Below are 54,559 nucleotides of genomic sequence, written 5' to 3'. Positions count from 1 at the left end.
CGTCGGAGGGGGCGATTACCTCGACCGCGATGCAATCGAAGAACGCTTTGCGCGAGCCACCTGGAGCGGGCTTGCTGAACCTGGCGATCGCCTCGCCGGTCGCGCTATCCAGCAGCTTGGTGCTGTGCGCGCGCTCACGTGCGTTGTCGAGCGCTGGGAGGCAGAACGTTGTGCGGCCGCTCTTTCGGTCGACGGTGACACTGTTGCTGAAGACGATATGGCTCAAGCAATCGACCGGTGGATGCCGCGGCTCAAGTCCAACACCGCCCTCATCGCTCTCCGCCAGGCTGCACGCTTTGGCGCGCGACTGCTCACGCCTCACGACACTCTGTGGCCGTCGCGGCTCAACGACCTCGATTGGCACTCGCCCTCAGTGCTCTGGGCTCGCGGAACCGACGAAGCTCTTGCGGGAATTGAGCGCGGCATTGCCCTCGTGGGCGCAAGAGCGGCCACAGGCTACGGCGAACACATCACAATGGAAGCGTCCGCCGGGCTCGTCGATCGCGGCTACACAATTGTGTCCGGGGCGGCCTACGGAATCGACGGCATGGCCCATCGGGCTGCTCTAGCGAGTCAGGGACTCACCGTCGCGTTCCTCGCCGGGGGAGTGGACCGCTTCTACCCGAGCGGCCACGACGCGCTCCTCGGTCGCATCGTTGAGAGCGGCATCGTCATCTCTGAGCTTCCCTGCGGATCGCCCCCGACAAAGTGGCGGTTTTTGCAGCGCAACAGGTTAATTGCAGCAGCAAGCATGGCCACGGTGGTTCTTGAAGCGGGCTGGCGTTCTGGCTCTCTCAACACTGCAGGCCACGCAGCGACGCTGGGGCGGCCACTCGGGGCTGTTCCCGGGCCCGTCACCAGTGCAGCCTCCGCTGGGTGTCACCGACTCATTCGTGACTTTGATGCGGTGTGCGTCACGAATCCCGATCAGATGGCCGAGCTCGCGCCGATCGAGCACGCCTTGCTCACCGCCGCTGACGTGGCGGGGGCACTCGAGAAACCGGATGTCGGCAGCCCCCGCAACACTGAAACGATTCGTCTTCTCGATGCTCTGAGCGCTCGCAGCGCCCGCACTGCCGATGACGTTGCCGCGCGCAGCGGCCTCGCGATCTCTACGGTTCGCGCCCAGCTCGGGCTGCTCGAACTCGACGGCCGCGTCACTGAGACCGAGCGCGGTTGGAAGCGTCTTGCCGGCTGACCCGCTCGTGGGCGTTGAAGGGTAATCGAGCTGATCGCGACTGAAGAGATTGTTGCTCAAGAGAGCACCGGAGCGCACCGCGGAAAGTTGCACGCCACCGTCGACGCGCGCAAAACTCCTGTGTCTACGCCAAAATCTTGCGAAATCGCCGCACTCTGCGCGGTAACCATTAGAAACGCTTACCTTTTATGTGCGCCGATTGAGATTGTTACTAATCCTTATCTCTGCAAAGGTAGACAGCCAAGCCCACCGCCGCGCAGACGAAAGGCAACACTGTGAACGATCTAACCTTCCAAATTATTGCGATGGTCATTTATATGGCCGCAATGCTCGGTATCGGGTGGTGGGCGTACAAGAGGACAACCGACCTCGATGACTACATGCTCGCCGGCCGCAAGCTCAGCCCCGGCGTTGCTGCGCTCAGCGCTGGCGCATCTGACATGTCCGGCTGGCTGCTCCTCGGACTCCCCGGTGCCTTCTACGTGGGAGGCCTCGTAGAGGGTTGGATCGCAATCGGTCTGACCATCGGTGCCTGGCTCAACTGGAAGTTCGTAGCCCCGCGACTGCGTGCCTACACCGAAGTATCGAAGAACTCGATCACGGTACCGAGCTTCTTCGAGAACCGCCTGCGCGATAAGACGCACATCCTGCGCATCACCGCCGGCATCATCATCCTCGTCTTCTTCACGTTCTACGTCTCCTCCGGAATGGTTGCTGGCGGAAAGTTCTTCGAGAGCGCATTCAACTCTGAGTACCTTCTCGGAATGCTCCTTGTCGGTGGCGTCACCGTCCTCTACACCCTCTTCGGTGGCTTCATCGGTGCGACGTACACGGACGTCGTTCAGGGCATCATGATCTTCCTCGCCCTCATCGCTGTACCGATCATCGGAATCACTCAGGTGGGTGGCGTCGACGGCGCAATTGAGTCAATCCGCGCAGTCAGCACCGAAGAAGTCGACATGCTCAACCTCTTCGGCGGGTCCGCAATCGCGGCAATCTCCGCAGCAGCGTGGGGTCTTGGCTACTTCGGTCAGCCGCACATCCTGGTTCGCTTCATGGCACTGCGTTCGCCTGGGGATGCCGTAGCCGGTCGCCGCATCGGCATCAGCTGGATGATCATCTCGGTTCTCGGTGCGCTGGCATCGGCCCTCATTGGTATCGCGTACTTCCAGCAGAACCCCGACCTCACGCTGGACGACCCCGAGAAGGTCTTCCTCGAGCTGTCGCAGATCTTCTTCCACCCGCTCATCGCCGGTTTCGTACTCGCCGCAGTGCTCGCCGCTGTGATGAGCACGATTTCCTCGCAGCTGATCGTGTCGTCGTCGGCTCTCGTCGAAGACCTCTTCAAGATCATCGCGAAGAAGGAAGCAACTCCGAAGGCACAGGTTGTCCTTGGTCGCATCGGCGTTCTCGTCGTCTCGGTTGTCGCGATCATCATCGCACTTGACCCGCAGGCGTCAGTGCTCGATCTTGTTGGTTACGCCTGGGCTGGCTTCGGTGCCGCGTTCGGACCGATCGTCTTACTGTCACTCTTCTGGCGCAAACTCACCGCGCCCGGCGCTATTGCCGGAATGATCGCCGGTGCCGTCACCGTCGTCATCTGGGGCAACAGCGATGCGCTCTCCGGTGTCATGTACGAAATCGTGCCCGGCTTCATCCTCAACATCGTTGTCGCGATCGTCGTGAGCTTGTTCACCTTCAAGCACAGCGACAACATCGTCACCGAGTTTGACTCCGCCGTTGAAGGTGTTCGCACCGGAACGGTCACGTTGCCGGTCTTCGACAAGAAGGACTAGCGTCACACGATCGAACGCGCCCCACCGGGCGTAGTCAGTACAGGATGCCCGTCGACCACAGTTGTGGCGGCGGGCATCCTGCGTTAACTGGCACGATTTGAGCACGCGGGCATTCATACCGCCTCGCGAATGCCCTATTGAATGACACCCGGCAGGCCTAGGCTGGGCGTGTGATTCAACTAGGACAGTACCCTGCCCCCAGCCACGTCATCGCTCACGTGAGTGACACCCATTTGCTTGCGGGCGGCCGACCGCTCTACGGCGCGGTCAACACGATCGAGCACCTCGAGCAAGCTCTTGCCCAGCTCGAGCGATCGACCGCTAACCCGCAAGCGATCGTCTTCACCGGGGACCTTGCCGATCTGGGGGAGCCCGACGCCTACGTACGTCTTCGCGAAATTGTGGAGCCCGCCGCAAAGCGCATGAACGCCGAAATCATCTGGGTCATGGGCAATCACGACGAGCGCGACCAGTACTCCAAGCTCCTTTTCGATGACGAATCGGATGCTCCGCAAGACCGGGTCTACATGATCGACGGGTTGCGCATCATCTCCTTCGACACCACGGTGCCGGGTTACCACCACGGCGACATTAGCGACGAGCAGTTGGAGTGGCTGCGAGCCGAACTGTCAACCCCCGCACCGCACGGCACGCTGCTCGCTGTGCATCATCCGCCGATCCCCACCCCCATGCTCGAAGCAATGGGCATGCTCGAATTGCAGCGCCAAGAGCGCCTGGCGGAGGTGCTGCAGGGCAGCGACGTACGCGCGATTCTGGCAGGGCATTTGCACTACTCCACCCACTCGACGTTCGCGGGTATTCCCGTCTCGGTCGCTTCGGCGACGTGTTACACGCTTGACTTGAGTGCCGAAGATCGACTGCTTTCGGGCGTCGACTACGGTCAGGCCGTAAACGTGGTGCACGTGTACGAGAAGCAAACCGTCCACTCGATCATTCCGGTGGGCGACACCGCGGAGATCACGGGTCACTCAGCAGAGGCGTGGGCACAGATCGAGGCGATGACTCCCGAGCAGCGGCTCGAAACATTCTCGGCCAAGAACTCCACCTTCAATGCTGCTGAGGTCGCTGCTTCCGACTAGAGCGCTGGCGCTGGTGCGTGCGCGGCAGCTGTCGTCGCGGGGAATCTCGTGCATTACGTACCCAGTTGAGCGTGAAATCATTGCGGTATAACTTTGGGTTCGACACACACCGCACCGGCACACACTGCACCGACCACACGCATCGAACAAGAGCAGCGCGAGATTTCGCCCGAGTTTGTCACCGACACCGTCAAGGTGCTCACGAGTCACGAGTCGATTCGTAGCTTCGAAGAGACGCCGCTTGCGGCGGAAGTTCTTGAGGCCATTCTGGTCTAGGCTCGCAGCGCCCCGACATCCTCGAACCTCCAAGCTTTCAGCATTATCGTCGTCGAGGATGCTGAGCGTCGTGCCCGCCTGGCCCACCTCGTCGGCGATCAGCGCTAGGTCGTCGAGGCTCCCGTCATGCTCATCTTCTGTGCCGACGTGTCGCGGTTCCACTACTTGGCCGAGCGTCAGGGGCGCGCTTTCGGGGCAGACAATCTCGAGATGTTCTTAACGGCATCCGTCGATGCCACGCTTGCGCTTCAGAACGCGCTCGTCGCCGCCGAGTCCTTGGGGCTCGGCGCCGTGCCCATCGGATCGGTGCGCAATAGCCCGAGCGCGATCGCCGAAGAGCTGGGGCTGCCGCAGGGCGTCTTTGCGGTGGCGGGGCTCACGATCGGGTATCCGAAAGAGGGCGTTCGGCGGGGCACGAAGCCGCGCCTGTCCAGCGAGGCCGTCGTGCATCGCGAGCAGTACTCCAGTGCGGATGTCGAAGAGCACGTGCGGGAGTACGACGACGTCATGATCGCCAACGGCCTCTATGCGGGGCGTCAAGTCGCGGGCGGCGCTGCCCAGATTCCAGATGCCGAATACGGCTGGGCTGAGCACACTGCTCGCCGCACGAGCAAGCCCGACGGGGTGACCGGGCCTTCCGCTGCCCTGCGCGATCATCTCAAGGCCGAAGTTGAGGCGCGCTGCTTTCCGATTCGCTAGCCGGCAACCTTCGCGGACTCGGCGCGGCTCGCTCGTGCCACCGCAACAAGAATGAGCGGCTGAGCCACCTTCATGAGCGCCCAGACCAATTTGTAGCGGATGCTCGGAACCGAGAGTCCGCGACCGCGCGCTGCCGAGTGCAGAGCCGAGCGAACCACGAAGTCTGCGTTGAGCCACATCCACTTCGGAGCCATGTCGGAGCGTTCGATGCCGAGGCGGGCATGAAATTCGGTGCGCACGAAACCGGGTGCAACCGCACTGAAGGTCACGCCGCGGTGGCGGTAGTGCGCATTGGCCCAGCGGCTGAAGCTCAGCGGCCAGGTCTTGGCAGCTGCATACATTCCGAGCGGCGCCCCTCCCGCAATACTCGCGACCGTCAGGATGGTGCCTGAGCCTCGGGAGAGCATCCCGCCTAGCGCAGCATGGCTGAGGCGCATGGGCACCGTCGCCAAGATCTCGAGCATCCGCTCTTCGTCGTCGACGGCGTTCTTTTCGAACTCCTGCGCAATGCCGTAGCCGGCGTTATTCACGAGATAGCTGACCGGATTCTCCGTCGAAGCCAGCCGCTCTTCAACCGTTGCCCGCTGCTCCGGGTTAGTGAGGTCGGCGCCGAGCACCTCAACGTCCACGCCGAAAGCCGAGCGCAGCGACTCCGCCACACTCTCGAGGCGAGCGCGGTCGCGCGCCACCAGAATCAGGTTGTGGCGGGCTGAGGCGAGCTGGCGGGCGAACTCTGCGCCCAGCCCTGAGGTCGCTCCCGTCACGAGAGCGGTGCCGACGTGCTGCGCTGAAGATGGAGTGGTCATCCCGAAACGCTATCGCGTCGTACACGAATGTCTGCAGCATGCCGCACGATAGACACGTGAACCTGCACCGGCTCGTGGATGTGTTTGTCGAGTACCTTTCGGCAGACCGCGGCTTTAGCGTGCATACGATCCGCTCGTATCGTTCCGATCTCACCACGCTTGTCGATTTCGCGACTGAGCGCTCCGCGACGGCTCCGGCTGACCTCGATCTCGAGTTGCTGCGCGAGTGGCTCTGGCAGTCGTCGCAAGACGGCCTCGCTAAGGCGACGCTCGCTCGCCGCGCAGCAGCAGCCCGAGCTTTCAGCGCCTGGCTGACTGCTAACCACCACACCGAAGTGGATGCCGCGGCGCGGCTCAAAGCGCCCAAGGCCGAGCGTCATTTGCCCCGGGTTCTCAATCGCGACCAAATGGCCGAGATGTTGCAGAGTGTTGAGGCGCGCGCCTCCTCGTCCGACCCGATTGCGCTGCGGGACAGAGCTATTGTCGAGCTCTTGTACGCTTCGGCACTGCGGGTGAGCGAACTCGTGGGTTTAAGTGCCAACGATGTCGACGATTCGCGACTCACCGTGCGCGTGATGGGTAAGGGCTCGAAGGAACGTGTTGTTCCGTTCGGTATCCCGGCCCAGCGGGCGCTCAGCGATTATCGCGAGCGCGGCCGGAGTCAACTGACGACGGAAAGCGGGGGAGCAGCTCCGCTGTTCGTTGGCGCCCGGGGAAAGCGGGTCAGTGCGCGCACGGTGTACGAAGTGATTGCGCACTTGCTGGCCGATGTTCCGGGGTCGGGTAGTTCAGGGCCGCACACCTTGCGGCACACGGCGGCCACTCATTTGCTCGATGGTGGCGCCGACTTGCGCGCCGTGCAAGAACTCCTCGGGCACGCGAGTTTGGGCACGACTCAGCTGTACACGCACGTTTCCACCGAGCGCTTGCGTGAAAGCTACCGAACCGCGCATCCACGAGCGTGACCGCGCATCCACGAGCGTGACCGCGCATCCGCGAGCGTGACCGGGCTGGGTAGCGAGACCTCGGGGGGCCGAGCTCGCCGGCAGGGCCTGATGTGTGCGGCTAACGCGATCTAGCCGCCGAAAATTGCCGGCCCGACCTGGGTCTCAGGCTTCCACGACGAGCGCCGCGGTCCGGGCGGATCAATCTTGGGCGGGGCCACGGCCGGCTTCGGCGCCGGAATGTCGGCGGGGTCGGGAAGTTGCTCACGATAAATCGTGACGACCTGGTTGAGGTATCGCTCGATGACCTCTTTCTCGGTGTCATCGAAGTTGTCGAGTACGCGGTCGATGCCCATAATCATCGGCATCAAAGTTGCCATAGCGGTTTCAACAGAACGCGGATTGGGTACGACGACGACGCTGCGACGGTCGGTCGGATGCTGTTCGCGAGTGACGTGACCGACGCCTATCAGGCGGTCAATCGAAGCGGTCACCGCCGGAGTTGAAATATTGAGGCGGCGCGAAAGTTCAGTCGGGGGCAGCGGCCCACTCATGATCAGGTGTTCCATCGCTTCGAGGTCAGTGGCGTTGACGGAGAGAGTGCGCCCGACGTGCTCCTCGAACTCTTCACTGATGTCGAGGATGTCCCGCAGCAGTTGGGTGGGGCGGCGTGCTTGGGGGCGCTCCATGGCGGGTTCGGTCTGTTGCATGGTGAATACTTTACCTGTATGTTTCTAACTTGTCTAATATCTAGTTAATCGAAGTACTTTGCTTCAGAAGGAGAGCGATGTCTCGCCTCAGGACGTTCATCACAGCCCGAAAGACTTCGTGGATCGTGTTGGTCACCGCATTCCTCGCCGCTGGCGCGATCTTCGCTGCCGGTTCCGGCAATGAAGAGGGCGCACTTCCCGGCGTTGGTCTTCCGGATTCCGCCGAATCAGCCCAGGCTGCCGCTGCCGCAGAAGACCTGCCGGGCGCCGATTCCACAGTCGCGCTGCTCGTCTACACCCGTGACGGTGGGGACCTCACCGACGACGACATCGCCGCGATCACTGAAGCAACGGGTTCGCTGAGCGAACTCTCCGCTGAAGGATTCGTTCCGCCGCCCTCGTTCTCCGACGATGGCACGACAGCCCTCGTCACAGTTCCGCTCGACAAGCTCACTGAAGCGGGCGAACAGGCGGAGCGTGCTGACGAGATTCGCACCGAAGCAAACGCAGACCTCCCCGATGGTCTCTCCGCTCTATTGAGTGGCCCGGAAGGATTCGCTGTCGACATCGCTGCCGTCTTCGAGGGCGCTGACTTCACTCTTCTCCTCACGACCGTCATCGTGGTCGCCGTGCTGCTGCTCGTCACTTACCGCAGCCCGTGGTTGTGGCTCGTGCCGCTCATCGTGGTGGGTACTGCTGACGGTCTCGCGGGCATCGTTGCCGCTCGCGTTGCCACTCTTGCCGGCATCCAGTTGGATGCTTCCGTCACTGGCATCCTCTCCGTACTCGTTTTCGGTGCTGGTACTAACTACGCGCTCCTGTTGATTGCGCGATACCGCGACGAATTGCGCCTGGTCGAGGATCGCCGTGAAGCCATGTCTCGTGCCCTGCGCGGTGCGGGCCCCGCCATCATCGCGAGCGGTAGCACCGTGGTACTCGCCCTCCTTACGCTCGTGTTTGCCGAGCTTCAGGGCAACCGTGCCCTCGGTATCGCGTGTGCCACGGGTGTAGTTATTGCCATGATCTTTGCACTCGTTGTTCTGCCTGCCGCTCTCGTGCTCTTCGGGCGTGGCCTCTTCTGGCCCTACATTCCCAAGTTCGGCACCGAGGGCAGCGCTGAGCGCGGCGTCTGGCACAAGCTCGGTGTTCTCGTTTCCAAGAAGCCTGTGGTCGTCGCCATTCTTGGCGCAGTCGTGCTTGGAGCGCTCTCCTTGGGCGTGCCGCAGATCAAGATCGGCCTCTCGCAGACTGAGAGCTTCACGCAGGTTCCCGAAGCAGTGCAGGGCCAAGAGCTCATTGCGGATGCCTTCCCCGCCGGCAGCGGTTCGCCGGCGTCGGTCATCGTGAACTCTGACTACGCCGAAGAAGCAGCCCAGGCTGCCGAAGGTGTCGACGGCGTTGATGCTGTTCGTATTGGCGAAAGCGCCTCCACGATCACGCAGATCAGTGTGGTGTTGGATGACGCGGCCGAGACTGAAGGGTCGTTCGCCGCTATTGAGGCGCTCCGAGCTGAACTCTCCACGATTGACGGTGCTGACGCGCTCGTCGGTGGGCTGGATGCGCAGGCTCTCGACGTTGAGCGCGCTCAGCAGTCCGATCAAGACTTGGTCATCCCGCTCATCCTCGGCCTCGTATTCATCGTGTTGGTGTTGTTGCTCCGTTCGCTGGTTGCTCCGATCCTGCTGCTGCTCACGGTTGTTGCGTCGTTCTTCGCGAGCCTCGGTGCTAGCTGGTTGCTCTTCCAGACGGTGTTCGACTTCCCGGCGATCGATACGAACGTGGTGCTGTTTAGCTTCCTGTTCTTGGTGGCACTGGGTGTCGATTACAACATTTTCTTGGTCACTCGAGCTCGAGAAGAAGCTGTCGAATACGGCACTCGCCAGGGCATGATTCGGGCACTCTCGTCGACTGGCGGTGTGATCACGAGTGCCGGTGTTCTGCTCGCCGCGGTCTTCGCGGTGCTCGGAGTGCTGCCGCTCATCACGCTCACACAAATCGGAATCATCGTCTGTATCGGTGTACTGCTCGACACCCTCCTCGTGCGAACCGTGATTGTTCCTTCGCTCGCGTTCATGCTGGGGGAGAAGTTCTGGTGGCCGACTCAGGTGATCTCGGTAGGTGCTGAAGTGCGCACTCCGAAGGGATCGGGCGATCACGTTCGTACCCACGCTCCGGCGCACTCGACCGAGCACGCTCCGAAGCACGCCGAGGGCGACGCTGCTCCCAAGCACAAGATCGACCACTAAGTCTCCGTTCGGATCACGGAAAACTGGCCCTAGTCGGGTTCCTGCGCCTCGCGCTCGAACCCGGCTAGGGCTTTCTCGTGGGCAAGAGGATCGCGCGCGGAATCGCTCCGAGGTAGTTCAGTGGCGACACGTACTCGCCATCGAGGCGCACGCCAAAATGGAGGCACGAGACGGAGCAGTGCCCTGGCTGCAGTTCGCCCACAATCTCACCCTGCGCCACGGGGTCGCCTCGAGCCAGCGCGCTCGTTACAGGCTCGTAGCTCGTGATGAGTCCACCCGAATGCCGAATCGACAACACCGGGCGATCGACAACGGTGCCGGCGAAGTGCACCACGCCCGCGGCTGGCGCCCGCACCTCGGTTGACGCACCGGCGCCGATGTCGATCCCGCGATGTCCAGCCGAGTAGGGGGTTTCGGGCGCGATATAGGGCCGGATGATCGGATGCGGTGCCTCCACCGGCCAGCTCCACCCGGCTTCAGCGCTCACGGGTGCGCTCGCGCCGGTCACCACGGCGATGAGAAGGGCAAGAATCATGCACAACGGGGCTCGAATCATCCACTCAGTGTCGAGAATTTACGCGGGGCTCGTCGCGAGAAAATCGCTTCCGGGGAAAACGAAAATCGGTGACGTTGTTGTGGGGGAGCGATGGTATGATTTTGGCAGCACCGCGTGTATTCGCGGTGACTACGCGTGCCCCGTTGCAGTACAACTACTTCAACACACGGCCGCTATCTCCACTCAGTCCCCTTTCGTGCAGCACTGCGATCGGGGCGGAGGTATGCCCGGGCACTAGGATTCGCGCCAACCGGTAGCGAGTATTAACTGAGAAGGCCATTGCCGCCATGCGCGCCAGTGAGCCAGAAAAGGAGAACGGCCATGGCCGTCGTAACCATCCGCGAGCTGCTCGACAGCGGCGTACACTTCGGACACCAGACTCGTCGTTGGAACCCGAAAATGAAGCGCTTTATTCTGACCGAGCGCTCGGGCAGCCACATCATTGACCTTCAGCAGTCGCTGGGTCACATCGACGCAGTTTACGACTACGTCAAGGAGACCGTCGCACACGGCGGAACCATCCTCTTCGTTGGTACCAAGAAGCAGGCACAGGGTTCCATCGCTGAGCAGGCACTGCGCGTGGGCCAGCCCTACGTCAACCAGCGCTGGCTCGGTGGACTCCTCACCAACTTCCAGACGGTTTCCAAGCGTCTTGCGCGCATGAAGGAACTCGAAGAGGTCGACTTCGACGACACCACTCGTGGTTTCACCAAGAAGGAACTCCTCATTCAGAAGCGCGAGCTTGTGAAGCTGCAGAAGAGCCTCGGTGGTATCCGTAACCTCACGAAGACCCCTTCGGCCATCTGGATCGTCGACACCAAGAAGGAGCACCTCGCCATTGACGAGGCTCACAAGCTTGGTATCCCGGTTATCGCCATCCTCGACACCAACTGCGACCCCGACGACGTTGCGTACCCGATCCCGGGTAACGACGACGCCATCCGCTCGGTTGGTCTCCTCACGCGCATCGTCGCTGACGCTGCTGCTGAGGGCCTCATCCAGCGTCACCAGAAGCCAGAAGAGGGCAAAGAAGTAGAGCCCATGGCTGCATGGGAAGCTGAACTTCTTGGCCAGGCTGACGCAGATGCTGCTGCAGTAAAGACCGAAGAGCCCAAGGCTGACGAAGCAAAGGCTGAAGAGCCCAAGGCTGACAAGGACGAGGCAAAGGCTGATGACGCTGCTGCTAAGCCCGCAGCAAAGAAGACCCCCGCGAAGGCTGCAGATGCAGCTGACGACAAGAAGTAAGGATTCGAACAATGGCAGACTTTAGCCTCGAAGACCTCAAGACCCTGCGCGAGCGCCTCGGCACCGGCATGGTCGAAACGAAGAACGCTCTCGTTGAGGCAGGCGGTGACCTCGAGAAGGCCACTGAGCTTCTTCGTCTGCGCGGTGCCAAGAGCAACGCCAAGCGTTCCGACCGTTCTACCAGCGAAGGCCTCATCGCCGCACAGTCCGCTGGATCAGCAACGACCATCATCGAGCTCGCCTGCGAGACCGACTTCGTAGCAAAGGGCGACAAGTTTGTTGCTCTCGGCGAAGCCGTTGTTGCAGCCGTATCGGCCGCTGGTGCTTCGACTGTAGAAGAGGGCCTCGCAGCAACTGCGGGCTCGGCTACGGTTGCAGACCTGATCAGCGACGAAGCAGCAATCCTCGGTGAGAAGATCGAGCTGCGCCGCTTGGCCAAGCTCGAGGGCGACTCGTTCGAGATCTACATGCACCGCACCAACAAGGACCTGCCTCCGCAGGTTGGCGTTGTTGTCGCGTACACGGGTGACGATGCAGAGACCGCTCGCGGAATCGCTCAGCACATCTCGTTCGCTGCTCCTTCTTACCTCTCGCGCGAAGACGTTCCGGCAGAAGATGTCGAGAACGAGCGTCGCATCGTTGAGGAAATCAGCCGCGGAGAGGGCAAGCCTGACGCTGCTCTTCCCAAGATCGTAGAAGGCCGTCTCGGCGCATTCTTCAAGCAGGTTTCGCTGCTTGACCAGGATTACGCTCGTGACAACAAGCTCTCGATCGCTAAGGTCGCCGAAGCTGCAGGCATCACCGTTACCGGTTTTGATCGCTTCAAGGTAGGCGCCTAACACTCAGTGTGATGAAGGCCCGAGGCTCTATTGCCTCGGGCCTTTATTGTGCGCGCACCACCGGTGGCGGCCCAGCGCGGCTTGCGGCGAATCTGCTGTGCGCTCGTGCTGAAGGCACCACAACGCAATAGCCTGTATATGAACATCAACACGGAAAGAAGACGATGACAACTCAACGCAAACGCCGAGTGCTACTGAAACTATCGGGAGAAGCGTTCGGTGGTGGTCAGCTGGGTGTGAACCCGGATGTTGTCTCGGCACTCGCCAAGGAAATCGCTGCGGCATCCGCCCAGGTAGAAATCGCGATTGTCGTTGGTGGAGGTAACTTCTTCCGTGGAGCCGAACTGAGCCAGCGCGGTATGGACCGTGGCCGTGCTGACTACATGGGCATGTTGGGCACCGTCATGAACGCCCTCGCCCTGCAAGACTTCTTGGAGCAGGCCGGCGTAGCAACGCGCGTGCAGTCTGCCATTGCCATGACTCAGGTCGCTGAACCTTACATTCCGTTGCGTGCAGAGCGTCACCTCGAAAAGGGTCGCGTTGTGATCTTCGGTGCGGGCGCTGGCCTGCCTTACTTCTCGACCGACACAGTGGCCGCCCAGCGTGCCCTCGAAATCGGTGCCGAAGAAGTGCTCGTTGCTAAGAATGGTGTGGATGGCGTCTACGACGCTGACCCCCGCAACAACCCCGATGCCCGCAAGCTCGAGTCAATCAGTTTCCAAGACGCGCTCGTTCAGGGCTTGAAGGTTGTTGACTCGACCGCGTTCAGCCTGTGCATGGATAACTCGATGCCCATGCTCGTGTTCGGCATGGAGCCGGCCGGAAACCTCACGCGCGCCATTGTCGGTGAACAGATCGGCACTCGCGTGCACGGATAGCGCTCTGCTATTCGAAAACCCACCAAGCTAAACGATTTCCGAGTGCCGCGCAACGGTTATAGTAACGACCTCACGCTAAACTCGGGTAAGACCTAGAGGAGTGCCCCCGTGATCAGTGATGTTCTAGCCGAGGCTAGCGAAAAGATGAACAAGGCAGTGGATGCTGCCAAAGAAGACTTCAGCACGGTGCGTACCGGCCGCGCTAACCCGGCGCTGTTCCAGAAGGTCCTCGTGGACTATTACGGAACACCGACCCCGTTGCAGCAGTTGGCTTCGATGGTGAACCAAGAGGCTCGTACTCTGATCATCACGCCGTTCGACAAGTCAGCTCTCAAAGACATTGAAAAGGCGATTGCTGCAGCCCACCACATTGGTGCCAGCGTCGGCAACGACGGAAACGTCATCCGTGCCACGCTGCCGGAACTCACCGAAGAGCGTCGTAAGGACTTCGTCAAGGTTGTTCGCGAGAAGGCTGAGCAGGCTCGTGTCTCGCTCCGCAACGTGCGCCGCAAGGCAAAAGACGACCTCGACGCGCTGACCGAGGTCGGCGAAGACGAGATTGCTCGCGCAGAAAAAGAACTCGAAGCGAGCACGAAGGCTCACGTCGACGCGATCGACGACGCACTCAAGCGCAAAGAAGCTGAGTTGCTCGAGGTCTAATGGTTTCTGAATTCGAAGCTCAGGTTCGAGCAACAAACGACAAGATCAACGCCCGCACTGGGCGTCCTTTGGCGATGGCAATCATCGTTGGATTGGCTTTGGGTCTGTCGTTGTTGTTCAGCCTGATCTTCGTCAAAGAGCTCTTCATGCTCTTTGCCGGAGTGCTCGTCGCGTTCACCGCGTTCGAGCTGGCGAGTGCGCTTCGTTTCTCTGGACTCAAGATTCCCCGTCTCGGAGCGGTAATCGCTGCCGTCGCGGTGGTGCCCGCATCGTTCTACTGGCATGCGGAAGGTCAGTGGTACATCACGCTGGCTGGCATCGCCTTCATGTGGGTCTGGCGACTGGTCGAAGTGGTCATCCTGCCGAGCCATCGCGGTTCAGTGCGTTCGATCATGCGCGACCTGGGCGCCGGCGTCTTCGTGATGCTGTACGTGGCGTTCCTGGCGAGTTTCACTGTGATACTCACGTCGGAAGACGGCGGCCAGTGGTGGACTCTCGCCATGTTGATCGTCGTGGTGGTCAGCGATATTGGTGCATACGCCAGCGGATTGTCGTTCGGTAAGCATCCGATGGCTCCCACCATCAGCCCGAACAAGACGTGGGAGGGATTCGCTGGTGCTGCTGCTGCTGCCGTTACTGCCGGTGTGCTGCTCGCGCTCTTTATGATCGACCAGCCGTGGTGGGTGGGGCTTATCTTCGGCCTTGTTATTCTCGGCACCGCAACGATGGGTGATCTCGCTGAATCGCTCATCAAACGAGACCTCGGCATCAAGGACATCAGCACGTGGCTGCCCGGCCACGGAGGCTTCCTCGACCGCGTAGATTCGTCACTTTTGTCGGCCGCAGCCGGCTACGCGCTGTTTCTCATCTTTGCGTAAGGCAGAATAGAACCGTGAGCACCACATTTCCCCGCAGCCGTAAGTCAAAGTTGGGGTACAACGTCGACCAGGTCGAGGATTTCCTCGAAGAGGCGCGTCGTGCCTACACCGCCGATCGAAGCGACTCTTCTGTAGTGTCGTCGCGCAGCATCCGCAAGCTGGCGTTTGCCATGCAAAAGGGCGGCTATTCGCCCCTTCACGTCGACTCAGCGCTGGAACGCCTCGAGGATGCCTTTGCCGCTCGCGAACGCGATCGTGCGATTGCAGAGCTCGGCGAGACCGCGTGGTACGCCAATGCCCGTGCGGAAGCGCAGGAGATTCTGAACCGCCTCGCCCGTCACGACGGCAAAAAGTTCTCTAAGGTGAGCTCGTTCACGATGGGGTACTCGGTCAAGGACGTGGATGCCTTCGCTCAAGAACTAGCCAACTACTTTCAGCACGGTGCGCCACTCACGATTGACCGCGTTCGTACCGTCGCTTTCCGCAGCGCCAAGGGCGGTTACCGCGAGGCCCAAGTTGACTACCTGCTCGACTCGGTGATCGACGTCATGCTGGCTGTTCGCTAGTTCTCTCTGTTTTTTCAGGTCTGTCGGCTAACATCGCTCATACTTTGTTTATTAATTCGCGAACGGCAATCATCCGCGCTCAGGCTAAAAGCCAGGGTGCGGATCTTTCTGGGCGCCACAAACGTGTGTCGTGGAGCCTTCCGGTCTTCGCTTCCGTTGTGAGCTTGGGTTTCGTTGCCACCCTCATGATGGCTGCTCCCACACCCGCGAGCGTCGTTTCCGCGGCTCCTGCACCGGTCAGCTCGATCGAGCGCGCTGAAGTGCAATCGCTCACCGTGGCTGAGGGATTCGTCAATGAAGTATCGCGCGACAAGCTCGCCATCAAAGAAATTGTCGTTGAACCGGTTCTTCCGGCTGCACCTGTTGCTCCTGCAGCAGGAACCCCTGACCCGGGCACTGCGCAGGCGATCGCTCAGTCGATGCTTACTGCTCGCGGCCTCGGCGCCGGGGAATACAGTTGCCTCGTGAGCCTGTGGAACCGCGAATCGGGCTGGAACGTCTACGCGCAGAACCCATCGAGTGGTGCTTACGGCATCCCGCAGTCCTTGCCGGGCAGCAAGATGGCCACGGCTGGCGCCGACTGGGCCACCAACCCTGCCACTCAGATCTCGTGGGGCCTCAGCTACATTGAAGGCCGCTACGGCACTCCCTGCGGTGCGTGGGCTCACTCAGAGTCCAACGGCTGGTACTAGACCGCTTCGCGTCACCGCATAAGCTTGAGCTATGCCTCGTTCCAATCGTCCCCGCGGGCGACGTCGCCCCGATGATGATGAGAGCAATGACCTGAGCCATGTGCTCTTTGGTTCGCGCCGCACTGAGATCAAACGAGACGGTGCGTGGAACGTTCAACCGGTTTCGCCCACGAACGCCGTCAAGAACTACGCGTGTCCCGGATGCTCGCAGACCATCTCTCAGGGCACTGCCCACACGGTGACGTGGCGAGCTGACGGAATCATGGGCGAAGCCGACGACTTGGCAGCGCGCCGCCATTGGCACCAGCACTGCTGGAAGATCAGATTGTGAGTGACACCCGATGAGCGACATTTCCTCCAACGACGAGACAGCCATGCAGCCGGAAGCCGAGCCCATTCGTGGCGCTACAGAGTTGCCCGCGGTTCGGGAGAACATCGAACTGCACACGGATGACGGTCTCACCCTGGTGGGAGAGCTATCGCTTCCCGAATCTGGCCACATTGCCGCGACGTTGGTCACTCTGCACCCGCTGCCGACCGCTGGCGGCTTTATGGACTCCCACATCATTCGCAAGGCTGCAGCACGACTGCCGGCGCTAGCGGATGTCGCTGTACTCCGGTTCAACTTTCGCGGAGTCACCTCACCGCGCGGTACCTCTGAGGGCTCATTCGGCGAGGGCACACTTGAGGAACTCGATCTCGCAGCCGCCATGGATTTCGTGCGCGAGCGCGAGTTGCCCAACGTGTGGCTTCTGGGGTGGTCGTTCGGCACGGAGGTCACCCTCAAGTACGGTCTGCAGCATCCGATCACGGGGGCGATTTTGCTGTCACCGCCGCTTCATCGTGCGACGGCGGATGATGTTGCTGCCTGGGCCGGCAATGATCGTCGGCTCGTTGCGGTAATCCCCGAACTCGATGACTACCTGCGCCCTGCCGAAGCCGCCGAAAGATTCTCTTCGGTGCCTGAACTCGAGTTTGTTGCTGTTGAGGGCGGAAAGCACTTGTGGGTGGGGGAGGCCCAGACCTATCGAGTGCTCACTGAAGTCGTGGAGCGACTTAACCCTGTTGTACTGCCGTTGCCCCGCACGTGGCCACCGGAGTCGCCCTCAGTCGTTTAGAGGTCCGCCTGTCGCGGAATGATCACCTGTTGCACGACGATGAGAATCGCGGCGGCAACAGGGATGGCGATGAGTGCGCCCAGAATGCCGAGCAGCGTTCCGCCGGCGAGTGCCGCGATCACAACGAGGGCGCCGGGAATCTTGACGGCCTTGTTCATGATTCGAGGGTTGAGAACGTACGCCTCGAGCTGCATGTAGACGAGGTAGTAGATTCCCACGGCTATAACGCTCGGTGAACCGTTGAAGAGAAGCACGAGCAGCGTGATCACGATGGAACCGCTGAGGGTTCCGACGAGCGGAATCAGCGATCCCATGAAGGCGATGAAGGCCAGTAGTGCAGAGTACTTCACGGGTAAGCCGAAGGCCGGGAAAATCAGGGCGAGAACAATAAACGAGAGCACGCCGTTCACCAAGGCCAGCGAGCCCTGACCAATGACATAGCGGCCGACAGCAGCGCTGACTTGTTCAGCAAGGTCTATGAACTTGGCCCGCTTGGTGGCGGGGACGAGCTGGTAGATGCCCGACTTGATCCCGTTGAGTGATGACACAAAGTAGATCGTGAGAATCAGCACGATGATCGCGCCGGTGATCCCGGTGGCGATTCCAATGCCCACGGCGAATACTCCGCCACCGATGGTTGTGACGTCGAGATCGGCGGCCCACTCGTTGAAGCCATCGAGCAGGTCTTGAACGCCAAGCCACGGTAGTGCGGTCTCGACGTTTTCGCGCACGGTGCCGTCAAAGAACGCCGTGACGAGTCGAGGCGTGGCTTGAACGGCGTTTCGTACCTGTTCAGCGATGACGGGCACGATGGCAAAGATCAAGCCCGTAAAGACTCCGAGAACGCCCGCGAGTACCGTGAGGATTGCTGTCCACCGCGGAAACTTCTTGGTTTCGAGCCACGTGACCACGGGATCCAGTCCGAGAGCAAGGAACAGCGCTGCTCCCACATACGTGAGAATCGTGGCGAGCGAAATGACGGTCTGACCGATTCCGACCGCGACGAGAACCCCCAGGCCGCCAAGCAAACCAAGGCGGAACGGATTGAGGATCTTCATTGCGTGGCTCCATTCAGCCTGACCAACAAGTGTCAGGCTGAGCGCAATTCTAGAGGTCGCGCAGGCAGTTGCTAGTTAACTTCCTCGGCTTGGTTGAGAACTCCACGAAGGTTTTCGAAGTATCCCGCAACGGTTTCGCGCTCAGCCTTGATCTTCGTGAGACGGTCTTCAGCGTCGCTGACCAGTTCGCGCGAGCGCTTCTCGGCCTCGTCGACAGTAGCCTTGGCACGCTGTTCGGCATCGGAGAGTTCTTCGGCAGCACGAGCGGAAGCATCCGCGAGTACTGCTTTCGCCTCGGCCTGCGACGACTTGGTGAGCTCTTCGGCTTCGTGGCGCTTCGCATTTGCTTCGCGCACGGCTTCGGCCAGCTGGGCCTGAGCTTCCTCGAGGTAGTTGTGCGTTTGAGCGGTCGCTTCCTTGTGCTGCGCCAAGAATTCTTTCTCGGCATCATCGCGACGCACGGCGAGCTCTTGCTCGAGGGAAATGCGAGCTTCTTCTGCTTCCCGCTCGATCGTGGTGCGGGTTTCTTCAAGCTGGTGCTTGATCGTTGCCCTCGTTGATTCAACTTCGTTCGCTAGCTCAGCACGCTGACGCGCAATGTCGCGCTCGAGATCAGCGGTTTGCTTTTCCACATCGTGGGCGAGCGTCGCGCGAGTCTCGCTAACGTAGCTATCGAGTTCGGTGCGCTTGCTGTCGATATCGGCATCCAGATCGGCGTGACGGCGTGCCATCTCTTCTTCGAGCGCGGCTGTGGCGGATGCAATCTCGGCCTCGAGCTCGTTGCGACGCGTGCTCATTTCGGCTTCGAACTCGGCACGGGCTGTCGTGCTCTCGTGCTCGAATGCGGCGCGGGCGGTGTTGATTTCCTCTTCGAGGCCGGCCTGAGTCGTCTCCACGTCACTCTCGAGCGCTGCGCGCGTGCTTGAGACCTCTTTCGCCAACGCCTTCTTGGTGGAACTGACCTCGCGGTCAAGCGCCTTCTTCTGCGCGGCAACATCTGCCGCGAGTTCGCTTCGCGTGTCCTTGACGTGCGCTTCGAGCTCGGCACGAGTGGTCGTTACTTCGTCGTTGAGCGCGGCCTTGGCCGTGGCAACCTCATTCTCAAGCTCGGAGCGTGTGGTCGTAACCTCTTGCTCCAACGAAGCCTTCGTGACCTTGACCTCTTGTTCTAGGGCAGTCTTGGTCGTCGTCACTTCCTGCTCGAGGGCAGCCTGAGTGCTCGTAACTTCATGCTCGAGAGCAGCCTTCGTCGTGGCAACTTCGTCCTCGAGCTCAGCACGCGTGCTCGTCACGTCATGTTCGAGCGCCTGACGCGCTTCACGTTCTTCGGCCTCCCAGATCTCGCGGGCTTCAGAAAGCTCGGAATCGAGGGCGGCCCGGGTTGTCGTGACGGTCTTCTCGAGTTCAGCGAGAGTGTTTGCGGCTTCGGTCGCGGCGGCGTTGCGGGTGGCTTCGGCTTCCGCTTCGAGCGCGGCGTAGCCGGCATCCAGATCTGCCTTGAGCTTGGCCTGGGCAGCTTTGGTCTCGTTGGCGAGCTTCGCGTGACCGGCTGCGGTTTCGTTGGCGAGCTTCGTGTGCGCTGCCTTCGTCTCGTTGGCGAGCTTCTCCCGAGCCGTCGTTGTCTCGGCTTCGAGTTCAGCGCGCGCCGTCTCAATCTCGCGAGCGAGATCGGTGCGGGCCTGCTCAATGTCGCGCTCAAGGTTTTCGCGCTGCTTGGTGTTCTCTGCCTCGAACGTGGCGCGACCGAGTTCGGCGTCCCGAGCGAGGGATTCTGCTGCCTCGCGTGCTTCGGCTACTTCGGCTGCGGTGCTGGCGCGCAGCTCGGCCATTGCTCGTTCGGTTTCGGCACGCAGGGCTGCGGCTTCTCGCTTAGCGGAGGTGCGGGCATCCGCAGCTTCGGTGGCGACGGCGCCACGGATCGTTGCTGCTTCTCGTGAGGCATCGCCGACGAGCTGTGACGCCTCGTCCTTGGCACGTGCCACCAGCGAGTCTGCTTCGGCGCGCGACGACTTGGCGAGTGCTGCGGCGTCGCTCTGGGCATCGTTGAGAATGCGTTCGGCTTCACTCGCGGTCTCGTTGCGCAGCGCGGTGGTCTCGGCCTGAACCGCCTTGCGCATCTTCTCAGCGTCGATGTCTGCCTGGCTGATGAGCTGAGTCGAGTGCTCTTCGGCAACGCGAAGCATGCTCTCGAGCTTGGAGCCGAGCCCGCTGTACGTGGGGCTGCCTGATTCATCAAGCTCAGCCTGAAGATCTTCGTTAACGGCGAGGAGTCGCTTTACTTCCTTCGTGGAAGCGGTGCGGTCTGCTTTGGCGGCAACAAGTTCACGACGAAGCTCGCCGATGAGCTTGTCGACTTCGTCCTTCTTGTAACCGCGCATCTCTGTGCCGAAATCGGTATCGTTCGCGGCCAAGATTTCTCCTCGATGTCAGCGGAATGAACCCTCTGAGTTTAGTGGGGCAAAGAGGCCTCCTGTCATTTTGGTCTCATCCCCAAAAGTGGGCATTCAACGTTCTCCCAGAAATTTCCCAGAAGAGTAACTAGGTGGCGCCAAGGCGATCGGCTATTCTTGAACGTCTTTGTTGTTGCCTACCCGAATGGATGGGGCCCTTACCTCCAGACCAGCGGAGGTTTTGCCAGCGTGGCAAGGGTTGTCTTTCCGTGAGTCATCTTGGGCAACACGAAAGGAGAGATAGTGAGATTCGTTCTCGCCATAGTGAGTTTCATGCTCGCAGCCGTCATGATCGGCTACGGCATTGCACAGCAAACAATACTCGCGACCCCGGATGAGGTTTCAGTCTCAACGGAGACTGACGGCACTGCGCCCCTCACCGTGATCAGCGGCGAGGCGTTTAACACGTACTCGGGCAACCAGACCATCCGTATCGAGGGCCCGCGCCGGATCGTGGCCGCCTACGGCCGCTCGACCGACGTGATCGCCTGGGTCGGCGACGCCAGCTACAACATGGTCACGGTCGACCCGGAAACGGGCGATCTCGTCTCCGAGACCATCACGGGCACCGAACAAGAGGTTCCCGACCCCTATAACTCCGACCTCTGGCTTGAGAACTACGAAGCCGAAGGCGAACTTGCTCTCACTGTGAAGATTCCACGTGATGTGTCGTTCATCTTGGCATCGGATGGAGTCGACCCGGCACCCAACGCCGTCTCACTGTCGTGGCCACTCGATAACAGCACGCCGTGGGCCGGAACGCTCATTCTTGGTGGTGCTGCCGTGCTGCTGATCGGGCTCATCTTCTTGATGTGGGCTGTGCACCACATGCGTCGTGCCGGCGGACCTCGCCGCAAGCCGCAAAAGATGCCCAAGGTTCCTAAGAAGCCTCGCTACAAGCCTTCGAAGCGCTGCGCTAAGGCAAGCGACGCACCCTCGCTCCGCACGAGCGTTCGCGTTGCAGTGCCGACCGTTCTGGTCAGCGCGCTCATTTTGAGCGGCTGCACCGCATCCACCGCTCCGAACTCCGCCACAGATCAGAGTGATCCCACGCCGACCCCAACCTCAACGTCAGAGGGCAGCACGGTCACAGCCCCCGCGGTCGCGGTTCGCCAAATCGAGAAGATCGTCGCTCAGATCAGTGCCGTTTCTCAAGAAGCTGATGAGGAGCGCGACTCAGACTTGCTTGAGACTCGGTTCTCTGACGCGGCGCTCGAGTACCGTCTCGCGAACTACAAGATGCGCAAGGCCGACGACTCGATCGCTCTGCCGGTTGCGATCCCCGATGGTCCGGTGCAACTGACGTTGCCGCAGCAGACCGAGACGTGGCCGCGAACGGTGTTCACGATCATCCTCGATGAGACCGACTCCACCGTCGCGCCGATCGCTCTGTTCCTTGAGCAAGAGACCCCGCGCGATAACTACAAGGTCAGCTATGCCATGAACTTGGAGCCCTCCGTGGTGTTCCCGGATGTCGCCGCAGCGAGCGTCGGAACCTCGCGTCTGCCCGCCGACAGCGGACTTCTGCGTTCGTCGCCGACCGAAGTTGCCCTCGACTACGCCGAAATCCTCGAACAGGATGTCGACAGCGACTCCTACCTCGACTTCGAGGCGGAAGGCGACAGCTTGCGCGTGAGCGTTGGCCTAGCCGTCAAGAACAAAGAGAAGGCGGAGCTCTCCAGCACCGCCACTCTGACTTACGGTCACGAACTCGGGTCTGCCGACCCTATCGCGATGGCCACGATTGACGCTGGCGCGATTGTGGCGGTGCATCTCTACGAGACCAAGGTCGCAGCGCCGAAGGAGGAAGGCTCTGCCGTCACCTTCAGTGGGCAGACAAAGGCTCTGTCGGGAATCTCGATTACCGAAGAGGGCATTAAATCCACCTACGGCGATCAGCTACTCTTTTATGTCCCCGCAGCGGGCAGTGGCGAGAAAATCGTTCTGCTCGGCTACACCCAAGGACTCGTTGCAGCATCGGAGTTGAAATGACAAACGCCCCCCTGAACGCCGCTAGTCTTCGCGGAGCGGTCGACCTTTCATCGCTCGTTCGACAGCACAACACGCCCGCTCCCGCGGCTGGCGCTCCTGGCGCGGCTGGTGCCCCGCCTGCGGGCGAGACGCCTGCGCCGAGCGGATACGCCACGAGTGCGAATGATGCGTCGTTCGCTCAAGTGCTTGAACTCTCCAACACGGTGCCGGTCATCGTTGAGTTCTTCGGCCAGGGGATCGAAGCGTCGCTCGAACCGACAATTGCCCAGTACAAAGGGCGCTTCGCTCTGGTTGTCGTGGATGCCACGAGCAACCCCCAGCTCGTGCAGGCGTTCCAAGTGCAAGAGGTTCCGACTGTTGCTGCCGTTATTGGCGGGCGCCCCGTGCAGTTGTTCAGCGGCATCATGCCCGAGAACGACCTCAAGGAAGTTCTCGAACAGGTGTTGCAGCTCGCTGCCGAAAACAAGGTAACGGGCACGCTGCCGGCTGCTGATGAGGCAGCCGAGGGCGAGGCCTCGGAACCGGTTGAAGAGCCGCTTCCGCCCCTGCACCAAGAAGCTTTCGATGCAATTTCTGCGGGCGACTTCGCGAAAGCGATCGAGGCCTACAAGACCGCGATTACTCAGAATCCTCGCGACCAGCAAGCCGTCGCCGGCCTTGCTCAGGTCTCGCTGTTGGCTCGGCTTGAAGGCCACACCGCTGACTCGGTACGCAGTGCTGCAGCGCAGGCGCCGACTGATGTTGAGGCGCAGCTTGCTGTTGCTGACCTTGATGTTTCCGGTGGTCACCTAGGTGACGCTTTCGATCGTCTTCTCGAACTTTTCCCGACGGCAGACTCCGATGGCAAGAGCGCGATTCGCACTCGCTTGCTCGACTACTTCGAGATTGCAGGAGCCGAAGACCCTCGCGTGGCCGATGCTCGTCGCCGACTGACGCTGCTGCTCTACTAGTCGCGCGCAATCGCGCCGACGTGAGCGTCGGTGGCGCGAAGAAGATCTGCGGGTGAAAGCTCGATGTCGAACCCGCGTTTTCCGCCGCTGACGAACACGGTGTCGAAGAGTTCGACGGTCTCATCGATCACGGTTTTGTGGGCAAGTTTTTGTCCGATCGGACTGATGCCGCCCAGCACATAGCCGGTACGGCGCTGGGCGAGCGCAGGGTCAGCCATTGTCGCTTTCTTGCCGCCGAGGGCGGACGCCAGTGCTTTGAGGTCGAGCTTTCCTGACACGGGAACGACGGCGACGACCATGTCGTCATCCACCATCGTCATCAGAGTCTTGAAGACCTGTTCAGGAGCAATTCCCAGCACCGTTGCGGCCTCGACGCCGTAATCCTGGTTGCTGGCGTCGTGCTCGTAAGGGTGCGCGGTGAATGTGATGCCCAGCGAATCGAGTGCGACGGTCGCGGGGGTTCCGAGCGCCATCAGCGGTAGTCCGTGCGGTAGCGAGTGAGGGCCGGGTCGAAGCAGCAGTGCATGCGATCTAGAGTAATGACACACAGTCATCCATGCGGATGTTGTGGGGGAGTAGCGGAGTTACGGTGACCATTTATCTCGATCATGCGGCAACAACGCCGATGCGCCCTGCCGTCGTGCAAGCCTTCGCGGCGGCGCTGCCGGTTGTCGGTAACCCCTCGTCGATTCACTCTCAGGGCCAAGCGGCCAAGCGAATGCTGGAGGAAGCCCGCGAGATTGTCGCTGCGAGTGTGGGTGCAGACTCCGTCGAAGTCACTTTTACCTCGGGCGGCACCGAGGCTATCAACCTCGCGCTCAAGGGCCTGTACTGGGCGCGAAACTCGGGCCCCGTCGAACGTCGGCGAGTGCTTGTGGCTCAGGCAGAACATCACGCCACGATTGACGCGGTCGACTGGATGCAGGCCCACGAAGGCGCCGAACTCGACTGGATTCCCGTCGACGCTTTCGGCCGCATCGATGTCGACTATGTGCGCGCTGCGCTCGCCGACGATGTTGCGCTGGTCTCGATGCTTTGGGCCAATAACGAAGTCGGCACCCTGCAGCCGGTGACCGAAATTGCTGCCCTCGCGGCCGCTCACGGAGTACCGGTTCATGTGGATGCCGTGTCTGCCCTCGGCTACGTTCCCATTGATTTTCATGCGGCCGGTGTCGCCGCGCTCAGCGTTTCGGCACACAAGATCGGCGGCCCTGTCGGTGTTGGCGCTCTCGTAATCGCGCGCTCCGCATCCGTCACTCCGCTGATTCACGGCGGTAGCCAGCAGCGTGCCCGCTCCGGAACGATGGATGCGCCTGGCGCTGTTGCCTTCGCGGCGGCCGCCCGTGAAGCCACTGCCGACTTGGCTGAGCAAGCGGCACGACTCACTGTCTTGCGCGATTCGCTCATTGCGGGGGTGCGGGCTGCTGTTCCTGAAGCCGTTTTGCGCGGCGACCCGAACGATCGCTTGCCGGGAAATGCCCACTTCACATTCTCTGGTTGTGAAGGTGACTCGCTGCTCTTCTTATTGGATGTTGCGGGCTTCAGCGTTTCGACCGGCTCGGCTTGTCAGGCGGGCGTGCCCGAAGCGAGCCACGTGTTGCTCGCGATGGGTCTCGACGAACCTACGGCGCGCGGAGCGCTGCGCATCTCGCTGGGGGAGTCCACCACCACCGACGAGGTGGAGCAGTTCGTTGCGGCGCTTCCCCGCGCTGTAGACCAGGCGCGCAGCGCTGGCTACTCCGACCGGATGACGGTGCTGGGGCGCGGCTAAGCCGCAGCCGCGCCGGAGGATTGACTCAGCACATCCGTACCTGTAAGTTTTTTATAACAGGTGAAAGGGATGGCGGTGAATTCAGAAGAGCTCGGAGCGTGGTTGGCCGCCGTGGCGAACCCGCAGCGCATGCGTATTCTCGCCGAGTTGTCGAGCGGCCAACAGCACGTGAGCGAGCTCGCCCGCCGCGTCGGAATGTCTCGCGCCCTTCTCTACATGCACCTCGCCAAACTCGAAGAAGCTGGGTTCGTCGCCGGGCATCACGAACTCAGCGATGACGGTAAAGCCCTCAAGCTCTTCGAAGTCGTTCCGTTTCGCGTGACCGTTACCCCGGCACTGCTCGCTCGCGCAGTGGCGCAGTCGGCCAAAGACGAGGCGGCCGCAAGCGACAGCGTGGGTGCGAATGACGGCGCCGCGGCACAAGCGGATGACGGCTCGTGAACCTGGCCACGGCATCCTCAGGAATCGTTTAGTAGCAACTCTCACAAAGGAAAATAATGGAAGTCTTGTATAGCCTCTGGTTTTGGGTAGGTATCGTCGCCGTTGTGGGCATCATTGCCGGCGTCATTCACAACTCCACCAATAAGAAAGCTGAAACAGCGAAGTACGTTGCGGATGCTCAAGCCGGTGGTGACTATCGTGCGCTCGCCGATCAGAGCCTCGAAGCCAACCGCGCGCTGCTTCAGCGATTGGATGTTGTGGAGCAGCGACTCGCGAGCATCGAGAAAACTCTCACCGACATCCCGCAGTAGGTCTCGGCTGCGCCCGGCGGCTGAACGTGCCCACCCGGAACTTGCCCAGTAGCACGTCTCGTACACTGGACTCATGAAGGTTTTAGCGGCAATGAGTGGCGGAGTGGACTCCGCCGTAGCTGCCGCGCGCGCCGTAGAGGCTGGGCACGAGGTTGTTGGGGTGCATTTGGCGCTGAGCCGGCAACCCGGAACCCTGCGCACGGGCGCTCGCGGTTGCTGCACGATTGAAGATTCGATGGATGCCCAGCGGGCCGCCAACATCATCGGGATCCCGTACTACGTGTGGGACTTTTCCGAGCGCTTCAAGCTCGATGTCGTCGACGATTTCATCGCCGAGTATTCCGCCGGTCGCACCCCGAACCCCTGCATGCGCTGCAACGAGCGCATCAAGTTCGCTGCCCTTCTCGAGAAGGCCGTGGCGCTCGGATTCGATGCCGTGGCAACCGGTCACTACGCCAACATCATCGAAGATGAGAACGGCAACCGCGAGCTGCATCGCGCTGCGGCCTGGGCCAAGGACCAGTCCTACGTTCTCGGTGTACTCACTACCGAACAGCTGGCCCACAGCATGTTCCCGCTCGGCGCTACGCCGTCCAAGGCAGAGATTCGCGCGGAAGCGGCTGAGCGCGGCTTCTCGGTAGCGAACAAGCCTGACTCCCACGACATTTGCTTCATCCCCGACGGCAACACTCGCGGCTGGCTCGCCGACAAGGTTGGCGCGGAGCAGGGCGAAATCCTCGACCGCAACGGTGATGTTCTCGGTAAGCACGAGGGTGCTTTGGCCTTCACAATCGGCCAGCGTAAGGGCCTCAACGTCGGCTACCCCACGGATGACGGCAAGCCCCGTTTCGTACTCGAGATCCGCCCCAAGACCAATCAGGTTGTAGTCGGACCGCGCGAAGCTCTCGCGCTCTCGCAGGTCGCTGGCACTAAGTTCTCGTGGGCGGGGCTCGACCCGCAAGCATCCGGTCTCATCTCCGAACCGGGGGAGAGCTTCGAATGCCACGTACAGGTGCGCGCTCACTCTGACCCGATGCCTGCGGTTGCGCGCATCGCCCCGTCGACAGAGGGCGCTGACGACGTCGGCGACGCCACCGGGCCTGAGCTGATTATCACACCCCACGAACCGCTCAATGGTGTCTCACCCGGCCAGACCGCCGTGGTTTACGTCGGAACCCGCGTTTTGGGGCAGTGCACAATCGCGCGCACCGTCTCTGCGGTTCCTGCTGGCGTCTAGCCCGTCGCAGGCACGCACGAACGTACGAACGCACGAACGCACGTACGCTCTCTCGCACTAGCGTGAGCCACGCTCGACGGCGCTCTCGTTTCACACGGAGAAGTCAGTGCCGCTGTTTACACTTGTGCTGTGGCCAATAGCACTGTGAATTCGGGTTCTTCTCACTCCTCAGACGAGCACGTTCCCGAGACTGTCGATCCCGAACTCGCTGAAGCACGGGATGAGGCGCAAACACTCACGACGCGCATTCTTGAACTTCGCGACGCTTATTACGTTCGCGACGAAACGCTCGTCGACGATGCCGAGTACGACGGCCTGATCCGCAGGCTTGAAGAGCTGGAAAAAGCGCATCCCGAGCTCCAAGGGCAAGACAGCCCAACCTTGCGCGTCGGTGGCCGCGTAGCGACCCTGTTCGATCCCGTCGAACATGCCGAACGCATGTTGAGCCTCGACAATGTCTTCTCGCTCGAAGAGTTCGGCGAATGGGCCGCCAAGGTTCAGCGCGACTCCGCTCGCCACATCGATTTCCTGTGTGAGCTCAAGATTGATGGACTCGCTCTCAACCTCCGCTACATCGACGGCGTTCTCGTCAGTGCCGCAACGCGGGGCGACGGTCGCGTCGGCGAAGACGTGACCGAGAACATTCTTCGGGTTGAAGGCATCCCTCAGCGCTTAGCTGGCTCGGGGCATCCGCCCATCGTTGAAGTGCGCGGGGAAGTCTTTATTCCTTTGGAGCTCTTCCGCGAGCTCAACGCAGAACAGGCACGCATCGGCGAGAAGGTCTTTGCCAACCCACGCAATGCTGCAGCCGGTTCGCTGCGCCAAAAATCTGAGGGTAAGAACGACGAAAAGTTGGCTGCCATGCGTCGTCGATTGTCGTCGCTGCGGATGCTCGTGCACGGTATCGGGGCCTGGAACGGTGAACGCGAAGGCAGCGAACCGATCCGCACGCAGAGTGAGGTGTACGGCGTTCTGGCGGAGTGGGGTTTGCCGACAAGCCGCTATTACAAGGTTGTGCCCACGGCGACCGAGGTCGACGAGTTCATTCGGTACTACGGCGAGCACCGCGACAGCGTCGTGCACGAGATTGACGGCATCGTCATCAAGGTCGATGAGCTTGCGCTGCACGAAGAACTCGGCGCAACGTCCCGTGCTCCGCGTTGGGCAATCGCGTACAAGTATCCTCCCGAGCAAGTGAATACGAAGCTGCTCGACATCGTGGTTGGCGTCGGGCGCACAGGTCGCGCAACCCCGTATGCCGTCATGGAGCCAGCGCTGGTTGCTGGTTCGGTCGTGCGCCAGGCCACGCTTCACAATCAGGATGTCGTCAAACGCAAGGGCGTGCTGATTGGCGACACTGTTGTGCTGCGCAAAGCGGGAGACGTCATTCCCGAGATCCTTGGCCCGGTTGAAGAGCTGCGTGATGGCACGGAGTACGCCTTCGTCATGCCCGCGAACTGCCCGGAATGTGGCACGCCCTTGCGCGCCATGAAAGAGGGCGACATTGATTTGCGGTGCCCGAACGCTCGCAGTTGCCCGGCGCAGGTTCGAGGCCGCATCGAGCACACCGGCAGCCGGGGTGGGCTCGATATCGAGGTGCTCGGCGAGGTTATTGCGCGGGCGCTTGCTCAACCGCGAGAGCCCGAAGTGCCCCCGCTCATCAACGAAGCGGGACTATTCGATCTGACGGTCAAAGATATTTTCCCGATTGTGGTCGCGGTACGGGATTCCGAGACCGGCGAAGTGCTCACTAACGACGACGGCACCGAACGGCTCGTCACTCCGTTCCGGCGTGCGCGTAAATCAACCGGCAAGGACGCTGACCCCGAGTTCGACGCCAACGCCGCCGAATTTGCCGGCACTCCCGATTGGGTTCCCTCGAGCAATGCGATCAAGCTCATCGCCAACTTGCAGGAAGCCAAGACGAAGCCGCTCTGGCGACTGCTCGTGAGCTTGAGCATCCGCCACGTCGGTCCCGTCGCGGCTCGTGCACTGGCTGACTACTTCGGTTCGCTCACGGCCATCCGTGAAGCTACGCGTGAAGAGCTGGCTGCTGTTGATGGTGTTGGCCAGATCATCGCTGACTCGGTAGCCGATTGGTTCGAGGTCGACTGGCATCAAGAGATTGTTCAACGTTGGACGGATGCGGGAGTGCAATGGTCCACTCCCGGCCATCCGGGCCCCGGGGCAGCGCAGTCTAACGACGGCCCTCTCGCCGGTCTCACGATTGTCGCGACCGGCAGTCTGGAAGGATTCACGCGCGAAGGTGCCCAAGAAGCGATCATTGCCGCAGGGGCAAAAGCGGCGTCGAGCGTGAGCAAAAAGACCGACTTCGTGGCCGCTGGCCCGGGCGCGGGCTCAAAGTTGACGAAGGCGGAACAGCTGGGAATCCCAGTTATTGACGCTGCACAGTTCGCTCGACTGCTCAAAGAGGGGCCCGACTCCCTCTAAAACCTAGTAAAACGTTGGTAATGCCTTCGACTCACCCCCGAATGGGGTTGTTTCCCCTTAGGATTAGCTGAACGTGATCGTGCGCGGGGATGGCGCACAGTTCACGGTCCTGAGGGGATCACCCGACGTTGCTGATAGAAATTGCACTCGCTTTGGCTACCTCGGTTGTAGGCTTACCCGCCGCCGAGGCCTCTGGCGTGCCCTCAATCGAATTCCGCTCCATCGTCACGAGTGATGCACCGGCTCCCTTTGTCGGCCCCGTTGTCGACACCACCGGTTCTCTCGGCACCGCAACGTTCAGCACTCGTACCCTCACCTCACTCGCGAGTATCCCCGCCGACAGCATCCCTGAGTTCTTCGCAGCGCGACCGGGCGCGATCGAACAGATTCTCGCCTCGCAACCTCCCGCCCAAGAAGTTGCGCTCTGGTGGGGCGACTTGGCGACTGACAGCCAGGCAGCTCTAGAGATCGCTAGCCCACAACTGTTGGGCAACCTCGAAGGCGTTCCCTACAGAATTCGCGACGTCAGCAACCGCACTGTTCTTAACGAAACCATCGTTGACCTTACCGCGGTCGTTAACTCGGATGCGGGTCGTGCTGTGCAGCAGAGCGCGCGCCAGCAACTCAACATGCTCTCGTCGATCTCGGAGTCTCTCGCGTTCGATCGGGCGGCTCCCGAGCGAACCCTCATCACCCTCGACGTCACTGGCCAGGGTAAGGCCGCCATCGTGCTCGGCGACGTGAGTGAAGCCGACTACGTCAGCTTCTTGGTGCCGGGCATGTTCTTCACCATCGAAGGCCAAATGTCGTACTGGGCGGATGCCGCCTACACGCTGTACTGCGAGCAGCAGCAGTGGCTAGACCATTTCGAATCCCAATCAGTGTTCACGCGAAATGAGACCGTCGCGACGGTCGCGTGGATTGGCTACGACACCCCCAACCTCACCAACGTGGGCGCGATCGATAACGCGAACCAAGGCCGCGACACTCTCGCTGATGCGATTCTCGGATTGCAGGCCCTGCGCGGGGCCGACCAGCCCTATATCTCGGTCGTTGCCCACTCCTATGGAACGACCGCGGCCATGATGGCGCTATCGGAATACGACTTCGAAATCGACGCCCTCGCCATGGTTGGGTCGCCCGGCAGCCCAGCACGATCCGTGGACGATCTCCATGTTCGTGGCGGCAACGTTTTCGTGGGAGAAGCTGCGTGGGATCCCATTCCCAATAGTTCATACTTTGGCGCCGACCCCGGAACCCAAGCTTTCGGAGCAAAGTCGCTCGGCGTCGGCGGTGCGTACGATGTTGTGATGAAGCAGCCGCTCGCCGGTTCCGTCGGTCACAACGATTACTTCACTCCGGGCACTGAATCGATGCGCAACTTTGCGCTGCTGTGCATCGGGCGCAGTGACCTCGTCATCCCCGAGGACGCACCCACCGTTCAACGCGCGGTCGCCTCCGTGGATAACACGCAGAGCTAATGGCTCCTCGCCCCACACGACGACTGCATCTCGCTGAGCTGTCGTCGTGCTCAGCAATACGGCCGTGAGTGTTGACGCTCTTGCCCTGTCGCTCATCGCCGACCGCTAAGCCGAATACACTGGAAGGGTTCCCTGTCTGTTTCCCATCTTCGGAGCTCCATGACTGACACCAATCCGGGTGCGATCACTACTGAGGTCGTTACGCACCTCGCATCGCTTGCCCGCATCGCCCTTACCCACGACGAAATCGAGAAGCTCACTGGTGAGCTTGGTGCGATTGTTGATTCCGTGGCCAAGGTCAGCGAGGTCGCAACCGATGAGGTTCCGGCAACGAGCCACCCGATTCCTCTGAGCAACGTCTTCCGTGCGGATGTTCCCGGCGTCACCCTCACCACCGAACAGGCGCTCGCCGGCGCCCCTGAGCACGACGGTTCACGCTTTGCCGTGAGCGCGATTCTGGGAGAAGAACAGTAATGGCAGCTTTGAACGACCTCACCACGATGTCGGCAGCAGATTTGGCCGGCAAGCTGAGCTCGGGCGAAGTCTCGTCTGTCGAAGCAACCCAGGCACACCTCGACCGCATCGCTGCCGTCGACGACCGGGTTCACGCGTTCTTGCACGTGTCGGCGGATGCTCTCGCCAACGCCAAGCGCATCGATGAGCGTCGCGCGGCAGGGGAGTCGCTCGGCGAGCTCGCCGGTGTGCCCGTCGCCGTCAAAGACGTGCTCTGCACGATCGACATGCCCACTACCGCGGGCTCCAAGATTCTTGAAGGCTGGGTTCCGCCCTATGACGCAACGCCCGTGGCGAAGTTGCGTGCCGCTGGCCTCATCCCGCTCGGTAAGACCAACATGGACGAATTCGCCATGGGCTCGTCAACCGAGCACTCGGCGTACGGTCCGACGCGTAACCCGTGGGATCTCGACCGCATCCCCGGCGGCTCCGGTGGTGGCTCTGCTGCGGCCGTCTCCGCGTTTGAAGCTCCGCTTGCTCTCGGTTCTGACACCGGCGGATCGATCCGCCAGCCGGCATCCGTCACGGGTTCCGTTGGCGTCAAGCCCACTTACGGCGGCGTCTCGCGCTACGGCGCGATCGCTCTTGCGTCGTCGCTCGACCAGGTTGGCCCCGTCTCGCGTACCGTCCTTGACTCCGCATTGCTGCACGATGTGATCGGCGGGCACGACCCGCGTGACTCCACCTCGCTCAACGAGCAGTGGCCGTCGTTTGCTGCCGCAGCTCGTGCCGGTGCCGCCGCCGAAAGCCTCAAGGGCCTTCGCGTGGGTGTCATCAAGCAGCTCGACAGCCCCGGCTTCCAAGCCGGTGTCTCGCAGCGTTTCCACGAAGCTCTGCAGTTGCTCACCGACTTCGGTGCCGAAATTGTTGAAGTGGATGCTCCGCACTTCGAGTACGCGGTTGAGGCGTACTACCTCATCCTCCCCGCCGAGGCGTCGAGCAACCTCGCCAAGTTTGACTCGGTGCGTTTCGGCCTCCGCGTCACGCCCGAAGGCGGTGGAACCGTTGAAGACGTGATGGCAGCGACCCGTGAGGCTGGTTTCGGCGACGAGGTCAAGCGCCGCATCATCCTCGGTACCTACGCCTTGAGCGCCGGCTACTACGACGCGTACTACGGCAGCGCTCAGAAGGTGCGCACGCTCATTCAGCGCGACTTCGCTGCAGCGTTCGAGAAGGCTGACGTTCTCGTCTCGCCCTCGGCGCCCACCACCGCGTTCAAGCTCGGCGAGAAGCTCGAAGATCCGATGGCGATGTACCTCAACGACGTCACCACGATTCCGGCCAACCTTGCGGGCATCCCCGGCATGGGTCTTCCGATGGGGCTCGCTCCTGAAGATGGACTACCGACTGGTTTCCAGATTATGGCTCCGGCTCGCGGCGACGCTCGCCTGTACGAGGTCGGCGCCACGCTCGAGCGTTTGCTCGAAGCTCAGTGGGGTCACACCCTGCCGAGCCAGATTCCGGCCCTCGGCTAGCTAGTTCCGTTTCTGTCAGTCGACCCGTGTTCATCAGGAGCGCGGGTCGACTGCGTTAACGCGATCGTGGTGGCGGAGGGCAGGCTAGGCGTTGTCACTCGTTTGCCGTTCGCGGTAGGCGATTTGGTTCATCCGGTTTCCACAGCGGATGCTGCAAAACCGTCGTGAGCCGTTGCGCGAGAGGTCGGCCATGAGGCCTTCGCAGTCGGGAGCTTCGCAGCGCCGCAACCGCCACATCGCGTCGGACCGTACAACGTCGACGAGTGCCAACCCCACTTCGGCCTGAATGCGCTCGGCGAGCGGTGCTTCGGGGTCGTTGGCGTGCAGGTGCCAGTCGAAGTCGCCGTGGCGCGCCAAGAATGGCAAGGCTTTCGCTTCAGCGAGCATTGCGTTGATCTCGATCGCGGCGTCGTCCCGCGTGAGCTTCCAAACCCCGCGGATGCGGTCGCGCACGGCCCTCACTTCGGTCACTTCAGCGTCGTCGCGGTCGATGCGGCCGCTAAACCGAAACTGCATGACGAGCTCGTGCACTTGCGCGACCGTCATGAGTTCGTCGTCGCCTGATCTGCTTGCGAGTTCATGCGTGTTTCCGAGTAAAACGGCGAACTCGAGACTCTCCACTGTGTCAGGGGCAAATTGCAATTTGACTCCTTATTTGTTTCGAGACTAGCGTCAGCAGAAATACTCGTCAATCTCGTTCAAAGTAGTTGCCCATGAATCGCTCGTCCACCACCCTCGGCCTACTCATAGCTGTGATCGCTGCGGCCAGCTTCGGGTTATCGGGCGCGCTGATTAAACCGGTACTGGAAGCCGGGTGGAGCCCTGCGGCGGCGGTGACCGTTCGCGTTCTCATTGGTGGCACCGTGCTCGCGCCGTTCGCGATCCTGGCCCTCAAGGGGCGTTGGATCGCGCTCTGGTACGCGCGTAGCCGCATCCTGCTCATGGCCATCATTGGCGTTGCTGGTACGCAACTTGTCTACTTCGCGGCCGTCGAACGTATCCCCGTGGGCATCGCCATCCTGCTCGAGTACATGGCGCCACTTCTTCTCGTCGGCTTCGCGTGGGCAACGACCCGTCGCATACCCAAAGCGGTTGTGCTGATCGGCTCGGTGGTGGCGCTCGGCGGCCTTATCCTCGTTGTCTCTCCCGAAGGATCAGGCGCTCTCGACCCGATCGGCATCATCTTCGGCGCCTGCGCGGCGGTCGGGGCGGCCGTCTACTACGTGGTTGCTGCGCGCTCGAGCGAGGGCTTGCCGGCCGTCGCCCTAGCCGCAGCAGGTCTGCTGATCGGTGGCATCATCCTGGGGCTTATCGGTCTCGTGGGTATTGTGCCGTTCGATATGCCGATGGTGGATGTCTCGGTGCTGGGTTTTGTGGCTCCCTGGTGGGTTCCGCTGCTCATCGTGGGTATCGTCGCGACCGGTATCGCCTACTCCACGAGCATCATGGCGAGCGAAATGCTCGGTTCCCGACTCGCGTCGTTCGTCGGATTGCTCGAGGTCGTCACGGCAGCGATTTACGCCTGGCTCTTGATCGGCGAAAACTTGTCGATCACGCAGTTCATCGGGGGAGCGCTGATTCTGGCGGGGATCGCCTTCGTTCGTTCCGAGAAGTCGGAGCATATTGGTGACTTCACGATCGAGGCCGAGGCCTTCCCGAGCGACGAAGATGAACCAATTTTGGCCCCGGCATCCGCGCCGCTCGAACCGGGTACCGATACGGTGCCGCTGCGCCACGTACAATCGTCTGGTGGCTAAAGCTGAATTGATGGACTACGACAAAGCACTCGAACTATTTGAGCCGACGCTCGGTTTCGAGGTGCACGTCGAGTTGAATACCCAGACCAAGATGTTCTCGGATGCTCCGAACCCTGCCGCGGCGGGTGCTGAGCATGGCGAACCGAACACCATGATCACTCCGGTTGATCTCGGTTTGCCCGGCAGCTTGCCTGTCGTCAACGAAGAGGCGATCAAGTATTCGATCTCTTTGGGGCTCGCGCTCGGGTGCGAGATCGCGCCGAGTTCACGCTTCGCCCGCAAGAACTACTTCTACCCTGACCTCGCGAAGAACTACCAGATCAGCCAGTTCGATGAGCCGATCGCGTTTGAGGGCTCGGTCGAGATTGAGCTCGAGAGCGGCCGCACAATCACCGTGCCGATCGAGCGCGCGCACATGGAAGAAGATGCCGGCAAGCTCACCCACGTGGGTGGCTCGACCGGTCGCATCCAGGGTGCCGAGTATTCGCTGGTTGACTACAACCGCGCGGGTGTTCCTCTCGTGGAGATCGTCACGCACATGATCACGGGTGCTGAAGCGGATGCTCCCGAGGTCGGCAAGGCGTACGTCTCGGCTATTCGCGACATCGTTCGCTCGCTGGGCATCTCTGAAGCACGCATGGAGCGTGGCAACCTGCGCTGCGACGCCAACATTTCGCTGAGCCCGCGTGGTTCGGGCAAGTTGGGTACGCGCACCGAAACGAAGAACGTGAACTCGATGCGCAGCGTTGAGCGTGCGGTTCGTTACGAGATTCAGCGCCAGGCGGCCATTCTTCAGAAGGGTGGCACGATCACCCAGGAGACCCGTCACTGGCACGAAGACACCGGTGTCACGAGCGCTGGTCGCCCCAAGAGCGACGCCGATGACTACCGTTACTTCCCCGAGCCTGACCTGCTTCCCGTCGAGCCTTCGGCTGAACTGATTGCCGAATTGCGTGCAGCTCTTCCGGAGCCTCCCGCGCAGCGTCGCAAGCGCCTGCAGGCGGCATGGGGCTTCACTGACCTTGAATTCCGTGACGTCAACAACGCCGGACTCTTCAGCGAGATCGAAGCCACCGTTGAGGCCGGAACGACGCCAGCTCAAGCGCGCAAGTGGTGGACGGGCGAAATTGCTCGCCTCGCCAACATGCAGGGTGCTGACGCCAGTTCGTTGATTAGCCCCGCGGATGTTGCGGCTCTCGTTGCGCTTATGAACGACGGTGTACTCAACGACAGTCTGGCCCGCCAGGTTCTCGAGGGTGTTATCGGCGGCGAAGGAACTCCCGCCGAGGTTGTTGAGAGCCGCGGGCTCAAGCTCGTGTCTGACGACGGCCCGCTGATTGCTGCTATCGATGAGGCCCTTGCGGCCCAGCCCGATGTTCTGGCGAAGATTCGCGAGGGCAAGGTGCAGGCTGCTGGTGCTGTTATCGGTGCTGTGATGAAGGCGATGAAGGGTCAGGCCGACGCTGCTCGCGTTCGTGAACTGGTCTTGGAGCGCGCCGCCGCCGAATAGGGTGCCCGAGGTGGTGTGGGCTTGGCGTAGTTCGAACGTCAGTTGTAGGCAGTACCGTTGAGGTCATGTCTGAAACTGCCGATCTTGTCGTCGAAATCCATGTTCCCCTCACTCCCGACACCGAGGTAGCCGAGGGCGAGAGCCGCTTCCCGTGGATTGAATCGCTCGTGGAGTTCACGAGCGAGCTCGACGAGGGTGGCGAAATTTTCGTTGTCGAAGAGGGCGACGTCTTCAACGAGGCCTACGTGATTGTGATCACGGGCGCTGATGAGTCGACGCTCATGGGTGTCGCCAACCGCGTAGCGAACCTGCCGGGCATTCCGACAGGCGTTTTCGCCGTACAAACGGATGCCGATGCTGACGAACTCGGTCAGGGTACCGTCGTCGAAATCTCCTAGCGAGAAGCGCGGCCAAACTTAGTCAAATTTGTTTGTTTTGCGTTGGCTGCGGCGTACACTGAGAAAGCACCGCAGCCGCCAGTACACGCGCGTGATTGAGTCACCGCCCTGACGAGGGACGATCCGCCCCGTCTGCAGTAGCTTCGTACTACTGAAGAGCACAACACCATGACAAGCAGCACCCCGGTGGGTACGCCCACGAGCCCCATTCCGATTCCCTCCACCATCTTTTCGCCGCAGGTGATGTGGACCACGATCGGCGCGTTCTCGCTGATCTTCTTGGGAGCGTTCGAGACCCTCGCGGTCACGACGATCATGCCCACGATTAGTCGCGACCTTGATGGTGAATCGCTTTACTCCGTAGCCTTCTCGAGCACCCTTGCTGCGAGCGTGATCGGTATGGTCCTAGCCGGGCAGTGGTCCGACCGCACGGGGCCAGCCAAACCCCTGATCGCCTCCATGGCGGTCTTCACTGTTGGGCTCCTCGTGGCGGGTTTTGCGGGCACGATGGGTGTCTTCATCATCGGGCGCTTCCTGCAGGGGCTCGGTTCCGGCGCACTTATCGTGGCGCTCTATGTGGTCGTGGCCCGGCTGTACCCGGCGGTGCTGCATCCGAAGATCTTTGGATTGTTCGCTTCAGCTTGGGTGTTGCCCTCACTGATTGGCCCGCCGCTTGCCGGTGTAGTGGCCGAGCAGATTAGTTGGCACTGGGTCTTTTTCGGTGTGGTCTTTCTCGTGATCGCGGCCGGTGCTGCGATTTTGCCTGCGGTGCGCGTTTTGCTCGACCAGCCGGTCACCGTGGGGGAGAAGTCGTCCGGTAAGCGAGCCGTCGTGTGGGCAGTCTTGGCTGCTGTGGCGATCGTCGCGATCAGCCTCGGCGGAGAGAGCGAGGGAGCCTTCGCCTGGCCGCTCGCGATTGCAGCCCTCGTGATTGCCATCATCGCTCTGCGCCCGTTGCTGCCAGCGGGCTCTCTCACTCTGCGTCGTGGTTTGCCCACCACGATCGTGTTACGTGGTGTCTTCGCCGCTGCGTTCTTCTCGACCGAGGTGTATCTGCCGTATCTCCTGAACGAGCGCTACGGTTTGCCCGCCTGGGCCGCGGGCCTCATCCTCACCGTCGGTGCGGTGTCGTGGGCCACCGGTTCTGCGCTGCAAGGGCGACTGCCGGAGTCTGTCTCGCACAGCCACGTCGTGGTCGTCGGATCCTTGCTGCTGAGCGTGGGCATCGCGACCCAGTTCGTGACGGCCTACTTCATGCTCTCGCTGTGGATCGCTGCGGCGGGTTGGCTTATCGCTGGCGCGGGCATGGGAATCACATTCCCTCGACTTTCGACTCTCGTGCTCAGCCATTCGAGCTCGCGCGACCAGGGCTTCAACAGCGCTGCGCTTTCCATTTCGGATGCCGCGGGCGGCGCCGTAGCGATTGCTTTCGGCGGTCTCGTCTTCGCTGCCGTCGGCGGGCTCGTGAACGGTGCGGGATTCGTGGCGGCTCTCGGCCTTGCGGCGGTGCTGGCTGTGGCATCCATTCCTGTGGCCCTGCGCGTGCGCACGCGCTAACCCAGCGGGGCACAGTCGGGCTGTCGTGGCTCGTAGCGCGCACACCACCGCCGAGAAAGCGGCAACACAGCGGCCAGCGTTGCACTGTGTTAAGCAGTGTTTCGGGGTGTTACGACTCTGCCGCGCGGTCGCGGGCAATTGCGATTACCGTCGCCGCATGACACTTCTCACTAACGAATCAACGTCCACCGATCTCGCCGCCGACCGAGCCGCACGCCTTACCGCTGCGGGCGCTGCGTGGAACTCACGCATCGCCGCGAAACCCGCCGCTGCCGAACTCACTTACGCCGTTACCGGCAAGGGCGAAGGGTCCGTCGGCACGGTGCTCAAGGCCGGAAAGCACGTGTTCCACATCGACGAGCCTGAGGGGCTCGCCGGAGATGACCTCGCAGCAAGCCCGGTGGAAATTGCCCTCGGCGCGCTCATCGCGTGCCAGGTTGTTGTTTTCCGCCTGTACGCTCAAGCGCTCAGCATCCCGTTCGATGACATCTCGGTCAAAGCCGAGGGAGACCTCGATGTGCGGGGCCTCTTCGGAATCGACGACACCGTACGTAACGGCTTCGGAGCAATCCGTCTCAACATCACCATCACGGGTCCGGAGTCGCAAGAGCGCTACGACGAGCTTCGCGAAGCCGTCGACGCCCATTGCCCCGTTCTCGACCTCTTCGCGAACCCCACCCCCATCACCACGCAGGTGATCAAGGGCTAGGGGAACCCCAGGATGATGCCCTCAGACATGATCGACCGGTAGCTCGGGCTACCGGTCGATTTTCTGTTAACGGCAGCATCGACGAGTAACCTCGAGGCTATGAAGCCCGCCTTCGAATTCACGTCAGAGCTCACGCCGTGGGCGTCGAAGCCGAGTGTGCACTTTCTTCACGTGCCGCCGGATGTTGGGGTCGATATCAAGGAGATTCCATCGCCGCCGCGGGGCTTCGGCGCCATCGCGGTCGAAGTCACGATCGGTGCCACCACGTGGACGACGTCGATCTTTCCCGACAGCAGTGTTGAAGATAGTTACTTCTTGCCCGTCAAGATCGCTGTGCGGCGCGCTGAAGGCTTAGAGGCCGGCGACACGGCCGAGGTTACGATTCAGCTGATCTGAGGCCCCGCGCGGTCCGCTGTGGCGCCAGCGCGCAACGGCGACGGCCGGGCATCCCGGCGTTTAGGCGGGCCAGGCTCCGATGATCAGCGCCATCACAACGATCGTGACGAACTCATGGCTCACGTTGAGTACCGTGAGGCCGTTGGGGCGCCCATCAAACTGGTCATGGGTGATGAAACGAGCGGCCGTGAATCCGCCCCACAGCACGATGCTCGTCAGCAGTGTGTTCACAAAGAAACTGCCGCCGTAGAAGTCGAAGGCGATGAACGCTGCTCCCGCGAGTACCCAGGCCGTGATGAAGCTCACGATGACCGTGACGACGATCGGGCGGATGGCATCCGCTGAGTTGCCGCTGGGCGTCACTCCTGCCGCTTTCATCCAGTAGTTGCCGAAGATGCGAGGGGAGTACCAGATGGTGCCCACGATCATGCTGGAGAGAGTCGCGAGTATTACGGCGATGTAGTTAATTTCGGGAACCATGACAACCTCCGGCTGATATTCGGTGCCCGAATCCTACTCTCGCCGCCGTTAGCCGGTGATGCTTTCTTCGAAGCGCTGAATGGGGTCGTACCAGCCCTGTTCCAGAACGTAGCTCTGGAATTGCTTGTCGAGTCCCAGGATCACGGCGAGACCGACGATCAACAGAATGATGCCGACCACGCGCTTGAACACCCCGTTGGGGTTGGCAAGCCAGCCCAGTTTGCGAGCGAATGCTTGCCCGAGGAACGCGATCATCAGCAGCGCAATGGCGAGGCCGAGGGCGTAGACAACGATGTAGAGCAGGCCTTCGCCAAACGACACGGGAAGCACCGTCGCCAAAATCAGCGCGTAGGTGGGGGAGCAGCTGCTGAACGTGGGGCCGAGCGCGGCGCCCAGCATGACATCGCCGCCAAGTCCGCCGCGCGAATACGAGCGGTTCATCACGGCGTTAGTGCGGTTCTGGATGCCCGTGGCCATCATGAAGCGTTCCCAGAGTGCGGGAAACACGAGGGTGAGGCCGAAGATGATGAGGATGCCGCCGGCGATGACTTGCCACACGAGCTGGGGAATGCCCAGCAACGCTGTGGTTGCCTTGAGCAGCAGTGTGAAGAGGATGACCGAGCCGGCGAGGCTGACCGCGATCACGACCGGGCGGAACCACTGGCGTTCGGCGACCTTCGCGTCACTGCTCGTGCGCACGATGGAACCGCCCACGATCACGGGCAGCAACGGCAAAACGCAGGGTGCCGCGACAGTGAGAATTCCCGCAACAAACGAGAGCAGGATAAGACTGAGCATCGCGGCTTAGTTGAGCGCGGTGAGAACGGCGTTCAGCGTGGCGTCGGCGTAGGCCACGAAGTTGTCTTGAACCTTTGCACCGCTGGAATCAACCTCAACGAATGTCGTTTGTTGCGTCACGCCGTACTCGGCTCGCAGATCTTGGTTGGTGTCGTAGTCGACCTTCACGATCGTGATTCCCGAAGGAACGCCCGAGGCCTTGATGTCTCCGTCTGCAGAAACGCACTGCGGGCACCAGGTGGCGTGGAAGAACAGGATGACGCGGCCATCGGCATCCGCAATGGCACTCGGGCTGTAGTCGACGTAGTCGCCGCCGCCATCGTTAGCGATCGCAGCGCTCTCGTCGGCATTGGGCTCAACGTTCGAGTCGGCATCACTCGAGTTTTCGAAGACTTGAGAGCCGCCGGTGGATGCCGCGGTGTCAGCGGGGTCGTCCGAGTTTTGGACTGCGACGATCGAAACTGCTGCAATAACAATGACGGCAAGAGCGACAATGACCGCGAGAATTCGCTTGTTCATGCCGACTAGTAACGTACGCGGCCGACGAAATCTTCCGCCTCGCGAGAAATTTCTGGGACTATACCCAGACTTCAGCAGTGTGCGAATACAGCTTGAGATCGCCGAAAGTTAGCGCACCTGTGAATCTGGCTCGCGTATACGGGAGCAAAACCATCAATGCTGCGCCCGCTTTGTGCTCGATCCGCACCTCGATCGCGTCCGACTTGAGCGACGCGATTCGCGTGTTTGAGACGATAGCGCTGCACCGCGAGATCGCAGCCATTTGACGCAATTGCGTCACGGTCTGCGCGATCAACGCTTGGGCATCCAGATGCTTCTTCTTCAACGCTTCGTCTGCCGACATTTCCAGCACTCGGCCTGTGGCATCGGTCATCAACGCGAACGTCATGAACTCGCTGGCATGGCTCAAATGGTTGCGCGCCACGTTAAGTGACGAGTCGAGAATTCGATCAACGTCAGCCTGCTGCTCGGCGTTGAGCGCGTCCCTCCACGATTTCATATCCAAACCGTAGCGAGTCACATGGCTCCTTGTCCTGCGAAGCGCCCAAATCACCCGCGTTTTGGTGTCAAGACTCTTTCTCACGTGTTGAGGTCGATTCCCGCGTTTTTCGCCGACTGTCGGCGTGCTGCGCTAACGTCGAAGCATGCAAAAAGCGCAGCTCAGCAGTGCCCAACGTGGCCATTCCCTCGTCGCCGGCGCGGTCGCACACGCCCTCTTTTCGGTCGGCTGGCTCATGCTCGGGTTCGTTGCTCTCGGCGGAGGCATCACGCTGCTTCTCGGCGGCACGGCAAACGGCGTCAGTGGGCTTTTCGGTGATGTTCCGGTTGTGGCCGACTTCATCGGCAGCGCAGGCAGCGTCATTGGCACCGTCATCATCGTGGTCGCAGTGGTAGCCCTGTTGCTTATTGCTCTTGCGGCCTTCGCGAGTGTTTTTCTTCTCAAGCGAGGGGCCGTGCGCAAGCCGTGGCAGGTGACATTCCAGTCGCTCGGTATCGTCGCCCTGCTCGACATTCCGCTCTTCGTGGCGTACCTGACGATCGCGGCGAACGCTACTGATTCCGCCGTGGGTGGCACTGTGCTGCTCGGCCCTGTCATCGGCATCATCGGTTCCGCCGTCGTGGGAGCACTCGTGTGGTGGTGGATGGCGTGGTCGCGCCGTGGATCAGCGTCGAAGTTTGCCGGAGTCACCGCCACGGCATCCGCAACCGCCGTTGCTCCTCAGCAATCGTCGAGCGCCGCTGGAGATACTGGCACCACCACGTCGAAGTAATACGCCAGCGAGCGACACCCCGCAGCGGGCGAAACCGAGCAGAGAGCGCATGATGACGGCACGCATTGACACCCTGATCATCTTGGGAGCGGGCGGCGACCTCACGTCGCGACTTCTGCTGCCCGGCCTGGCATCGTTCTTGGCGAGCGACCAGAGCCAGCCGCTGACCCTTATCGGGGCAGACCGCCAAGAAATGGATGACGCAGCCTGGCGCAACCGAGTGACGCAGTCATTCGAGGCCATCGCTTCGCCCGCAGCCACCGCCGTGGCCAACGCAGCGCACTACGTTCAGGCCGACGTTACCGATGCCGAGCAACTGCGTGAATTGATCGCGTCGGGCTCCGGCCGGGTGGCGCTGTATTTCGCTCTGCCTCCCGCGATCGCTCAGAAGGTTGTGGCGGTGCTGGTGACGCTCGAGCTCCCCGAGGGCATCGTGCTCGCGCTCGAGAAGCCATTCGGCACTGACGAAACCAGCGCACGCGACCTCAACCGCATCCTGCAGACGATCGTGCCCGAAGAACAAGTTTTTAGGGTGGATCATTTTCTCGGAAAGTCAACGGTGCTGAACCTGTTGGGGTTGCGCTTCGCCAACCGAATCTTCGAGCCGCTGCTCGCTGCCCCTAACGTGGCGAAGGTCGAGTTGATCTTCGACGAGGCGCTCGCTCTTGAAGGGCGTGCGGGGTACTACGACCGTGCTGGCGCGGTCGTTGACATGATTCAGAGCCACTTGTTGCTCGTGATGGCGCTGACGGCGATGGAGCCGCCCGCGAGCGTGAGTTCCGAGGATCTCCGTGGCTCGATGGCCCAAGTGTTGCGCGCCACTCGTGTGCAGTCGGTGGATGGCACGTGCGCCCGCCGCGCCCGTTATACGGCGGGAACAATCGGCGATCGCAGCCTTCCGGCCTATGCGGATGAAGACGGCGTTGATTCCGAGCGAGGTACCGAAACTTTGGCCGAAGTCACGTTCGAGATCGACAACTGGCGGTGGGCTGGAGTTCCCTTCGTGTTGCGTTCGGGCAAGGCCTTGGGCGATTCGCGGCAAGATATCGTGATCACTTTCGCGCCAGTGCCTCACCTGCCCCGTGGCCTGACGGGCAGCGCTGACCCCGCTCAACTCACGATTTCGATCAAACCGGCGACGCTCTCCCTCGACCTCATCGTCAACGGCGAGGGAGATCCCTTCACCCTCGATCGCACCCAGCTGAATACCACCCTCGGCGACGCCGCGATGAGCGCGTACGGCGAGGTAATCGCATCGTTGATCGATGGCGACCCCGTGCTCTCGGTTCGGGGCGATGTTGCCGAACAATGCTGGCGCATCGTGGCTCCAGTGCTTGAGGCCTTTCGTGCCGATCAGGTCCCGTTGGAAGAGTACCCGGCAGGCTCCAATGGCCCCGCGAGCTGGGGCTCCGCGTGAGTGCCTCCGTTCGCGGCGTTACCGCCCGGGCCACTGCGCGTACTCGAGCGAGCGCCAGGCAAGCGTACGAGCTTTCTGGTCCGCTCGATCCGACAGAGTTTTACCCGCGGTTCGGGCCGCTGCCCGCCGTCGTGGCGGTGCTGGATCAATCGGGAGAGTGGGACACGATTGGCCGCACCCGTCGCCTTGTTCTCTCCGACAGCGGTCATGTCATAGAGACGATCACCGACACTGAAGTTCCGGGGCTTTTCGCCTACGAACTCACTGATTTTCAACGACTGTTCGGGATGCTCGTCTCGGGTGCTCGTGCGGAATGGCGTTTCGATGACAGCACCAACGGTGCGCGCTTTTCGTGGAGCTACACCTTCTTTGCTAAGCCGGCTCGACGCGGAATCGTGTGGCTCATCGTGCGGCTGTGGTGGGGGCGCTACATGCGCCGTGTGTTGCCGCCCATCGCTCGCGAAATCGAACGGCTGGCGGCACAGTAGCGACGTCAGTTATCGAATCGTTGCGATAAAACGAGCCGTTCACACCCTGCACGCACCATTCTCACAACTTGCACGAAGATGCGCTTGTGACAATATTCGTATGTTCCGATCGAGATTCGCAGTGGCTGCCGCAGCAGCGCTGTACTTCGCCGCTCTGGCGAGTCTCGCATTCGTCATCGCGCCGGGCAGCGACGGTCGTTTCTGGCTCTGGACCACCGTGGCATTCATCCCGGTCGGAGTCTTTCTCGTGGGCATGTTCGGTCGCCGTCGGTGGTGGGCCGCTCTCGCTTTCAGCATTGTTGCCGCAGCGTGGCTCGAAGCAGCACAGACGGTGTGGATGCCCGCGGGCTACGCCGCCGTCGTCGACATCCTTCTGGCGAGCATAGGTGCCGCCATCGGAGTTTCTGTTGCTGTTGCGGTGGCTGTGTGGCGTGAGCACTCGGAGCGGCCAGCAGCGCGCACCGCGCACGCCGCCCCCAACCTCGCGACCTCTCGTCGCGCCTCCGCCAGCAACTCGGCGGCACCGCTTAACCTCGATCGGTGACTGACGACCGCTATTCCCACGACGTTCTCGCCGACTTCAGTATTCAACGCGGCCCGAAGGTTCTCCCGAAGGTCTCGATCGAACGCGACATGGTCGTTGAGGTTATTGCCGACGGCTACGTGGGAGCGCTCGTCCGTTTCACCGATGGCCTGATGGAACTTGAAGACCGCAGCGGCCGTTCCCGCGCCTTTCCGCTGGGGAGCGGCTATCTGATCGATGGCGTACCTGTCGAGCTGGTGAAGCCCCTACCGAAGGCCGGTGCCACAGCCGCTCGCAAGACCGCATCGGGCTCCTTTGCGGCGCCAGAACAGCGCGCTCGCACCGCTCTCGCAAGCCGCATCTACGTCGAGGGTCGCCACGACGCCGAACTCGTCGAGAAAGTGTGGGGCGATGACCTGCGCGCCGAGGGCGTCGTCGTCGAGTTCCTCGGTGGCATCGATGACCTCGAGAAGATCGTCGCAGACTTCGCGCCCACCTCCGAACGCAAGCTGGGGATCTTGGTCGATCACCTTGTTCCGGGGTCGAAGGAGAGCCGCATTGCAGAGGCGGTGGGGCGCGGCAAGTACGGCAAGTACGCGCTTGTGGTCGGGCATCCATTCGTGGATGTCTGGCAAGCGGTCAAACCGCAGAGCCTCGGTATCGCCGAGTGGCCAACAGTGCCCCGCACGATTGAGTGGAAGCACGGCATCTGCGAAGCCTTTGGCTGGCCCCACGAGGATCAAGCGGATATTGCGCGCGCCTGGCAGTTCATCCTTTCGAAGGTGAAGAACTTTGGCGATCTCGAACCGGAACTATTGGGTCGAGTCGAGCACTTGATCGACTTCGTGACGGTCGACCAAGAGTCTTAGCTAGCGCGCGGCGGCTCTAGTCGAGCTGCGGAATCACTTCGCGCGCGAGGAAGTCGAGCTGGTCGAGGTCGTGGAAATCCATGACTTGGAAGTAGACGCGGGTAAAGCCGAGGGCTTTCAGCTCGGAGATCTTGTCGACGACTTCGCTTGCTGTTCCGGCAAAGCCACCGTGACGTAACGCATCGGGGGTGCTGTTGGCGGCGGTAGCGCGAGTGTCGATCTGAGCCTCCGTAGCGCCGACGGCTGTCGTTCCGGCGATCGAGAGCACAAGAGTCGCGGGGTCGCGGTCGAAGTGTTCGCACGCGGCGCGAACACGGTCGATGCGTTCTTTGAGTGGTGCGATGGTGGCGAAGCCAGCGTTGTACTCGGCCGCAAACTTGGCGGTGAGCGCCGGCGTGCGGCTCGGTCCACTGCCGCCGATGATGATCGGCAGCGGATTTTGCACCGGCTTCGGCAGCGCGGGCGACTGGCTCAGCTGGTAGTGCTTGCCCTCGTACGAGAAGGTTTTTCCGGGGTCGGTGCCCCAAATGCCCGTAATCACGTCGAGCTGCTCTTCGAGCATCCCGAACCTTTTCGCCGGAAACGGGATGCCGTAGGCGGTGTGCTCTTTTTCGAACCACCCGGTGCCGAGACCGAGTTCGATGCGCCCGCCCGACATGTCGTCGACTTGAGCCACCTGAATGGCCAGAATGCCCGGATGCCGGAAGGTCGCCGACGACACGAGGGTGCCGAGGCGAATGGTGGAGGTCTCGCGGGCGAGACCGGCGAGTGTGGTCCAGGAGTCGGTCGGACCGGGCATCCCGCCGTTGCGGTCATCCATCGTCAGATAGTGGTCAGAACGGAAGTAGCCCTCGAAGCCGAGCTTCTCCGCAGCTTGGGCCAACGCAAGCTGATCGGTGTAGCTGGCGCCATTCTGAGGTTCGGTAAAGATGCGGAAGTCCATACCCCGAGCCTATTGATGATTAGACTGGGTGGCGAACACGGGAGTCCGGTGAGCCGGGCTGAGAGGGAGCTTCTCCAAGCTTCGACCGTCGAACCTGATCTGGATCATGCCAGCGCAGGGAGCAGACACTCTTGAAACCCGTGCCATTCACTAGTGAAAGGCACGAAAGTGACCACAACAGCACCATCTTCGTCCACTTCCTCCACGTCGACGCTCGGATCGCGTTTTCAGTGGCGCGTCATCGACATCGTCGTGGCCAGCGTTATCGGTGTCGCGAGCGGATTGATCTTCGTCGTTTGGAACGTCGCATCCTCTCCTGCAATGGCTCCGTTTGCGGCGCTACTGCCGGGACTGCAAGCCATCGGAGGCGGCTTCTGGCTGTTTGCCGGAGTTCTCACGGCTCTCGTCATTCGCAAGCCCGGTGCCGCCATCTACGGTGAAGTCGTCGCGGCGTCGGTCTCGGCCCTCATTGGTAACCAGTGGGGCATTCTGACCCTCGTCAGTGGCATCACTCAGGGAGTGGGCGCCGAGATTGTCTTTGCCGCCTTCCTCTACGCCAACTGGCGCGCGAGCGGTGCGATTCTCGCGGGAGCCGGCGCTGGCCTAGCGATGGCCATCACTGAACTGCTGCTCTGGTACCCCGGATCAGCGCTGCCGTTCATCATCATCTACACGATCGCTGCTGTTGTCGGCGGAATGATCATCGCCGGGCTGCTCTCGTGGCTCGCCACTCGCGGCCTTGCGGCCACGGGCGCGCTCAACCGCTTCGGTGCCGGTCGCGAGATTGCGAAGCGGGTCTGACCCCCACTACGCCTGCTGGCGTCACCGTCGAAGGATGGGGGTGGCGCCACTCCAGCAGGCTCGCGTGGGCGGTGCGTGGGCTCGACCTGCGCATCGAACCGGGCGAACGCGTACTTCTCCTCGGCGAATCCGGTGCCGGAAAATCAACGTTCCTGCACGCCCTCGCCGGGGTTGTCGGTGACGACGAAGGGGAATCCGAAGGCTCACTGCTCGTGGACGGCCAGCATCCGGCTGCTATGCGCGGTCGTACCGGGCTCGTCATTCAAGATCCGGATAGCCAAGTAATTCTGGAGCGCGTCGGTGACGACGTCGCGTTCGGGTGCGAAAACCTTGGAGTGCCGCGCGACGAGATCTGGCAGCGGGTGCGTCACAGCCTCGACCAGGTCGGGCTCGACGTTGCCCTTGATCGCTCGACGAGTGCGCTGTCGGGCGGGCAAAAGCAGCGACTGGCGCTCGCCGGCGTGCTAGCGATGCAACCGGGGCTCATCGTGCTCGACGAGCCCACCGCTAACCTCGACCCCGCCGGTGTTACCGAGGTTCGGGATGCCGTGATCCGGGTTGCCGAAGCGACCGGCGCCACGATTGTGGTCGTCGAGCATCGCGTGTCGGTGTGGAGCGATGTCGTCGACCGCGTCGTTGTACTCGCGGCGGGTGGGGGAGTCATCGCCGACGGAGCACCCGCCGACGTCCTGTCACGCCAGGGCAAAGAACTGGCAGCTCGCGGAGTGTGGATACCGGAGTTTCCGCCGCCGCACCCCGAACGGCGCACTCGCGGCGAGCAGCACACCCTGCTGACCGCAGAACGCCTCGCCTTCGGGAGGGCGAAGACGGCGCTCGGAGCGCCGTTTGATCGCGAAATTCTGAGCAGTCAGGCGCTCGCAATCACCGGCGCCAACGGGGCAGGCAAGTCCACGCTCGCGCTCACACTCGGCGGGTTACTCACGCCGGTGGACGGTGCTGTGGTCGCGAGCCCTGCACTCGCGGCCGGCGCGGGCGAGCATCCGATTCGCTGGAAATCCCGTGAGCTACTCACCCGCATTGGCACCGTATTTCAAGACCCGGAACATCAGTTCTTGACGAGCACGGTGCGCGCAGAGCTCGAAGTCGGCCCGCGGGCGCTCAAGCTTTCGACCGCAGAGATGAGCGACCGAGTGGATGAACTGCTCACGCGATTGCGCCTCGACAAGCTTGCCGAAGCCAACCCCTTCACACTCTCGGGCGGTGAGAAACGTCGCCTCAGCGTCGCCACAGCGCTCGCTACGCGCCCCCAAGTGCTCGTGCTCGACGAACCCACGTTCGGCCAAGACTCGCGCACGTGGAGCGAACTGCTGGCGCTGCTGGCCCGCCTCGTGGATGACGGCAGCAGCGTTATCGCGGTCAGTCACGACCTTGAATTCGTTGATGCGCTCGCAGACTCTACGGTGGTGCTCGAATGATCCCCATCGCGGCCGTGAATCCCGTGGCCAAGCTCGGAGCAGGGCTCATTGTGAGCCTCTTTCTCATCGTCACGATCGACTGGGTCTCAGCGACGACGGCTCTCGTGCTCGAGCTCGTGATTATCGCGTTCATGGGCATCGAACCGAAGCGTTTCTGGCTGCGAACGCTGCCGGTCTGGATCGCAGCGCCCCTGACGGCGCTCACGATCCTGCTCTACGGGCGCTACGAGGGCGAGGTGTACTTCGAGTTCCTGCTGATCAGCATTAGCGACGGTTCGATCGAGCTCGCTCTCGCGACGTTCCTGCGGGTGCTCGCGATCGGTCTACCCGCGGTGGTGCTCTTCATCTCGATTGACCCCACCGACTTCGCTGACGGTCTTGCTCAGCGGTTGCGCTTTCCCGATCGTTTCGTTCTCGGCGCGCTCGCAGCGGTACGGATGGTCGGCCTCTTCCTTGAGGACTGGCGCTCCCTCGAGCTGGCCCGTCGCGCTCGCGGCGTCGCCGATCGCGGAAGGCTCCGCCGGCTCGCGGGGCAGGCCTTCGCCCTGCTCGTGCTGTCGATTCGGCGCGGCAGCAAGCTCTCGATAGCGATGGAAGCTCGAGGCTTCGGCGGCTCTCAGCAGCGCACTTGGGCGCGGGAATCACGCTGGGGGGCGGCGGAGTGGCTCACTCTGCTCGTCGGGCTTCTGGTGGGCATCACCGCTACCGTGGTTGCTGTGCTCACGGGAAGTTGGAACCTCATTGTCAACTAAGCCCTCAGCGCCTAAGCCCTCAGCGCCGAAGCCGTTACTGCCACTGCCATCGCCGCAGTGGCGCTGTCTGATCGACGGCCGCTCCGGCTCGGGCAAGACCGAGTTGGGCCGAGCGATGGCGGCCGAGTGGCCAGAGATTCAACTCATCAAGCTCGATGACTTTTACCCGGGTTGGGATGGTCTGGATGCCGCTAGCGCCCTTGTTCCCCGCATCCTCACCCAATTGCAGTGGCAAGAATGGAACTGGGCTACCGATTCGCCCGGAGGCTGGCTCGAGCTCGACGGCAATCGCCCCATTGTGATCGAGGGAATCGGTGCGCTCAGCCGCGCCTCCCAGCCGTTGGTCGATCACAGCATCTGGGTCGATCTCGACGATGCCTCCCGCAAGAAGCGCGCCCTCGATCGCGACGGGGACACCTACGCTCCACACTGGGAGCGGTGGGCTCGCCAAGAAGAGCGCTTCATGGCGCGCGAGAACCCGCGAGAGTTGGCCGCCGAAATCGTCGATGGAACCGACATCTCGCGCTGGTTCGAGCTGAGCTAGTTCGAACTGAGCTAGCTGGTCTTGGCCCAGACCTGAACAAGGTCTGTTCCGCGCGGGTTGACCGTCATCACGTCAGCCTCACACGTGATGATGAGGCCAACGACATCATCGAAGTCGCTGCGCGGGATCGTGTACGCGAGTTCTTCAACGGGCTCGTCAGCGATCGTGGCTGACGTCTCAACGGTGTAGTCCGAAACATCCCAATCGCGGGGGATCGCGACATCCACATTGATCAGAGCCTTGCCCTTTACCGTGCCGGTGTAGGACTGCGTGATCGTCATGACCTGGTCCTTTTTGGGCTCTGCGGTAATCGTGAACACGAGGTCGGAGTCAATCGTGACGGCGCCGTCGCTGCCCCACGTGAGGGTCTGGCCGCCGCTGGGCTCAACGGCCTTAGCGGGAACGTCTTCGGAGGGGAGTTCTGCAAGCAGCTTCTCAGAGAGATCGGCGGTGTCGAGCGACCACGTGTGACCCATCGCGCACAATTCCATAGCCGTTGGCGGCTCGCGGGTATCGGCGGGTTCGATCAGTGCGCAACCAGACAGCACCAGCAGTGCGGCGGGGGCCATCAACAACGCACTCGCGCGCTTGCTCGAAATCATCAATCCTCCTGAGGTTCTTGACACTCACGAAATCCTACGCGGTTGCGGCCGCAAGACTGCTCAACGACAGCTACGCCCAGCCGAGTTCGTGCAATTGCTCGTCGTCGATGCCGTAATAGTGGGCGATTTCGTGCACGAGAGTGATGTGAATCTGCTCTTTTAGTTCGTCGAGCGACTCACTCACGGCAAGGAGCGGTTCGCGAAAGAGGATGATGCGGTCGGGCAGTTCGCCGAAGCCGTACTGCCCGCGCTCGGTGAGAGCGACGCCGTCATAGAGTCCCAGCACCGAAAGCGAGCCGTCTTCGGGGCGATCCTCGGTCACGAACACCACGTTGTCGAGACCGTCAACAATCTCGTCAGAAAGCGCATCCAAGCCTTCGACCACGAGCGCTTCGAACTGTTGCTCGTCCAGATTCTCCATGAGTACACCTTGCCAGCCGTAACAGCGGGCCGAGGCCCGAAAGTCAGAGAACTGATGAGTTGGGGCTTAAATAAAACAGTGGTTTGGCTGTGCGTGAAATCACGCGTGCCAAACCACTGTTTTCTTGGGGTGAACGACGGGGCTCGAACCCGCGACATCCGGCTCCACAAGCCAGCGCTCTACCAACTGAGCTACGCCCACCAAGGTCGTTTTTCGCCTTGCGGCGATAAGCAACTCTATAAGTGTATTACAGTCGCGAGGCGAATCCGTCCACTACGTCAGCAGAAATTGCTTGAACCTGCTCTGTAGTGGGCCCTGGCTCGCCGACAAACACTGCTTTTCGGTAGTAATCGAGCTCGCGGATCGATTCCAAAATATCGGCCAGAGCGCGGTGACCACCGTTTTTGTCGGGGGCGTTGAAGTACACGCGGGGGAACCAGCGCTTAGAAAGTTCTTTGATCGACGAGACATCAACGCTGCGGTAATGCAGGTGAGTGTCAACGTTCGGCATGTATTTCGCCAAGAACGTGCGGTCGGTGCCGATAGTGTTGCCGGCCATCGGAGCGGTGCGCGCGTTCGGCACGTACTGCAGGATGTAGTCGCTCACGGCGGTCTCGGCTTCAGCAAGCGAGACACCAAGCGGCATCTCTTCGATGAGGCCGCTCGAGGTGTGCATCGCGGTGACAAACTCGCCCATGTTGGCGAGAGCTGCCTCGCTGGGCTTGATGACGATGGTCATGCCTTCGTCAACGGGAACGAGGTCGTAGTCGGTGATCACCACCGCAACTTCGACGAGTTCGTCGATTTCGACATCCAACCCCGTCATCTCGCAGTCGATCCAAACCAGATAATCAGCGTGTGATGCCATGAGTCGATTCTACCGTCGAACAAAAGTCGCCAGCGTTCGCTCATTCTGGTCTGCTAAACCTGAGGTATGAGCGAAACAACTCCCACACTCGCGCACGGCGACGAGTACATCGTGTTTTTTGTCGGAGGTCCGTACAACGGCCAGAACGATACGCGTATTGCAACCGAAGCAGGATGGGATGATTATGTGACCCTGATCGCTGCAGATGCTGTCGGTTCCGAGACGCAATTGCGTTACGAATCTCCAGTAGCGAAGCAGGTCGGTGACAAAGTCCACGTGACGTACACGTGGGATCAAGCCGATAGCGAACCTCTGGAAGACCTTGACGAACGAAACGACCTCTAACAGCACTCCTACTGAACAGCCCACTGTGCTGTTCTTTTCGTCTGCTTTTTGTGACCCGTGTGCCGCGGCGCGCCGCACTCTCGATGAGGTGGCGCGCCTCGTGCCCGCGGTGACATACGCCGAGCTGGATGTCGCGCGCGAATCTGATCGTGCCGAACAAGCCGGAATTACCTCTACGCCCACGATCGTCATCGTGTCTTCGGCGGGAGAAGAAGTTTTTCGCGCCCAAGGCGCTCCCACGGTGAATCAGATGCTGGTGGCGCTCGCGAAAGCCGTTTAGAGGCTGAGACATTCCAGTGCGGCTGACACGCTATCGTTTAAGCCGTATACCCCGCCCTCGTAGCTCAGGGGATAGAGCAGGAGCCTTCTAATCTCTTGGTCGCAGGTTCGAATCCTGCCGAGGGCACCCGCAATGAAGGGGACGGTCACGTGTCGAGCAAGCCGAATAAGACTGCCGAGACAGCAGAGAGTGTTCAGCAGTTCATCGCTGAGGTTCCCACTGACCGTCGCCGCACTGAAGCAGAGACTCTCCTCGCGATCTTCTCTCGAGCATCGGGCCAACCCGCAGCGATGTGGGGGCCAACGATCATCGGCTTCGGCTCAACGCATTATCGCTACGCGACCGGTCGCGAAGGTGACACCGCCACGATCGGGTTCTCTCCTCGTAAGTCTAAGATTTCGCTGTACACCGCACGCAACTTTCGCGAGTTTCCCGGACTATTGGAGCGCCTGGGCAAGCACGAGCTTGCGGTGGGGTGTCTTTACATTAAGAAGCTCGAGGATGTCGATCTTGCGGTTCTCGAAGAACTGCTGACGCGCAGCTACGAAGTGGCTCGTTTCGATTACGACGCGCGAGCAGAGGGTAACTAGCCTGTGGCGGTGGCTCCGCGGTGGGGGCTAGCTCTGCCAATATCCCGAACTGTGCGGACATCCCGATCGCTGGCAATTCTCGCGGTGACGGCGCTCACGCTGACTGCGGTGGGGTGTACCGGCCCGAAGCCGACGGTCGCGGTCTTCGAAGTGTCGGGTGGCGAGCAATTCACGATCGAGCTGGCCACGCCGGAGCTGGTGGAACACGCTCAGGGGTTGCTGGCAGGCGAGAACCTCGCAACGGTGCCCAGCGGCGAAGTGGTGTCCGGAAAGTCCAGCGTCAATGAGCCCTGGTCGTGGCACATCGATCCGGCAACGTTCGAGTTCACCAACGTGACGGTCGAGTCGTGCGACGGCAGTCCACAACACGTCGAAGACGACATCTCGGCGTTCGAACGTTTTTGCCCGTGGTCAGCCCGCGTGGTTGCTGTTGAGGGCCCTGACGCTTAAGCGGAAAGCCTTCCGTCCGCTAGTTGCGGTCGGGAGTGACGACGACCGTGGGCGTGGCTTCTGACGTGGAGCTCGACGTGGTCGACGTTCCCGCAGTGGTGGACGGTGTCGTCGTCGAACCTTCAGCGGCCTGACGTGAAGCCCACTCTTGCTGCTTCACGACAAGTTCGTCTTCAGCTTCGCCCGTTTCGTACTTCCAGCTCGCGAGGTCTTGCGCGAAAAGCTTCTTAGCGCGTCCGGGACGGGCCTGCCAGTCAATAAGGCCGTCCTGCAGTTCAGCCAAGTCCTGCTCGGCTTGGAAGCTGTAGTTGACCGAGTTCTTCTTCATGGCGGCAAGCTTGTGGGCTGCCCAGTCGGCGGCGATGTTCGCACCCTTGAGGGGGAGCAGGCGTACGCGCACCTCGGCCTCGCTGGCCTGGTGGTCGACGTGTTCCTTTTCGCCGGCCGAGAGCGTGCTCCACACAGCAGCGCGACGCCCGGAAGCGATGAGCGCTGCAA

At 61.6% G+C, this 54,559-nt stretch carries 61 protein-coding genes and 2 tRNA genes (2 of these 63 cut by a window edge); 46 read left to right on the top strand and 17 right to left on the bottom strand.

The window, feature by feature from the left end; genetic code table 11:
- The 5 genes from dprA to ACWTV1_RS03335 form a co-directional block, all read left to right on the top strand.
- On the top strand, positions 1–1,198 hold the 3' portion of the coding sequence (dprA, locus tag ACWTV1_RS03355; RefSeq protein ID WP_498505022.1) for a DNA-processing protein DprA. The gene continues 50 nt to the left of window position 1, outside the view; the window shows 1,198 of its 1,248 coding nt (coding positions 51–1,248); the start codon falls outside the window, past its left edge; the stop codon is at positions 1,196–1,198.
- A gap of 275 nt (positions 1,199–1,473) precedes the next feature.
- Entirely contained in the window at positions 1,474–2,994 is a 1,521-nt protein-coding gene (gene putP, locus ACWTV1_RS03350; protein WP_498504116.1) for a sodium/proline symporter PutP, read from the top strand.
- A 170-nt stretch (positions 2,995–3,164) separates the two neighbouring features.
- On the top strand, positions 3,165–4,094 hold the full coding sequence (locus ACWTV1_RS03345) for a phosphodiesterase (RefSeq protein WP_498504115.1): 930 nt from the start codon (positions 3,165–3,167) through the stop codon (positions 4,092–4,094).
- 93 nt (positions 4,095–4,187) lie between these two features.
- On the top strand, positions 4,188–4,370 hold the full coding sequence (locus ACWTV1_RS03340) for a hypothetical protein (RefSeq protein WP_498504114.1): 183 nt from the start codon (positions 4,188–4,190) through the stop codon (positions 4,368–4,370).
- Between the two features lie 126 nt (positions 4,371–4,496).
- Entirely contained in the window at positions 4,497–5,069 is a 573-nt protein-coding gene (locus ACWTV1_RS03335) for a nitroreductase family protein (protein WP_498504113.1), read from the top strand.
- Here the strand turns inward: ACWTV1_RS03335 and ACWTV1_RS03330 are convergent.
- Positions 5,066–5,875, bottom strand: a complete 810-nt coding sequence (locus tag ACWTV1_RS03330) for an SDR family NAD(P)-dependent oxidoreductase (RefSeq protein ID WP_498504112.1) — start codon at positions 5,873–5,875, stop codon at positions 5,066–5,068. The two genes, ACWTV1_RS03335 and ACWTV1_RS03330, sit on opposite strands and share 4 nt — an antisense overlap.
- 38 nt (positions 5,876–5,913) lie before the next feature.
- On the opposite strand from ACWTV1_RS03330, the gene ACWTV1_RS03325 reads away from it, so the two are divergent.
- Complete coding sequence (locus tag ACWTV1_RS03325) at positions 5,914–6,840, top strand: tyrosine recombinase XerC (RefSeq protein WP_498504111.1); 927 nt, start codon at positions 5,914–5,916, stop codon at positions 6,838–6,840.
- Positions 6,841–6,950: 110 nt separating this feature from the next.
- On the opposite strand, the gene ACWTV1_RS03320 is transcribed toward ACWTV1_RS03325, so the two are convergent.
- Positions 6,951–7,529 carry a MarR family winged helix-turn-helix transcriptional regulator gene (locus ACWTV1_RS03320; protein ID WP_498504110.1) on the bottom strand — a complete coding sequence of 193 codons (579 nt, stop codon included), beginning with the start codon at positions 7,527–7,529 and terminating at the stop codon, positions 6,951–6,953.
- A gap of 77 nt (positions 7,530–7,606) precedes the next feature.
- On the opposite strand from ACWTV1_RS03320, the gene ACWTV1_RS03315 reads away from it, so the two are divergent.
- A complete protein-coding gene (locus ACWTV1_RS03315; protein ID WP_498504109.1) occupies positions 7,607–9,775 on the top strand; it encodes an MMPL family transporter in 2,169 nt (722 codons plus the stop codon).
- Between the two features lie 64 nt (positions 9,776–9,839).
- On the opposite strand, the gene ACWTV1_RS03310 is transcribed toward ACWTV1_RS03315, so the two are convergent.
- Positions 9,840–10,331: a M23 family metallopeptidase gene (locus ACWTV1_RS03310; protein ID WP_498504108.1), complete on the bottom strand. Its 492-nt coding sequence runs from the start codon at positions 10,329–10,331 to the stop codon at positions 9,840–9,842.
- Between the two features lie 321 nt (positions 10,332–10,652).
- Between ACWTV1_RS03310 and rpsB the strand changes: the two genes are divergently transcribed.
- The 9 genes from rpsB to ACWTV1_RS03265 all read left to right on the top strand — a co-directional run bounded on the left by rpsB (position 10,653) and on the right by ACWTV1_RS03265 (position 17,207).
- A complete protein-coding gene (gene rpsB / locus ACWTV1_RS03305; protein WP_498504107.1) occupies positions 10,653–11,576 on the top strand; it encodes a 30S ribosomal protein S2 in 924 nt (307 codons plus the stop codon).
- 11 nt (positions 11,577–11,587) lie between these two features.
- On the top strand, positions 11,588–12,415 hold the full coding sequence (tsf, locus tag ACWTV1_RS03300; protein ID WP_498504106.1) for a translation elongation factor Ts: 828 nt from the start codon (positions 11,588–11,590) through the stop codon (positions 12,413–12,415).
- Between the two features lie 164 nt (positions 12,416–12,579).
- Positions 12,580–13,293, top strand: coding sequence for a UMP kinase (pyrH, locus tag ACWTV1_RS03295; RefSeq protein ID WP_100388617.1), 714 nt, complete (start codon positions 12,580–12,582; stop codon positions 13,291–13,293).
- A gap of 108 nt (positions 13,294–13,401) precedes the next feature.
- Positions 13,402–13,953, top strand: coding sequence for a ribosome recycling factor (gene frr, locus ACWTV1_RS03290; protein WP_100388618.1), 552 nt, complete (start codon positions 13,402–13,404; stop codon positions 13,951–13,953).
- Positions 13,953–14,831 carry a phosphatidate cytidylyltransferase gene (locus ACWTV1_RS03285; protein ID WP_498504104.1) on the top strand — a complete coding sequence of 293 codons (879 nt, stop codon included), beginning with the start codon at positions 13,953–13,955 and terminating at the stop codon, positions 14,829–14,831. Before frr ends, ACWTV1_RS03285 begins: the two co-directional genes overlap by 1 nt.
- Positions 14,832–14,845: 14 nt before the next feature.
- Positions 14,846–15,397, top strand: a complete 552-nt coding sequence (locus ACWTV1_RS03280) for a DivIVA domain-containing protein (RefSeq protein ID WP_100388620.1) — start codon at positions 14,846–14,848, stop codon at positions 15,395–15,397.
- Between the two features lie 125 nt (positions 15,398–15,522).
- Positions 15,523–16,089: an aggregation-promoting factor C-terminal-like domain-containing protein gene (locus tag ACWTV1_RS03275; protein ID WP_341619595.1), complete on the top strand. Its 567-nt coding sequence runs from the start codon at positions 15,523–15,525 to the stop codon at positions 16,087–16,089.
- A 31-nt stretch (positions 16,090–16,120) separates the two neighbouring features.
- On the top strand, positions 16,121–16,420 hold the full coding sequence (locus ACWTV1_RS03270; RefSeq protein WP_498504103.1) for an Rv1322 family protein: 300 nt from the start codon (positions 16,121–16,123) through the stop codon (positions 16,418–16,420).
- Positions 16,421–16,430: 10 nt separating this feature from the next.
- Entirely contained in the window at positions 16,431–17,207 is a 777-nt protein-coding gene (locus tag ACWTV1_RS03265; protein WP_498504102.1) for an alpha/beta hydrolase, read from the top strand.
- Here ACWTV1_RS03265 and ACWTV1_RS03260 read toward each other — a convergent pair.
- Complete coding sequence (locus ACWTV1_RS03260; RefSeq protein WP_498504101.1) at positions 17,204–18,265, bottom strand: AI-2E family transporter; 1,062 nt, start codon at positions 18,263–18,265, stop codon at positions 17,204–17,206. The two genes, ACWTV1_RS03265 and ACWTV1_RS03260, sit on opposite strands and share 4 nt — an antisense overlap.
- A 71-nt stretch (positions 18,266–18,336) precedes the next feature.
- Positions 18,337–20,676: a hypothetical protein gene (locus ACWTV1_RS03255; RefSeq protein ID WP_498504100.1), complete on the bottom strand. Its 2,340-nt coding sequence runs from the start codon at positions 20,674–20,676 to the stop codon at positions 18,337–18,339.
- A 282-nt stretch (positions 20,677–20,958) separates the two neighbouring features.
- Between ACWTV1_RS03255 and ACWTV1_RS03250 the strand changes: the two genes are divergently transcribed.
- Positions 20,959–22,707, top strand: coding sequence for a DUF8094 domain-containing protein (locus ACWTV1_RS03250; protein ID WP_498504099.1), 1,749 nt, complete (start codon positions 20,959–20,961; stop codon positions 22,705–22,707).
- Entirely contained in the window at positions 22,704–23,657 is a 954-nt protein-coding gene (locus ACWTV1_RS03245) for a tetratricopeptide repeat protein (RefSeq protein ID WP_498504098.1), read from the top strand. The genes ACWTV1_RS03250 and ACWTV1_RS03245 overlap by 4 nt, the downstream gene beginning before the upstream one ends.
- Here ACWTV1_RS03245 and ybaK read toward each other — a convergent pair.
- Entirely contained in the window at positions 23,654–24,130 is a 477-nt protein-coding gene (ybaK, locus tag ACWTV1_RS03240) for a Cys-tRNA(Pro) deacylase (protein WP_498504097.1), read from the bottom strand. The two genes, ACWTV1_RS03245 and ybaK, sit on opposite strands and share 4 nt — an antisense overlap.
- A 116-nt stretch (positions 24,131–24,246) precedes the next feature.
- Here ybaK and ACWTV1_RS03235 point away from each other — a divergent pair, with 116 nt between their 5' ends.
- From ACWTV1_RS03235 to gatA, 8 genes are all read left to right on the top strand, one after another.
- Complete coding sequence (locus ACWTV1_RS03235) at positions 24,247–25,428, top strand: cysteine desulfurase family protein (RefSeq protein ID WP_498504096.1); 1,182 nt, start codon at positions 24,247–24,249, stop codon at positions 25,426–25,428.
- A gap of 69 nt (positions 25,429–25,497) precedes the next feature.
- Entirely contained in the window at positions 25,498–25,869 is a 372-nt protein-coding gene (locus ACWTV1_RS03230) for an ArsR/SmtB family transcription factor (RefSeq protein WP_498504095.1), read from the top strand.
- Between the two features lie 56 nt (positions 25,870–25,925).
- Positions 25,926–26,180, top strand: coding sequence for a hypothetical protein (locus ACWTV1_RS03225; protein ID WP_498504094.1), 255 nt, complete (start codon positions 25,926–25,928; stop codon positions 26,178–26,180).
- 73 nt (positions 26,181–26,253) lie between these two features.
- Complete coding sequence (gene mnmA, locus ACWTV1_RS03220; RefSeq protein ID WP_498504093.1) at positions 26,254–27,417, top strand: tRNA 2-thiouridine(34) synthase MnmA; 1,164 nt, start codon at positions 26,254–26,256, stop codon at positions 27,415–27,417.
- Positions 27,418–27,546: 129 nt separating this feature from the next.
- On the top strand, positions 27,547–29,868 hold the full coding sequence (gene ligA / locus ACWTV1_RS03215) for an NAD-dependent DNA ligase LigA (RefSeq protein WP_498504092.1): 2,322 nt from the start codon (positions 27,547–27,549) through the stop codon (positions 29,866–29,868).
- 197 nt (positions 29,869–30,065) lie between these two features.
- Positions 30,066–31,349 carry an alpha/beta hydrolase gene (locus ACWTV1_RS03210; RefSeq protein WP_498504091.1) on the top strand — a complete coding sequence of 428 codons (1,284 nt, stop codon included), beginning with the start codon at positions 30,066–30,068 and terminating at the stop codon, positions 31,347–31,349.
- Between the two features lie 159 nt (positions 31,350–31,508).
- Entirely contained in the window at positions 31,509–31,823 is a 315-nt protein-coding gene (gene gatC, locus ACWTV1_RS03205; RefSeq protein ID WP_100388632.1) for an Asp-tRNA(Asn)/Glu-tRNA(Gln) amidotransferase subunit GatC, read from the top strand.
- A complete protein-coding gene (gene gatA / locus ACWTV1_RS03200) occupies positions 31,823–33,337 on the top strand; it encodes an Asp-tRNA(Asn)/Glu-tRNA(Gln) amidotransferase subunit GatA (RefSeq protein WP_498504090.1) in 1,515 nt (504 codons plus the stop codon). Before gatC ends, gatA begins: the two co-directional genes overlap by 1 nt.
- 84 nt (positions 33,338–33,421) lie before the next feature.
- On the opposite strand, the gene ACWTV1_RS03195 is transcribed toward gatA, so the two are convergent.
- On the bottom strand, positions 33,422–33,979 hold the full coding sequence (locus tag ACWTV1_RS03195; protein ID WP_498504089.1) for a CGNR zinc finger domain-containing protein: 558 nt from the start codon (positions 33,977–33,979) through the stop codon (positions 33,422–33,424).
- Between the two features lie 71 nt (positions 33,980–34,050).
- Between ACWTV1_RS03195 and ACWTV1_RS03190 the strand changes: the two genes are divergently transcribed.
- From ACWTV1_RS03190 to ACWTV1_RS03165, 6 genes are all read left to right on the top strand, one after another.
- Positions 34,051–35,094, top strand: a complete 1,044-nt coding sequence (locus tag ACWTV1_RS03190) for an EamA family transporter (protein WP_498504088.1) — start codon at positions 34,051–34,053, stop codon at positions 35,092–35,094.
- Positions 35,087–36,604, top strand: a complete 1,518-nt coding sequence (gene gatB / locus ACWTV1_RS03185; protein WP_498504087.1) for an Asp-tRNA(Asn)/Glu-tRNA(Gln) amidotransferase subunit GatB — start codon at positions 35,087–35,089, stop codon at positions 36,602–36,604. The genes ACWTV1_RS03190 and gatB overlap by 8 nt, the downstream gene beginning before the upstream one ends.
- 65 nt (positions 36,605–36,669) lie before the next feature.
- Complete coding sequence (locus tag ACWTV1_RS03180) at positions 36,670–37,002, top strand: glutamyl-tRNA amidotransferase (RefSeq protein ID WP_100388636.1); 333 nt, start codon at positions 36,670–36,672, stop codon at positions 37,000–37,002.
- A gap of 168 nt (positions 37,003–37,170) precedes the next feature.
- A complete protein-coding gene (locus ACWTV1_RS03175; RefSeq protein ID WP_498504086.1) occupies positions 37,171–38,559 on the top strand; it encodes an MFS transporter in 1,389 nt (462 codons plus the stop codon).
- 157 nt (positions 38,560–38,716) lie between these two features.
- Complete coding sequence (locus tag ACWTV1_RS03170; RefSeq protein WP_498504085.1) at positions 38,717–39,268, top strand: OsmC family protein; 552 nt, start codon at positions 38,717–38,719, stop codon at positions 39,266–39,268.
- Between the two features lie 99 nt (positions 39,269–39,367).
- The gene (locus ACWTV1_RS03165; RefSeq protein WP_498504084.1) at positions 39,368–39,664 is read left to right on the top strand and encodes a DUF1905 domain-containing protein; all 297 of its coding nucleotides are present in this window, start codon (positions 39,368–39,370) and stop codon (positions 39,662–39,664) included.
- 60 nt (positions 39,665–39,724) lie between these two features.
- Here ACWTV1_RS03165 and ACWTV1_RS03160 read toward each other — a convergent pair whose 3' ends face one another.
- The 4 genes from ACWTV1_RS03160 to ACWTV1_RS03145 are packed head-to-tail and all read right to left on the bottom strand — an operon-like array spanning position 39,725 to position 41,960.
- Entirely contained in the window at positions 39,725–40,144 is a 420-nt protein-coding gene (locus ACWTV1_RS03160; protein ID WP_498504083.1) for a DUF1761 domain-containing protein, read from the bottom strand.
- Between the two features lie 48 nt (positions 40,145–40,192).
- A complete protein-coding gene (locus ACWTV1_RS03155) occupies positions 40,193–40,942 on the bottom strand; it encodes a cytochrome c biogenesis CcdA family protein (protein ID WP_498476830.1) in 750 nt (249 codons plus the stop codon).
- A 6-nt stretch (positions 40,943–40,948) separates the two neighbouring features.
- Entirely contained in the window at positions 40,949–41,461 is a 513-nt protein-coding gene (locus ACWTV1_RS03150; protein ID WP_498504082.1) for a thioredoxin family protein, read from the bottom strand.
- A gap of 58 nt (positions 41,462–41,519) precedes the next feature.
- Positions 41,520–41,960 carry a hypothetical protein gene (locus ACWTV1_RS03145; RefSeq protein ID WP_498504081.1) on the bottom strand — a complete coding sequence of 147 codons (441 nt, stop codon included), beginning with the start codon at positions 41,958–41,960 and terminating at the stop codon, positions 41,520–41,522.
- A gap of 145 nt (positions 41,961–42,105) precedes the next feature.
- Between ACWTV1_RS03145 and ACWTV1_RS03140 the strand changes: the two genes are divergently transcribed.
- The 5 genes from ACWTV1_RS03140 (at position 42,106) to ACWTV1_RS03120 (ending at position 46,029) form a co-directional block, all read left to right on the top strand.
- Positions 42,106–42,732, top strand: a complete 627-nt coding sequence (locus ACWTV1_RS03140; RefSeq protein WP_498504080.1) for a hypothetical protein — start codon at positions 42,106–42,108, stop codon at positions 42,730–42,732.
- 52 nt (positions 42,733–42,784) lie between these two features.
- A complete protein-coding gene (locus ACWTV1_RS03135) occupies positions 42,785–44,149 on the top strand; it encodes a glucose-6-phosphate dehydrogenase (protein WP_498505021.1) in 1,365 nt (454 codons plus the stop codon).
- Positions 44,146–44,637: an SRPBCC family protein gene (locus ACWTV1_RS03130; RefSeq protein ID WP_498504079.1), complete on the top strand. Its 492-nt coding sequence runs from the start codon at positions 44,146–44,148 to the stop codon at positions 44,635–44,637. The genes ACWTV1_RS03135 and ACWTV1_RS03130 overlap by 4 nt, the downstream gene beginning before the upstream one ends.
- A gap of 100 nt (positions 44,638–44,737) precedes the next feature.
- Positions 44,738–45,181 carry a VanZ family protein gene (locus ACWTV1_RS03125; protein WP_100388647.1) on the top strand — a complete coding sequence of 148 codons (444 nt, stop codon included), beginning with the start codon at positions 44,738–44,740 and terminating at the stop codon, positions 45,179–45,181.
- Entirely contained in the window at positions 45,178–46,029 is an 852-nt protein-coding gene (locus ACWTV1_RS03120; protein ID WP_498504078.1) for a DUF3097 domain-containing protein, read from the top strand. The genes ACWTV1_RS03125 and ACWTV1_RS03120 overlap by 4 nt, the downstream gene beginning before the upstream one ends.
- A 16-nt stretch (positions 46,030–46,045) precedes the next feature.
- On the opposite strand, the gene ACWTV1_RS03115 is transcribed toward ACWTV1_RS03120, so the two are convergent.
- Positions 46,046–46,972, bottom strand: a complete 927-nt coding sequence (locus ACWTV1_RS03115; protein ID WP_498504077.1) for an LLM class F420-dependent oxidoreductase — start codon at positions 46,970–46,972, stop codon at positions 46,046–46,048.
- Between the two features lie 168 nt (positions 46,973–47,140).
- Between ACWTV1_RS03115 and ACWTV1_RS03110 the strand changes: the two genes are divergently transcribed.
- The 4 genes from ACWTV1_RS03110 to ACWTV1_RS03095 all read left to right on the top strand — a co-directional run bounded on the left by ACWTV1_RS03110 (position 47,141) and on the right by ACWTV1_RS03095 (position 50,505).
- Complete coding sequence (locus ACWTV1_RS03110; protein WP_498504076.1) at positions 47,141–47,773, top strand: ECF transporter S component; 633 nt, start codon at positions 47,141–47,143, stop codon at positions 47,771–47,773.
- Positions 47,774–47,844: 71 nt separating this feature from the next.
- On the top strand, positions 47,845–49,209 hold the full coding sequence (locus ACWTV1_RS03105; protein WP_498504075.1) for an ABC transporter ATP-binding protein: 1,365 nt from the start codon (positions 47,845–47,847) through the stop codon (positions 49,207–49,209).
- Positions 49,206–49,961 (top strand): energy-coupling factor transporter transmembrane component T family protein, encoded by a 756-nt coding sequence (locus ACWTV1_RS03100; RefSeq protein ID WP_100388651.1) that lies wholly within the window; start codon positions 49,206–49,208, stop codon positions 49,959–49,961. The genes ACWTV1_RS03105 and ACWTV1_RS03100 overlap by 4 nt, the downstream gene beginning before the upstream one ends.
- Positions 49,951–50,505 carry a nucleoside/nucleotide kinase family protein gene (locus ACWTV1_RS03095; protein ID WP_498504074.1) on the top strand — a complete coding sequence of 185 codons (555 nt, stop codon included), beginning with the start codon at positions 49,951–49,953 and terminating at the stop codon, positions 50,503–50,505. The genes ACWTV1_RS03100 and ACWTV1_RS03095 overlap by 11 nt, the downstream gene beginning before the upstream one ends.
- Before the next feature lie 11 nt (positions 50,506–50,516).
- Here the strand turns inward: ACWTV1_RS03095 and ACWTV1_RS03090 are convergent, their stop codons facing one another.
- From ACWTV1_RS03090 to orn, 4 genes are all read right to left on the bottom strand, one after another.
- The gene (locus tag ACWTV1_RS03090; protein ID WP_498504073.1) at positions 50,517–51,107 is read right to left on the bottom strand and encodes a hypothetical protein; all 591 of its coding nucleotides are present in this window, start codon (positions 51,105–51,107) and stop codon (positions 50,517–50,519) included.
- A 70-nt stretch (positions 51,108–51,177) separates the two neighbouring features.
- On the bottom strand, positions 51,178–51,528 hold the full coding sequence (locus tag ACWTV1_RS03085) for a metallopeptidase family protein (RefSeq protein ID WP_100388653.1): 351 nt from the start codon (positions 51,526–51,528) through the stop codon (positions 51,178–51,180).
- A 125-nt stretch (positions 51,529–51,653) separates the two neighbouring features.
- Positions 51,654–51,729, bottom strand: a tRNA-His gene (locus tag ACWTV1_RS03080).
- A gap of 46 nt (positions 51,730–51,775) precedes the next feature.
- The gene (gene orn / locus ACWTV1_RS03075) at positions 51,776–52,396 is read right to left on the bottom strand and encodes an oligoribonuclease (RefSeq protein ID WP_498504072.1); all 621 of its coding nucleotides are present in this window, start codon (positions 52,394–52,396) and stop codon (positions 51,776–51,778) included.
- A gap of 66 nt (positions 52,397–52,462) precedes the next feature.
- Here orn and ACWTV1_RS03070 point away from each other — a divergent pair, with 66 nt between their 5' ends.
- The 5 genes from ACWTV1_RS03070 (at position 52,463) to ACWTV1_RS03050 (ending at position 54,061) form a co-directional block, all read left to right on the top strand.
- Positions 52,463–52,741 (top strand): oligoribonuclease, encoded by a 279-nt coding sequence (locus ACWTV1_RS03070; protein WP_100388656.1) that lies wholly within the window; start codon positions 52,463–52,465, stop codon positions 52,739–52,741.
- Complete coding sequence (locus ACWTV1_RS03065; RefSeq protein WP_205030338.1) at positions 52,719–53,021, top strand: thioredoxin family protein; 303 nt, start codon at positions 52,719–52,721, stop codon at positions 53,019–53,021. The genes ACWTV1_RS03070 and ACWTV1_RS03065 overlap by 23 nt, the downstream gene beginning before the upstream one ends.
- A 53-nt stretch (positions 53,022–53,074) precedes the next feature.
- Positions 53,075–53,147, top strand: a tRNA-Arg gene (locus ACWTV1_RS03060).
- 23 nt (positions 53,148–53,170) lie between these two features.
- Positions 53,171–53,611: a DUF1801 domain-containing protein gene (locus ACWTV1_RS03055; protein ID WP_498504071.1), complete on the top strand. Its 441-nt coding sequence runs from the start codon at positions 53,171–53,173 to the stop codon at positions 53,609–53,611.
- 51 nt (positions 53,612–53,662) lie between these two features.
- Positions 53,663–54,061 (top strand): BP74-related protein, encoded by a 399-nt coding sequence (locus ACWTV1_RS03050; RefSeq protein WP_498504070.1) that lies wholly within the window; start codon positions 53,663–53,665, stop codon positions 54,059–54,061.
- A gap of 19 nt (positions 54,062–54,080) precedes the next feature.
- Here ACWTV1_RS03050 and ACWTV1_RS03045 read toward each other — a convergent pair whose 3' ends face one another.
- On the bottom strand, positions 54,081–54,559 hold the 3' portion of the coding sequence (locus tag ACWTV1_RS03045; protein ID WP_100388660.1) for a hypothetical protein. 187 nt of this gene lie beyond the right edge of the window; the window shows 479 of its 666 coding nt (coding positions 188–666); the start codon falls outside the window, past its right edge; the stop codon is at positions 54,081–54,083.

Source organism: Salinibacterium sp. VpJ6 (assembly GCF_059767345.1).
The sequence above is the reverse complement of the archived record's forward strand: the minus strand, read 5'-3'. Positions and strand labels throughout refer to the sequence as shown.

What these genes read in the sequence shown, in the direction of transcription:
- ACWTV1_RS03335 (WP_498504113.1), top strand. Translation starts at nt 4,497, where the DNA reads ATGCTCATCTTCTGTGCCGACGTGTCGCGGTTCCACTACTTGGCCGAG.
- ACWTV1_RS03330 (WP_498504112.1), bottom strand. Translation starts at nt 5,875, where the DNA reads ATGACCACTCCATCTTCAGCGCAGCACGTCGGCACCGCTCTCGTGACG.
- ACWTV1_RS03325 (WP_498504111.1), top strand. Translation starts at nt 5,914, where the DNA reads ATGCCGCACGATAGACACGTGAACCTGCACCGGCTCGTGGATGTGTTT.
- ACWTV1_RS03320 (WP_498504110.1), bottom strand. Translation starts at nt 7,529, where the DNA reads ATGCAACAGACCGAACCCGCCATGGAGCGCCCCCAAGCACGCCGCCCC.
- ACWTV1_RS03315 (WP_498504109.1), top strand. Translation starts at nt 7,607, where the DNA reads ATGTCTCGCCTCAGGACGTTCATCACAGCCCGAAAGACTTCGTGGATC.
- ACWTV1_RS03310 (WP_498504108.1), bottom strand. Translation starts at nt 10,331, where the DNA reads ATGATTCGAGCCCCGTTGTGCATGATTCTTGCCCTTCTCATCGCCGTG.
- rpsB (WP_498504107.1), top strand. Translation starts at nt 10,653, where the DNA reads ATGGCCGTCGTAACCATCCGCGAGCTGCTCGACAGCGGCGTACACTTC.
- tsf (WP_498504106.1), top strand. Translation starts at nt 11,588, where the DNA reads ATGGCAGACTTTAGCCTCGAAGACCTCAAGACCCTGCGCGAGCGCCTC.
- pyrH (WP_100388617.1), top strand. Translation starts at nt 12,580, where the DNA reads ATGACAACTCAACGCAAACGCCGAGTGCTACTGAAACTATCGGGAGAA.
- ACWTV1_RS03285 (WP_498504104.1), top strand. Translation starts at nt 13,953, where the DNA reads ATGGTTTCTGAATTCGAAGCTCAGGTTCGAGCAACAAACGACAAGATC.
- ACWTV1_RS03270 (WP_498504103.1), top strand. Translation starts at nt 16,121, where the DNA reads ATGCCTCGTTCCAATCGTCCCCGCGGGCGACGTCGCCCCGATGATGAT.
- ACWTV1_RS03265 (WP_498504102.1), top strand. Translation starts at nt 16,431, where the DNA reads ATGAGCGACATTTCCTCCAACGACGAGACAGCCATGCAGCCGGAAGCC.
- ACWTV1_RS03260 (WP_498504101.1), bottom strand. Translation starts at nt 18,265, where the DNA reads ATGAAGATCCTCAATCCGTTCCGCCTTGGTTTGCTTGGCGGCCTGGGG.
- ACWTV1_RS03245 (WP_498504098.1), top strand. Translation starts at nt 22,704, where the DNA reads ATGACAAACGCCCCCCTGAACGCCGCTAGTCTTCGCGGAGCGGTCGAC.
- ybaK (WP_498504097.1), bottom strand. Translation starts at nt 24,130, where the DNA reads ATGGCGCTCGGAACCCCCGCGACCGTCGCACTCGATTCGCTGGGCATC.
- ACWTV1_RS03230 (WP_498504095.1), top strand. Translation starts at nt 25,498, where the DNA reads ATGGCGGTGAATTCAGAAGAGCTCGGAGCGTGGTTGGCCGCCGTGGCG.
- ACWTV1_RS03225 (WP_498504094.1), top strand. Translation starts at nt 25,926, where the DNA reads ATGGAAGTCTTGTATAGCCTCTGGTTTTGGGTAGGTATCGTCGCCGTT.
- mnmA (WP_498504093.1), top strand. Translation starts at nt 26,254, where the DNA reads ATGAAGGTTTTAGCGGCAATGAGTGGCGGAGTGGACTCCGCCGTAGCT.
- gatC (WP_100388632.1), top strand. Translation starts at nt 31,509, where the DNA reads ATGACTGACACCAATCCGGGTGCGATCACTACTGAGGTCGTTACGCAC.
- gatA (WP_498504090.1), top strand. Translation starts at nt 31,823, where the DNA reads ATGGCAGCTTTGAACGACCTCACCACGATGTCGGCAGCAGATTTGGCC.
- ACWTV1_RS03190 (WP_498504088.1), top strand. Translation starts at nt 34,051, where the DNA reads ATGAATCGCTCGTCCACCACCCTCGGCCTACTCATAGCTGTGATCGCT.
- ACWTV1_RS03180 (WP_100388636.1), top strand. Translation starts at nt 36,670, where the DNA reads ATGTCTGAAACTGCCGATCTTGTCGTCGAAATCCATGTTCCCCTCACT.
- ACWTV1_RS03175 (WP_498504086.1), top strand. Translation starts at nt 37,171, where the DNA reads ATGACAAGCAGCACCCCGGTGGGTACGCCCACGAGCCCCATTCCGATT.
- ACWTV1_RS03170 (WP_498504085.1), top strand. Translation starts at nt 38,717, where the DNA reads ATGACACTTCTCACTAACGAATCAACGTCCACCGATCTCGCCGCCGAC.
- ACWTV1_RS03165 (WP_498504084.1), top strand. Translation starts at nt 39,368, where the DNA reads ATGAAGCCCGCCTTCGAATTCACGTCAGAGCTCACGCCGTGGGCGTCG.
- ACWTV1_RS03160 (WP_498504083.1), bottom strand. Translation starts at nt 40,144, where the DNA reads ATGGTTCCCGAAATTAACTACATCGCCGTAATACTCGCGACTCTCTCC.
- ACWTV1_RS03155 (WP_498476830.1), bottom strand. Translation starts at nt 40,942, where the DNA reads ATGCTCAGTCTTATCCTGCTCTCGTTTGTTGCGGGAATTCTCACTGTC.
- ACWTV1_RS03150 (WP_498504082.1), bottom strand. Translation starts at nt 41,461, where the DNA reads ATGAACAAGCGAATTCTCGCGGTCATTGTCGCTCTTGCCGTCATTGTT.
- ACWTV1_RS03145 (WP_498504081.1), bottom strand. Translation starts at nt 41,960, where the DNA reads ATGAAATCGTGGAGGGACGCGCTCAACGCCGAGCAGCAGGCTGACGTT.
- ACWTV1_RS03140 (WP_498504080.1), top strand. Translation starts at nt 42,106, where the DNA reads ATGCAAAAAGCGCAGCTCAGCAGTGCCCAACGTGGCCATTCCCTCGTC.
- ACWTV1_RS03135 (WP_498505021.1), top strand. Translation starts at nt 42,785, where the DNA reads ATGACGGCACGCATTGACACCCTGATCATCTTGGGAGCGGGCGGCGAC.
- ACWTV1_RS03125 (WP_100388647.1), top strand. Translation starts at nt 44,738, where the DNA reads ATGTTCCGATCGAGATTCGCAGTGGCTGCCGCAGCAGCGCTGTACTTC.
- ACWTV1_RS03115 (WP_498504077.1), bottom strand. Translation starts at nt 46,972, where the DNA reads ATGGACTTCCGCATCTTTACCGAACCTCAGAATGGCGCCAGCTACACC.
- ACWTV1_RS03100 (WP_100388651.1), top strand. Translation starts at nt 49,206, where the DNA reads ATGATCCCCATCGCGGCCGTGAATCCCGTGGCCAAGCTCGGAGCAGGG.
- ACWTV1_RS03090 (WP_498504073.1), bottom strand. Translation starts at nt 51,107, where the DNA reads ATGATTTCGAGCAAGCGCGCGAGTGCGTTGTTGATGGCCCCCGCCGCA.
- ACWTV1_RS03085 (WP_100388653.1), bottom strand. Translation starts at nt 51,528, where the DNA reads ATGGAGAATCTGGACGAGCAACAGTTCGAAGCGCTCGTGGTCGAAGGC.
- orn (WP_498504072.1), bottom strand. Translation starts at nt 52,396, where the DNA reads ATGGCATCACACGCTGATTATCTGGTTTGGATCGACTGCGAGATGACG.
- ACWTV1_RS03070 (WP_100388656.1), top strand. Translation starts at nt 52,463, where the DNA reads ATGAGCGAAACAACTCCCACACTCGCGCACGGCGACGAGTACATCGTG.